Origin of the sequence: Catellatospora bangladeshensis (genome assembly GCF_016862575.1) — a bacterium.
In the GTDB taxonomy this organism is placed as follows: Bacteria; Actinomycetota; Actinomycetes; order Mycobacteriales; family Micromonosporaceae; genus Catellatospora; species Catellatospora bangladeshensis.
In genome coordinates this window covers 1-41,281 of record NZ_BONF01000021.1, presented here as the reverse complement: position 1 = coordinate 41,281, position 41,281 = coordinate 1, and the positions used below count along the sequence as shown (strand labels likewise).

Genomic DNA, 41,281 nt, shown 5'->3' with positions numbered 1-41,281 from the left:
ACTGCCCGCCGCTCCCTGCCGTCATGGCCTCACTTCATCCACAGCTTGTCCGCGACGGCGACCTGCGGTGCTTTCGGATCCCGCGACATGAGCACCTTCAGCGTGGCGGCGCGCTTCGACGTGATCGTGATCGTGACCCGAGCGGGCTGCTCGGAGCAGCGCACCGTCTTGACGCTGCTGACGCTGCCCATCTTGAGCGTCGCCTTGATCGTGCCGGTGCCGGCACAGGTCAGCTCCAGCACGTACGTGCCCGCCTCGGCGTCCGGGACGACGTCCTCCGTCTCCCCGGTGACCATGCCGACCCCTCCGCCCAGGCCGCTGCCGCCGGTGCGCTGCAGCGCGGTCTCCGCGACGGTCATCAGAGGGTCGTTGACCATCACCGCGAACCCCGAGCGGGCGCGGGCCACGTCGTCGCCGGACACCGACAGCGCGATGAGACCCGGCGTGTGCAGCCAGACCTCGACGTGCTGGGTCGGGGGGAAGCGCTCGGCGAGGTCGTTGCACGGGGCGTCGACGGTGCCCCGGCCGGTGTCGGCCTGCCAGGTCACGGCGATCCTGCCTTCACCCCGGCAGAACACGAACAGGGTGTACCTCCCGGTGGGCAGCGGCTGCTCGGCGGTGCCGAGGCTGTAGCGGAACCCGCTCGCAGCGTCGTCCACCGGCCCGTACACGGCGCCCCGCCGCAGCTTCTCCGCCTTGAGGCCGAAGCGCTCCAGCGCCCTGACGCCGAGCTGCTGCAACTGCTGCGGCCCCAGCGTCGGCCCCGCCGACACCGTGGGGGAGGGGGCCGCCGACGAGGCCGCGGGTCCGGCTGGTGCCGGTGCGCCCAGCGACGCCGCCGAGTAGCCGCCCGCCGCCAGCGCGAGCGCGGTCAGGGCCGCTACGGCCGAGACGCGGGCGGTGCGCCGCCGCCGCACGGTACGGTGCGCCGCAGGTGCCCCCGGCACCACGATCTCCTCCGGCGCCTGCATCCGGAACTGGAAGAAGGCATCGGCCAGCGGCTCGCGCCCAGTCTGCTCAGGCATTACGGACCTCCTCTGTGCCCGGGTTCGCGGCCGGCTGCAGCTGCTCACCTAGCGCGACCCGCGCCCGGTGCAGCCACGACTTCACGGTGCCGGTCGACACCTTCATCGATTCGGCGATGTCGACGACGGCCTGGTCGGCCAGGTAGTGCAGCACCACCGCCTGGCGGGGCCGCGGCGGCAGCGTGCGCAGCGCCGCGAACAGCGCCACCCGGTCGGGGCTGGGCTCCGGGGCGTGCACCTCCTGATGTCTGCGCCGGAACGCGGCGGCGGCCCTGGACCGCCGGAAGTACGACGTGGCCAGGTTCCAGGCGACGCGGCGCACCCAGGCGACCGGGTCGTCGTACGCGCTGACGTCCTTCCAGCGCTGCAGCGCCCGGCAGAACGCCTCCTGGGTGACGTCCTGCGCCTCCTGCCGGTCGCCGAGGTACGCGAACAGCTGCGTCGTCACCGACGTGAAGTGCGCCGCGTACAACTCGTCGAAGTCGTGCCGCCCTCCCTTCTCCGCGCCGCCGAGCCGCGTGGGCCCGGACGCGCGGGCAGCGCCGAGCGCAGGCGTCACCGAGTCCTCCCCGGCCGCCCTCATCGAAATGCCATCCTGTCCATCCGATCCGTCATGCCGACCCCGTCAGCCGGACGGCGACAACACGACATCCCCGCGCCCCGGGTTGCGTACCCGCCAAGATTTTGTCGCCCGACTTTCCGGAGCCGTGTCGGTCACGGCAACCTCCGCGGTGGGCGGCTCCGTCACTTGTAGGAATCGGTGGGAGGAGCCAGGTGAAGGCGGTTGACGAAGGCGAGTATCGGCAGTTCGCCGGTGCCCGGATGGAGCAGTTGCGCCGCACGGCGTTCCTGCTGTGCCGTGACTGGCATCAGGCGGACGACCTGGTGGCGATCACGCTGGGCAAGCTCTACCGCAACTGGGGCAGGGCGCGCCGCGCCGACAACGTCGAAGCCTACGTCCGGGGCATTCTCATGAACGCCTTCCTCGACGAGACACGGCGCCCGTGGCGGCGTGAGGAGCCCGCCGAGCAACTGCCGGAGGCTGCCGGGCCGCAGGACATCGACACGGTCGACACCCGCGCCGACCTGCTGGCCCTGCTTGACAAGCTGGGGCCGGGCAGGCGCGCGGTCGTCGTGCTGCGCTTCTACTGCGACCTGTCCGTGCAGGACACGGCCGCGATCCTCAACATCAGCGAAGGCGCGGTCAAGAGCCAGGCCGCGCGGGGACTGCACACACTGCGGCTGCTCGCCGACCCGGATCCGGCCACCGACAGGAGGGAGTCGCGGTGAGCTACATCGACCGTTTCGACGAGGCGATCGGCAACGCGCCCGCGGCGGGTTTCACGCTCGATCACGTCATCGCGCAGCAGCAGTTCGCCGCCCGCCGCCGGCGGCGTGTGGTGGCCGGCGGCTTGGCGGCCGTGGCAGTACTGGTGATCAGTGTGGCCGCGGTGGGGGTGGCCCGTTTCGGTACCGGCCCTTGGTCACCGGCGATACCTGGCGCGACGGCTGTCTCCGGCTGGCGGGAGCTGCCGGGCTCGCCGCTGAGCCCGCGTGTGCAGGCGCTCGGCCTGTGGACCGGAGAAGAGGCACTGATCATCGGCGGCAGCGACACCCCGTGCCCGCCCAATGCCGACTGTGCCGACGATCCGGACCCGCTGACCAGTGCCGCAGCGGTGAACCCCGATACGGGCCGCTGGCGCTCGATCGCCGACCTGCCGGTCGCGCTGCGGTGGGCGCAGGGGGCGGTCGTGGGCGGCGTCGCCTACGTCCAGGGCCACACCACCGACGGCGGGTTCGCGCTGCTGGCGTACGTGATCGACGCCGACCGCTGGGAGCAGCTGCCGCAGCCCGGCGGGGAGGCCGATCTGCAGCTGGTCGCGGCCGGTGACCTGCTGGTGGCGGTGCGGGGCAGCGACGAGAACACCCCCGGGCCGGACTACGTCTACGACAGGCCGCAGCGGCGCTGGCGGCAGCTGCCGGCAGATCCGCTGGGCGCCGGCTTCGACCGGGCCATGGCCTGGACGGGCCGGGAACTCGTCCTGTTCGACCACGAGCTGGTGCCCGATCCGGGTGCCCGCAAGCCCGCGGTCACCCGCGCCGCCGTGTTCGATCCGGCCACCGGCGAGTGGCGGCGGCTGCCGGACTCGCAGCAGCTGTCCACCGGCCCGTGGCTGGCCGCGGGAGGCAGGCTGGTCAACCCGTCGCTGGGCGGAGCCGACGGCGGGCAGGTCGGCAACTGGGGCCGGACCTACCCGAACGGCGGGATCCTCGACCCGGCCACCGGCACCTGGTCGGCGCTGCCCGACCCGCCCGGCGGGTTCGAGGCCGGTGGCAGCGCCTACGGTGCGACATCCGCGGTGTACGCGGGGCAGCCGGGGCCGGTGCTGAACACCGCCGCCGGCGTATGGCAGAACGTCGCACCGCTGCCACTGGGCGATGCGAACGAACACACCGTCGTGGCCGCCGGCAACCGCATGCTGATCTTCGGCGGCGTACGCTGGGGCGGCACGGACCCGGAACTGCTCGCCGACGTATGGCTGTGGACGCCTGACACCTGATCGACGGAGCGGGTCTGGGGCCTGTCGTAGCGGCACGTGGGGGCGGTGCGCCGGGCCGACGACCTCCGGGACTGATCGCTGGCCCAGCGGAAGCTCACCATGGTCGAGCTGGACACGCCCCGGCCGCTTACACTCCTGCGCCATGACGATCACGATGGCGGCGGTGTACGCCGAGGGCTGGCAGAAGGCGGTCGTCAGCCCGATGACGCGCGCCGACGCGGCGGCTCGTGACGCGTGCGGCGCCCCGTATGCCGTCCTGCTGGCCGCAGACGGCCGGGTCCGCGCGGTGCTGCAGGTGTCGTGGCGTGACCGGTACTGCGAGGTGATCCGTCTCGACGCGCGAGGCCGGACGGTCGCCACGCACGAGTTCCGCGGTTCCGGCGACGGTGAGTTGTTCCTGTTCGAAAGCCGCACCTGGGACGGCCCGGACGACGCGGGAGAGTACGAGTTCCCGCACGTGGCCGCACGCCATCACACCCGGTACCGGCTGGATGGGCGTCGGGTCGACATCGATGAGCCGCTCGGCGACCGTGGACGCAGGACGCAGACCCAGCGCTGGGAGGAACCTCCCCGTCTGCCGGTCCCTGCCTTCGGGAACTGGCATGAACTGCTCAACCTGGCCGGCGCGGGCGGGGTGGAGGTCGCCGATGCCGTCGACCTCGTGTTGCCGGTCGTGGCTGCCGTCGTCCCGCCGTGGCGCCCGCCGTCCCCGTTGCCGCCCGGTGACCCGGCAGCGCTGTTCGTCTCGGGCACCGAGTACCTGGCGGCGGGCCATGGGCTGCGGATCGAAGTACACGAGGCAGGGTGCCTGCGGCTGCCGTCGGGACGCGTGGTCGCTGCCGATCCGTCCTCACTCGACATCGATGCCAAGCCGTATACCGTCACCGTGCCGCCAGGCGTCTATCCGGTGACGGTCAGCCTGGCCCGCTTCGTCGCCGACCCGCAGCACACCCGAGTGGCCGCCGTGCGGCTCGCTGTCGCCGAACGGCCCGCCACGACCTGGGAACTGGGCCTGCGCGACGGTCAGGACCCGCTTGACTTGGGCTATCGCGAGTACTTCGGGTTCGGCGTCGACGCAGGAATGGCGTGCTTCATCGACGCCGAATCGTGTGCTCGGTCAGAGGACGTGTGGCGGGGACTGGGCGGTCTCGTCACGCCGCGTTTCACCGGCGTCGAGGACGAGACGATGGTGGCCTGGTCCAGCGGATGGGGCCACGGCGCCTATCCGGTCTGGATCGGCCGCGACGACGACGGTGGCGTTGTCTGCTTCGTCGCCGACATGCTGCTGTTCGGTGAGGACGAAGACGACGACTGACGGACGGCGACCGCGGAGGATCGGTTACGCCGCTCCACCAGCTACCGGCACGGGGTCGGCGGTGCCGTAGGCGACGGTGGTGCGGCAGCGTGACAGGCGCTGCCAGATCAGCCGGGTGCCCGTCCAGGCGCCGTGGCGGCGTACCGCCTCCAGTCCGAACGCGCTGCAACTGGGGCTGAACCGGCAGCGTGCGGCGGTGCGCGCGGAGATCCGGAGCTGGTACTCGCGGATCAGGTTCTCGGCGAACCGGGCAGTGACGCCCTGCCGTTGCCGGTCGGCCGGCGCGGCCGTGAACAGTCCTGCCACCGCCCGCAGCGCCACCTCGGGCAGGTGTGCCCAGGCCGCGAGGTCGTCCACGCCACCGCCGCAGCACATGCCGCCGGGGCAGCAGGCGAAGCAGGCCGGAAAGGGCGGTTCCAGAGCAGGCATGTCGATCCTCCCGATCGGTTCTCATGCGGAAAGGTAGCGGCCGGACCGCCGGCAGTGGTGCGCGTCGTGTGTAGAACCGCAGCAGATCCGGCGGATGTGAGGCTCAGCTGGCACGCTCGCCTGGACGATCGGCCGAGAACCATCGCCGCCAGCTCGCTCGGGTGACCGGCTGGGCTGGATGCCGGGCGACATGCAGACGTACTGCGCGCAGGCGCACCAGCGGATCTTCCGCGTCCACCAGTTCCTGAACCTTGCTGATCAACGGCGTATCCGGGATGTGCCGGACCAGCCGCCCGTAGAACCAGTCTTTGCACCCGAGCGCGTTCAGGCGACCGGTTCGGGTCGCCCCAGCGCCCGCTGACGTACCGCCGCCGTGGTTGCGGGTCTCGTTCTTGGGGCGGTGCGAGCCCGTCAGGTTGAAACACCTTGCCGATGCCGGGTGAAACTGACAGGGTGGTAACCGTGACGATCAGAATCGAGTCTTCTTCGATCCGGTGAGCGACGTCGGCGAGCGCGAGGCGCTCGAACCACGTACGCTGCTCGACCACGCCACGATGCTGCACCTCGCTCATCCGGACGGTCCGCTGCCCGGCGGCGGGCGGCCGTATCCCGACGAGGACCATTTCGCCGTTCTGTCCCGCTCCGGCCAACCGCGTGTCGCACGCTGGCAACAGGTGATCGACATTGTGACGTCGATCTACGAGGACGAGCCTTCCGCTGACCGCGTCTGTGAGGTCATGGCCGATGCGCTGACATCGCTGCGAGCGGAGACACGATTCGCGTGGCTGTTGGCCGAGGCGGTGGTGTCCTTCGATCCGGTATGGCGGCGCGCGGTCGGGCGGGCCCTGGCATACCGCAGCCGTGAACGCGGCAGGGTGGCCGTCGGGCTCGCTCTCCTTCACGGCGTGGCCGAGCCGTGCGACACCGCACCGGTCCGGATGCTGGGCCTGCTGTTCAGGCACTTCGGCGAGACGGCCATCGGGGTTCTCCAGCACATCCCAGGTGCTGCTGAGGACCTGGTGTGGCTGGCCCAGCGGTCGGACCCGTGGCGGCACGCTCATGCCGTCACCGCGCTGTGCTCCGTCGGTGATCCCGCGACGTTCGGCTGGCTGCTGCGCGAGGGCGTCAGGCCCGGTGGACCGTCCGTGACGAACGCGCTGGCGATCGCCGAGACGGTCGGGCTCGCCGAGGTGCTCGACGGCGACGGCATCAGCGAGGACGTCGTGGAGCACGCCGGCTGGCTGCTGGTGACGATGACACCGCGCGGAGCCGGCAAAGCCGAGCTGTCCTGGTACGCCGATGCGCCGGCCGCGCTGTCCGGGTTCGCCGCGGCCGCCGACAAGATGAGCGCCACGTTCGACAGGTACGCGATGATCGTGTCGCTGCTCGCGGACCTCCACCTGGGCCATGCCGCGACGCTCGAATGGCCGAGCCGTGAACTGGGCCGCGTACGGGCGGCGCTCGAACGTCTGCTGGACGAGCCCGCGTGGGCAGCCGTTCTGGACGCCGCCGAGCGGTCGGCCGAACCCGGCATCTGCCATCGGGTGCGGTGGGCCACGCTGGTGAGAACCACCTGCGGGCAGCTGCCGCCGATGGAGTCAGCGATGAACGGCGAGCCCAGCCGGATCGCGATCCGCGTATCCGTTCCGGACCCGGGACTGAGCGGCGTCGTCGAGACGAGCATCCTCGTGGACGGCCGTCCGATCGTCGCCGAGGCGTTCACGGCCGGGCCCGCCGAGCAGCCTGAGTACCTGCTCGGTCCCGATCACCGGCTGCGTGCCGGAGTCGAAGCGCACGAGGTGCGGCTGGCCGTGGGGGACTGCGAAGGCTGCTGCTGCGCGCTTTATGTCACGATCGAGCGCCGTGGCGACGAGGTGATCTGGCGCGATTGGCGCAACCCCGACCAGTCCGGCCTCGATCTCCCGACCGTCCGCTTCGGCGCCGCCCAGTACGACGCCGAGATCACCCGGGCCGAGAACGATCACTCATGGGAGTGGCCTGCCCGGACCGCCGCCCGGCTGCTGCGGGCACGGCTACGTGAACAGCCGGACCTGCTCGGCCGCTGGGACTGCCATGCCGATTGGTTGGAGGCACGCCCGAACGACCTGGGCCGGGTACAGGTGTCGTACTTCTATCCCCGACGGCCCGCCAGTGCGGAAGACGTCTGGGTGCGGTTCATCGCGGACATCGAAGTGCCGGCAGGCGACCCTGAGACCGTGATCGACCAGATCGTCCGGCTGCTCGCCGACGACGACCCGCGCCGCCAGCAGCGGTATGCCGGCGGCAGCACTGCCGAGGCTGCCGAGGCGTTCGGCTTCGCCTGGGCTGTACGACGCTGAACTAGAAAGCGGCTGGTCCACAACATGGTCCGAAACCCCTGCTGGAAGCCGAACTCGCGTGTGTACACAGGCACAACGCCACGCCGGACGGCTACAGCTCGGCTCAGGTTGCCGACGAGCACGTGCTCCGCGCCTACCGAGCGGCGCTCATCTCCGTAGGCGGGAGATACGGCACCACCGGGTCAGGGGCCGGTGTGGATGAAAGGCGCCCAGTTGCCGGGCCGGTCCGGATGCTTGTCGCGCAGGCGGCGCACGGTGTGGTGCAGGGCGTGCGCGGCGTGGGTGGGGTCGAGCGCGCCGTCGTGCACGAGTGCGGGGTAGACGCCGGCCGTGACGGTGGCCGCGGCGTGGTCCCAGACGGACCACAGGGTGCCGATGACGTGCCTCCAGCCGGCGTACTGCATGGCGGTGGCGATGTTGATGCTCTCGTCGAGGTTGATGCCGCCGCCGGTGGCGGTCTTGCACGCGGACAGGAATGCGAACTCGCCGCCTGCCTGGGTGCTGTCGGTGAGGTCACCGATCCCGACGAGGCCCGCGGTCTGCCAGTCGTGGGGGATCAGCCCACCGGCGGCGGGGTCGTTCATGTTCTGGGTGCCATGGCAGGAGGCGTGCAGCCAGCGGTGGTGGCGCAGCCCGGCGATGACCGTGGCGCGGGTGGCGGCGCCGTCGACCAGCTCGGTGTAGGCCTGGCCGAACAGGCCGGCCAGGGTGCGCCGTTCGGCGTCGGCTCCGGGCAGGGGGCTCTGGCCGGGGGTATGGGGCAGGGCGACGACGAGCAGGGTCGGGGCCGTGGCTGCCGTGGCGGGGCGGTTACGGGCGTGCGCCAGGGCGCGCAGGGTCGGGGTGTACGACGAGACGACCCGGTCGTAGACCGTGTGGCCGGTGCGGGCGGCATGGTGCCCGGCGGCGTGCAGGGGCAGGATGGTCAGCGCTCCGGTCGGGCACCACCACACTCGCGGCCAGTCGCCGTCGGGGGTGCCGGTGTGCCCGAGATGGTCGAGGACGGCGCTGGCGATGTGGTCCCACAGCCAGGCGAGGGTAGCGGAGACGACGGTCTCCGGCGGCGGACCGGCCGGTGTCAGAGCGACGATGTCCTTGCTGCCCGCGTGGTGCGCGGCGCCTTGAAGGGCGTGCAGGTAGCGGTTGGCGGCGTCGATCGTGTCGTCTTCGGTGAGGCCGGGCAGCGGGACGTGGGTGATCCCGGTGTGGCGAAGGATCAGTGCGTCGCAGCGCCACCGGCTGATGTTGACGACCACCACCGGACCGTCGTCCTCACCCGGCAGCAGCGTGTCCGTCTGCGGTGGCCGCAGGAACCGGTCGGGGTGCGGGAACCCGTCGATGGGAGGCAGGGAACGGACCTCGGCGACGAGTGCGTCGAAGCGGCGTGCGGCGTCGCGCCGGGCATCGTCGGCCGCCGCGTCCGGGCGTTGGCCGGTGGTGGGCTGGTCGAGGACGGCTCGGCAGTCGTGCAACTGCCGGGCGAGATCCGGGTGGGCGTGCTCGAGGTCGGTCAGGTCGGTGCGCCCGTCGAGGAGCTGGGCCCACAGCACACCGCGGCCCTGCTCCAGGAACTCGACCGCCTGCGGCAGGTCCCCGGCGGCGATCGCGCATCCCGCCGCGTCGCGGGCCAGCGATGCCGCGCCGCCGTCCAGCAGGTGCCGGCGGTCGCCGTCGGAGATGCCGCGCCATGCCAACAGCGGAAGCAGCTCGAACGCGCCGCTGTACACACCCAGCGCGGCGACGGGACCGTCCAGCTCCACAGTCGCCTGCGCGCAGGCTCGGGCCGCGTGCAGCCGCACGCTGATCGGGGCGCCGGCCGATACCGCCGCCTGTGACCACGCACCGGCTGCCTCGCGAAGGTCACCTGTCGTACCGGCGTGTTCGAACCGGGTCCTCAGCGCGGTGCCGAGGTTGAACAGATGCATGGCTCGCTGGGGAGGTTCGGGCGGGTTGGCGGCCACGGCCCGGCGCCCGACGTCGACCGCCGTGTCGAGGTCCGTGATGTCGCGGGTGTGCTCGAACCGGGTCCGCAGCGCGATGCCGAGGTTGGACAGGGTCGCGGCGAGGTGCGATCGGTCGGACGGGTCGAGGTCCGCCGCTCGCCGCCCGGCCGCGACCGCCGCGTTCAGGTCCGCGACGTCGCCGGTGTGCTCGAAACGGTTCTGCAGCGCGGTGCCGAGGTTGGACAGGCACCCGGCGAGTTCCGGGTGGTCGGGTGGGGTGGCGTCCACGGCCCGCTGCCCAGCGGAGACTGCGGCGTCGATGTCGGCCACGTCGCTGGTGCGTTTGAACCGCGTCTGCAGCGCACCGCAGAGGTTGGACAGCCGTCCGGCGCGGTCGGGGTGGCCGGGTGGGGTGGCGTCCACGGCCCGCTGCCCGGCGGTGACCGCATCGTCGAGGTCGGTCAGGGCGCCGGTGCGCCCGAACCGGGTCCGCAGCGCGAAACCGAGGTTGGACAGATAAATGGCGAGATCGGGGTGGTCCCGCGGCGTGCCCGCTACTGCCTGCCGCCCGGCGGCGACCGCGTCGTCAAGGTCCGTGACATCGCCGGTGTGGTCGAATCGGGTTCGCAGCGCGATGGCGAGGTTGGACAAGTATCCGGGGCGGTCGGGGTGGCCGGGCGGGGTGGCGTCCACTGCCTGCCGCCCGGCGGCGACGGCAGCGTCGAGGTCGGCCGTGTCACGGGTGCGGCTGAACCGAGCCAGCAACGCGGTGCCTATGTTGGACAGGTACATGCTGCGGTGGGAGTGGTCGGCCGGGGTGATGTCCACGGCGTGCTGCCCGGCCGCGACAGCAGCATCGAGGTCAGCGGTGTCACCCGTGCGTTCGAACCGGGTTCGCAGTGCGCTGCCGAGATTGGACAGGTATCCCGCGAGGTCGGCGTGGTCGGGCGGGCTCGCGTCTACGGCCTGTCGCCCGGTGGCGATGGCGGCGTCGAGGTCGGCGGCATTGCCGGTGCGCCCGTAGCGGGTCTGCTGAGCGACGCTGAGGTTTGCCAGGTACATGGCGTGGTCGGGGTGTCCGGGTGGGGTGGCGTCCAGGGCTTGCTGTCCGACGGTGACGGCGGTGTCCATGTCGGCGATGTCGCCGGTGCGGTCGAATCGGGTTCGCAGCACGACGCCGAGGTTGGAGAGGTATCCGGGGCGGTCGGGGTGGTCAGGCGGGGCGGCGTCGATGGCGGCGGTGAGCAGATCCACGGCCTGGTCCAGGGCTGCGGGGTCGTCGGCCAGCATCGCCCTTTTGAAGATCTTCAGCGCCGTGCGTGCCGCCTCGTGGTGACCGTCGCCGCCGGACCGGTCGCCGGCCAGGTGCCGACGTACCTCGTCCGGTATCGGCGCCTGCGGGTCGGACGCGTACACCGCCTCGAACCAGTAGAGCGCCAAGCGGAGATCGTCCTCGTCCTCGTCCTCGGGCAAGGCCTCATACCGCAACCAGTGCAGCCATGCCAGCGCGAAGCCGACCGGCCACGGCACACCGCCGTCGTTCTCCGCCACGGCCTGTCGAAGCAGCTCGGCGGCCTCGTCCACGGCTTGGTCGTCGAGAACGGCGCCCGGATCACCGGCCGCGGCCGCCTGCACGCGGGCTTCCAGCACGTCGAGCAGCTGCGACATGGACACAGGCGTTCCTCCGTCAGAACGTATCGCTTACCCGAGCGTGGTGCTTGAACCTCCGGTGCCGTTGAGCTGTTGTCCGCCGTCGGGCGATGAAACGCGGAGCCCGCACCTGCACAGGCGCAGGCCCCGCGTCTGATCCGGCCGGCGTGCGCGCCTCAGTCCTCCAGGCTCGTCACGGCGGCCATCTGGCGCAGCACCGAGTCCAGACTGTCGCGGGCCGCGGTCAGGTCCCGGCCGCGCTGTGCCGCTGCCGCCAGGTCGTCCTCGCTCGGTGCCCCGGCCTGCAGCGCCGTCCGCAGCTCGGCGACCTGGCCCCGCCAGCCGCTATTCTGCGCGCCGCCGGACAGGATCTGGTCCGCGAGCCGCTTCGCCGCGCCGTCGGCCTGCAGCTGCAGTTGGGCCCGCTTGTCCCGCAGGTGCTGGGAGGCGCGCTCCTGCTGCTGCATGTGCACCAGCTCCAGCAGCACCGGTGCGACGTCCGCCGCGATCCGCAGCGCGTGCGCGGTGTTCTTCAGCTTCTCCGCGTGCGCGGGACTGGTGATGCCGCCCGGCTTGCGCAGGTAGGTGATCAGGTCGCTCACCCCCTCGTGCTTCTGCAGGCCCGCCAGCTCCTGCGCGTACCGAGGGTCGGTGAGCACGCCGTCGATGCCCAGCAGCGACAGCGTCCGCGCGTACGCGTCGGGGTGGATCCGGTCCACCAGCGCCTGGTACTCGTTCAGGTGATGCGGCACGTCGGCGCCCTTCACACCCAGCCGCAGCTCCTGCAGCTTGTCGGCCAGCAGCAGGCCCTTGGCCACGAAGTCGGTGAGCTGAGCATCGGCTCCGCGCTGGCCCGGGAAGGCCGCGTGCTTGACGAACTGCTCGACGTGCGGGCTCGCCGCCAGCGCGCCGGCCGCGACCGGGGTCAGCTCGATCTGGGCGCGCCGGGCCAGCGCCACCAGCTTGCTGGTGGACTCCGCGTGCCAGGCCGCGACGGACGAGTCCAGCCGCTCGCTGATCTTCTCGGCGAGCTGCGCGGTCGTGTCCACCCCGCCCTGCATGATCACGCTGTGCATCTCGTCGCGGATCTCGTCGCGCAGCCGGCTCGCCGCAGAGGCGTCCACGGCCGCCAGCTCCTCCTCCAGCACCAGCACCCGCGACCGGTCCGCCTCCATCCGCCGCAGCTGGTCCTGCGACTGGGAGACCGCCGCGGTGGCCTGCTCCAGCGCGAGCGCGCCGGTCCTGGCCCAGTGCCGCACCTGCGCCGCCGCCCGCAGCCGCCGCCCGTCACCGGCGGCCAGTGCCGCCCGCAGTGCCTGCACGCCGTCCCACTCCCGGCCCTCGGCGAACGCCGCCGCGCTCGGATTCGGGTTGCGGGCGTGCTGCCCGCCCAGGTCCGCGACCACCGCGATGATGGGCGGCAGCTCGCCGCGCACGCGCCGCTGCAGCGCCGTCACCACCGCGGACCGCTTGCGGTCGACCATCGCCCGGAATCCGTCGAGATCGTCGATCGGGTCGACGCCGGCCATGTCGGCCTTGGCGATGACCACGATCAGCGCCCCGGGCGGGAAGAACGCGCCGCCGTACGGGGTGATCGCGGTCCCGTCCACCAGGGCCGTCAGCCGGTCCACGTCGGTGCCGAGCAGCTGCGGCGTCACCGTGACGACCAGCAGGTCCGTCGCCGCGACCGAGGACAGCGCCAGCAGGTCGTGCCGCCGCTCGTCACTGCCCAGCCCGGGGGTGTCCACATAGGTGAACCCGGCCGACCCGGCCTCGCGGATCTCGTAGGTCTCCCGGGAGGCGCTGACGGTCAGCCACTGCGGGATCGGGCTGCCGTCCTCCACCAGCAGCCGCTTGATCAGGCTCGACTTGCCGGCGCTCCACGGCCCCACCAGGGTGGTCCGCACCGTGCCCGAGTCGGCGACCTGACGCCACGCGGTGTCGGCGTCGGCCACGGTCTGCGACCCGGCAGCCGCCTCGATCGCCCCGCGCAGCCGCTGCACCCAATCCGTACTCATCGGTGTACTCCTCCAAGTAGCTCGTTCGCGAGAATCCGCGCGTCCTCGTACCGGCTCAGCCTCGCGCCGAGCACCTCGACCTGCTCGGCGTCCACTTGCAGGCGCTGCGACGTCTCCTCGATCGCCTGCTCGAGCAAACCACCCTGGGTCAACAGCCACGACAACCCGGGATGGGCCTCGACCAGTTGGGATACCCACTGCCGGGCGTCGGCGAACAGCCTGGTCTCGCCCTGCTCGCGTTCGCCCTCGCGGCGCTTGCGGAACGCATTGGACAGCAGGTCCTCCGCGGTGGTCGCGATCAGCGGCACGAACGGGGCGATCCGGATGAACCGCGCGGCGGCCGTGCTGCCCTTGCCGGCGAGCCGGCCCACCGACTTGAGCTTGGCCAGCCCGGCCACCGCGCCGCCGGCCCGGCCCAGCACCGAGGCCTCGGCGGCGCGCTGCAGGAACCGGGCCTGCAGGCGCAGGTTCGGGTCGCGCTGGTGAGGGATCGCCGGCCCCGGGTCGAAGGTCTCCATGTCCTGCGCCCAGTGCTCCACCTGCCGCTGGGTGTCGGCGGCCCATTCGTCGACGTATGCCTGGACGTCGGGCCGCTCGTGCAGGTGCAGGATCTGCCGGGCGATGGCGGCCTGCTCCTCCTTGTCGGTCGCGGCGTCCCACTGGTCGAGGTGGGTGCGGATCGCGCCGGTGACGATCCAGTCGAGCCGGTCGGCGGCGGCGGACCGCAGCGCGGTGGCGTTCTCCAGGCGCAGCCGCAGGTCGGCCTGGAGCATGCCCAGGCTGTCCATCTCCTCCTCGACCGCGGCCTTCGCCAGCTGTGCCGCCTCGGTCAGGCCGCTCAACCTACCCACGGCGCTCAGCAGCACCCCGGCGTCCACCGCGGACGGTAGCAGCCAGGCCCGTGACGAGCGCCAGCCGTCGCAGAAGTCCTCGGTGCCGTCCCAGTCGGCGGGCTGCCCGGTGCCCGTCACCGGGTCCGGTGCGAGGCTCACCACCTGCACCGCGGCGATGGGCCGGTCCTGCGGGCCCTGGATCCGGTGCAGCTCGCTGAGCAGCTCGGCCTCCTTGCGGCGGCAGCGCCGTACGAACTCCTCCGGCGACTCGACCGGGTCGGCGCCCATCACGTCGGCGTGCCCGATCACGAAGATCACCCGGTCGGCCCGGGACAGGACGCCGTTCGCCGGGTCGCCGGAGATGACGCCGGCCAGGTGCGGGGTCGCGGTGAGGTTGGGGCTGAGCACGTACCAGATGAACGCGGCGTCGTGCAGCGCCTCGGTGGTGCCCGGATCGCCGAGCGGTGGCGTGTCGACCAGCGTCACGCCTTCCCACGGATAGTGGTGCACCTGGGAGGTCGGGCCGGTCTGCACCCGCACCGGTGCGCCGGTCAGCGACACCATCCGCCGTACCAGCGCCGTCTTGCCGGTGCCCCGCTCGCCGACCACGGCCACGCGGGGCGCCTGCTCGGCAAGGAGGGACCGGAGCTGCGCGAGGGCGGCCTCGGCGCCGGGATCGGCGGCCGGGTCGTGGCCGTTGCCTTTCCACGTGTGCAGCCATCGCTGCGCGGATCCGGCCGCTACCGGGCGGGCCCGGCGTACCGTCTGCGTCACCCGGGCCGCCGCCACCCGGTGCTCGGCCGGGAACGGCCGCGCGGTCGAGCCGTCGTCGGCCGTGGCGCCGGGCGCGTCGTCGACCCAGTCGTCGCCGAGCCAGACCCGGCGGCCAGGACGTCCGGTGGCGGCGTACTCGGCTTCGATCGAGGCCACCGCCGCCGACACGGCATGGCGCCCGAGCCCGGTGGGCCCGATCTCGCCGGACGCGCTGGTGAGCAGCGCGGCCTGGCGCAGCGCCCGGTGCTCCTGCCCGCGCAGGGACAGCGCCGACCGGACCAGCTCGCTGATCGAGGCCACGACCTGGTCGAACGCGATGCGCAGCAGCCGGGCCTGCACCTCCTGCGACATGTTCAGGAAGTATTCGCGGACGGCCAGCCGGGCCTGGGCCAGCGCCGCCGCCCGCGACTCCCGCTTCTGGATCAGCCCCTTCTTGCGGAACCGGCGGCCGACGACGTCGCCGACGATGCCGACCAGGGCCATCGGCGGGAACACCACGGTGCCGGCGGCGGCGATCGCCGTGCCGTACCGCACGAAGTTGCCGCCCGCCTGCAGGCCCTTGCCCGCGCTGCCGTCGAAGGAGGTGCTGGTCGCGGGCAGGCTGACATGCAGGTCGGCCTCGACGGCGTCGAGGCGGTGCCGCAGGTGGCTGGTGAACGACGCCGCCACGGCCTGCACGGCCAGCTCGACCTCCTGCTGCTGGAAGACGGTCTTGGCGAACTCGTCGCCCTCGATGACCCGGTTACGGGCGAAGGCGTCGTCGACCAGCACCTCGGCGCGGCGCAGCGCGTCCCGCTCCAGCGGCCCGAAGTGGGAGGTCATCAGATTGGTGACGAAGTCGACGACCACCCCGGGCCGGTCCGTGAAGATGGCCTGGCCGCTGCGCCGCTGCAGCTCCTCCAGGTTGGCCAGCACCCGCGCGGTGGCCGGGGGCACCGCTTCGGCACCGGCCGCGTGGTGCAGGTGCTGCGCGTCGCCGAACAGCCACAGCACCTTCGCGATGGCCTGCTCCACCACCACCGCGCGCCCACGCAGGTCGGCGGCCAGCTCGGTCAGCTCCCGCGCCCCGCCGGACGCCTGCGACACCAGCTGCCGGGACAGCGAGCCCAGCCGCAGCCCGACCGCGTCGGTGGTGATCGCCCTGGTCATCAGGCGTTCCAGCACGTCGACATGCGACCACGCCATCAGGTTGGCGACGCCGTAGTCGCGGCGGTGCTTGCGGAAGGTCGTCGCGTCGTAGCCGTCGTAGTCCTCCGGCAGCCGGGCGTACGCGGCCCGCCTGCTGTTAATCGCCACGATGGGGACCTCGGGCAGGCCGATCTCGGCGAGCTGGCCCTGCAGCCACAGCGCCGACTGCGCCACCGCGTCGGACAGCTGGCGGCGGAACGCCGGGTCGGGCACCCGGGGTGGCTGCCGCCACAGGGCGTTCTTGACGTTGAGTACGGCGATCGCCTGCTTGCCGAACTCGGCGACCCACCGGGAGATCTCGGTGAACTCGGTGATCTGGGTGACGGTGTCGTCGAAGCAGAGCAGCACCAGGTCGGCGGTGCGCACCGCGGCGCGGGCCCGCTCGTGCAGCTCCCCGGCGTCGACGGTGCGGCCCCAGCCGCCGGTGCCAGGGGTGTCGACCAGCCGGCTGCCCTGCCACAGCAGCGCGCCGACCTCCGTGGTGAAGTCGTTGTCGCCGGGGGAGATGAGCGTGCCGTCGCCCCGGCCCAGCGCGGTGATCAGGGTGCTCTTGCCCGCCCCGGTGCGCCCGAAGAAGACCACGTTGAACGTGTCGATGTCGGCGAGCTGGTCGGTGACCATGGCGCGCAGCGCGGCGGCGGTCTTAGTGGCCAGCAGCCCGGCCTCGTCCTGGAGCGCGTCCGCCGACAGGTCCTCGTCCAAACGGGCCACCAGCTCGCGCAGCCGGGCCGCGACCGGGCGGCTCTGCGCCACCGCCGCGGCGCAGGCGCGCTGGAACTCCGCCCCGCTGTCCGACGCCGACGTCGCGCCAACGGTAATTGCTGCATCGGTCATGCGGGCACCGCCCACCACACTCCATCACACACACTCGATGAGGCACACGCGGCTGAGATCAGCGCGGCCCCAGTGTCCCCGACCGGTGCGACAGGGCGCAGCGCGGAGCCCACACGGGGCCGACCCGGCGCGGGACCCGACCCCTTCGCACACGTTCGTGTCACTGCGCATCGCGTCCTGATCGTGAGCATCTCTGTCCGCATACCCTGACGGACAGACCGCTCACCGGTCACCGGGTGATTCGCCAGCGGCGGTCGGGCAGGTGTACGCCGATGGTCTTCGCGGGAGCGAAGGCCGTCACGTCGGTCAGGCAGCCGTGGCGGACGTTGCCGAGCAGCACCTCCGCACCGTGCTCCACCAGGATCGCGTCGGCGAACGGGATGCTGTGCACCGCCCTGTCACGCACGTGGTAGATCGCGTCGTCGGCGAGCACGAGGTGCTCGTCGGCACGTCGCAGCTTTCGCCACAGCGACGGTTTGATCACCTTGCCCGGCGGGACGAAGGTGCCTGCCGGGCACCCGATTGCCGGCAGGCCGGGCAGGTCGGCCGCGGTGCCGGTCGGCACGACGACGAGTGCCGAACCGAGCCACGACGCGGCCGCGCTGCGGACGTCGTACGGCGTCAGCGTCCGCGCGGCCGCCACGTCGTCCGCGCCGAACTCGTCGGACGGGCTGAGCAGCGATGCCTTCGCCTCGATCGGCAGCTGGCCGATGACGTCCTCGCCCGCTGCGTAGTCGATGGCCTCGTCGAGTTCCTCCTGCGACGGCGGCACGGTGGCGATGGCCCCCAGCTGCTCCCACAGGATCGCCGTGGCCAGCGCGGAGTCGCGGGTACGGCCGTTGCCGCTGTAGTGCAGGCCCAGGCCGATCTCGAGGGTGGACGCGGACACGGGCGTGGACCACTCGCTGGTCCAGCAGTCGAAGCCGGCGTCGTCGAGCGCGTCATTCACCCGCATACGCAGGACGCCCAGCACCAGCATCGCGAGCGGGCCCGCGGCGGCGGTGACGGCGATACCGGGTGCGACGACCTCGTCGTGGTACCAGCCGCCGCCCGCGCGGGCAGCGACTGCGTCGTTGTCGGGGCGCTGCCCCGGTGGCAGCGCCATCTCGAGGCCGGGCCAGGGTGCGCGGCTGAGCCCGAGTGCGGCATTGCCGGCGTGGAAGAACCGGGCGACGTGTTCACGTATTTCAGTGGTAGTGAACGCGGCGTAGGGGACGGCGGGCCAGCGGGCCACCCCGGCCCCGGCAGCGCCCAGGCGGCGCGCCAGCAGTGAACCCCACGGGTCGCGGCAGCTGTCGGCCAGTTCCAGGCCGAGGGATACGGCCAGGTCGCCCGGGTCGGCCTGCGCTGCGATCTCGTCCAGCCGGTCCAGCGGGAGGTCGGCCAGCGCCGCGCAGCATTCGGCCAGGTGCGCGGCGACCTCGTCGGGTGTGCCTGAGGCGGTGAACGCGGTGTCGACGAACGAGGTGTGCTGGTCCGCCTCGGTGCTGATCTCGTCGAGCACCAGCAGTTGCACCAGGTGGTTGAGGCCGATCCGGTCGACGCCCTCGTCGCGGGTGCCGACCCCGAAGACCAGTGACGCGTGTACGTCCTCCGAGACGTCCTGCCAGGAGACGGTCACCCCGTCGAGTTCACCCCGATGCATGGCGGGCAGCCTACGTATCCCGGTCAAACGCCGGCGTAGGGAGGTGCGCGCGACAGCGCCTCACTCACGTCGGCCCGCCGACGAGCGACCCGGCAGGTTCCTGCTCAAGCCGGCCGCAGGTCGCGACAGCCACGCCGATTCTCGCCTCAACCCGGCCCTGAAACCGTCCGCGGTGCCCCATCCGGACCGGGCGGGGCACCGCGGACCGTTACCGCGCGTATCGGTAGACGCCGATGCCGTCCTGGGTCGGGCAGGTCAGCATGGTCGTGTTCCAGGAGCAGTAACCGGTCACGCCCGGTTGCCCGAGAGGAACCTCCACGCCGGTGGCGAGCTGGCGACCGGACACGCCCGCCGCGCCGATGACCAGCAGGTTCCCGGACTCCAGCCACATGGCCTGACCGTCCAGGCTCGCCAACGGAGTGCCGTCCACGGCGAAGACCAGGGACTGCTCGCCCACCGCCAGCAGCCCCGCCGCCGACGGCAGCACGTTACGCACCCCGGCCTTCAGCTCGCGCTGCCAGACCACCGCCCCGGAACGCGGGTCAAGGACCGTCAGCCTGGCACTGTCGCCGGTCTCGTCGGTGACAGCGCAGTGCAGGCCTCCGGCCACACACGGCGTCGGCCGGGCCCCGTCCAGGTTCGCCGCCAGCGTGACCTCGGTCGCGCCGACCGACCCGTCGAGCGGCAGCACGCCGGCCTTGCCCGCGGCGAACTGGTACAGCGTCCCGTCGACCACCGTCTCGTGGCGCAGCAGGTCCCCGCTCGGCGACAGCACCGGCGCGGTGAGCTCGCGCTCCACCCGGCCGCTGGTCACGTCGCGCACCTGGACCCGACCGTCGGCCAGGTGCAGCACGACGCGCCGGTCCGCGGGCGCCCGTTCGGTATAGCCGCCGACGGCGTAGAACTCGGACATGCTGCGCATCGCATTCGTGCCGGACTGGGCTACCCGCTCGCTGACGGTCCACCGCGCCCGGCCGGTGCGCAGGTCGAGGGCCTCGGTCACGCCCCGCTGGGTCCAGGTGATCACGAGCGTGTCGTCGTAGAGGACCCGGTCGGTGTTGTTGAAGGAGTACGGCAGCGTCCACATGATCCTGCCGGTGGCGGGGTCGACGGCGATGATCGTGTCGCTGCCGTCCTTGATCAGCGGATTGTCGAAGCCCTGCTCGGTGAGCAGCAGGATCGCCTCCTTGGCCACCTCCATGCCGTTGGTGTCGCCGAACTTGCCCAGCGACAGCGCCGGCCACAGCGCCTTGCCCGCCGCCACGTCGATTCCACCGACCCACTCGACGCCGTCCTCGGCCATCCACATGGCGTACGCCCGGTCACCGAGGGTGACGGTCATGCCGAAGCCGGCCGGGGACGGGTAGCGGAGGACGGGCGCGACGGAGCCGTCGAACGGGGCGAACTCCGTCGTCGCCGGCAGCACGGGCAGCACCGGCCGCACCGGTGTGGCAGCGGGGGCGAGCACCGCCTGCGCACCCAACAGCGCGGCGACGACGGCCGCTCCGGCGGCGAGCAGACCGCCGAACGAGCGGCGGCGGCGCTGCGCGGCGCGGGCTCGCACCGCCGACAGCTCAGGGGGCGGCACCGCGTCCACCAGGTCGGCCAGCCTTGCGTAGACGCGCTCCGGTTCAGTTGACATGGCTGCGCTCCCCCAGGGCGGCGGCGAGCCCGGCCCGCCCGCGGGCGAGCCAGGACTTGACGGTGTTGACCGGCACCGACAGCTCCACGGCGATCTCCGCCACGGACTGGTCGAGCAGGTAGTGCATCGCCAGCGCCCGGCGCTGGTCGATGGGCAGCTTCTTCAGCGCCGCGACGACGGTCATCAGCTCCTCATCGGGAGGCGGCACGTGCGGGGGCTCGGGCAGGGCGGCGGACCTGCGCACGGTCAGGCGCCGCCACCAGTCGGTGGCCAGCCGGGTCACCACCAGCCGCAGCCACGCCTCGGGGTTGTCGTAGCGCTGCAGGGACGGCCAGCGCTGCCAGGCACGGGCGTACGCCTCCTGGGTGAAGTCCTGCGCCTCGGCCAGGCCACCCGTGAGGCCGTACGCGAAGCGCATCAGCCGCGGCGCGGTGCCGCGGTAGAACGCCTCGAAATCTGACACTGTCACCCCTGGTACACGGGCCGGGCCGACGTGAGGTTGCAGCGGCGCCATATGGCCCTCGCCCAGTCATCTATCTGATCGACACCGACACGTCGACTGCCGAAGCCACGGTCATCACGCTGCCCGTTCACCGTTGAATGCGGGTTCATGCAAGAACGTGCCGACGCCGCTCGACCGGGCAGCTTGTCGCCCCAGCGGTCGTGGGCCTCAGTGACCGGGCATTCCTTCACGCCATGAATCAATCGATCAGCATGTATATTTTGGGGTATCCCGAAGTCTTCCGAGGAGGCACGGTGCAAGGGTTTCGATCGCGCGGCCGAACCGCATACCGTGCTGCCGCTGTCGCGTTGGCCGTATGCCTTGGCCTGGTGGGCGCCGCCGTCCCCGCCCAGGCGAAAGGCACCATAACCTTCGTCGCGTACTTCAGCGACGCGACGCACAGCAATCTGGTCGGCGCCTCGACGTTCAGTGAGTGTCCCGGCGATCCCAGCTACCACTGGGGCGCCTACACCGCGTACTACACGATCGAGTCGGAGCCCTGCCCCTGATCACGGATTGCCTTCAGGCGTTCGCTGTTCGACCTGCCTGTCCCCGATCACCACCGCGGTCTGAGATCGCGACGGTGATCGGGGACAGGCGATCGCGCCACACGATGTCGAGCGCCTGTTGCGTGCCACGGCTGTCGGCATGCTGTCCGGCGAGCTTCTCACGGGCGGCGGCCCGCCCCAGCCGGTTGCCCGACCGAGATCGCGGGCGGCCCGGCCGGTCTGCAGACCTCACTGCGGTGACTACGGCAGCGTGAAGTGCGCTATCGCCGTTGAGTGCAGGCTGCCCAGCCACACCGTGCCGGAACTCTCACGTACTCCGGTGACCATCGAGAACCCCGGGGTGGACGTCTGCAGGTCGTGAACCGTGCGACCGGAGGCGTCGACGGCCTGGACCCATACCGTGTCGGCGGGTTGGGGCAGCAGCCGGTCGGGCAGTGCCCACAGCAGCTGCCGCAGGATCGGAGGCCGCGCCGCGAGCAGGTCGAGCGCGCGGTTACGTGGTGAGCCCATCGCGATCCAGATCAGGCCGTCCGTGCCGCGCGCGATGTTGTCGGGGAAGCCGGGCAGGTTGTCGACGAGGACGTCGCTCTGACCGGTCTGCGGGCCGGTCAGCCACAGGCGGGTCAGCCGGTATGCGCCGGACTCCGCGACGGCGACGAACGACTCGTCGGCCGCCAGGGCGACTCCGTTGGCGAAGTGCAGCCCGGTGAGGACGGTGGTGAGCGTGCCGTCGGGGTCACGCCGCAGCAGGCGTCCGGTGCCGGAGTGCTCGATGAGGTCGGCTTTCCAGTGCGCGAGGTCGAACCGGGCCGACGAGTCGCTGAACCAGATGGTGCCGTCGGCGGCGATCGCCGCGTTGTTGCAGAGCCGCAGCGCCACGCCGCCGATCGGCGTGCCGGCCGGGACGAGGTCCTCGATCGCCCCGCTGTCGGGGTGCACGCGGAGCAGTCCGCGGGTGGAGTCGCAGACCACGAGGGTGCCGTCGGCGTCGACCTCGATGCCGAGCGGGCGCCCGCCGGTGTCGGCGACGACCTGGACGTCCTCGTCGCGTACCCGCAGGATCCGGCCGTCGGCGAGGCCGGTGTAGACCGCGCCGTCGGGGGCAAGCGCGACATCCTCGGGCCCGACGCCGGGCGTCGGGTGCAGGACGGGCCGGGGCATCGGGACTGCGCTGCGCGGCAGCCGCGCTCTGGCGGGAGTGGCCGGTGGCTGCCATACGATCGGCCTGATGCGGGGCTTCATGGAACGCTCACCTTAGTCCCGGCCGGGGCGGGATTCAACGGTGCTCGATCGCGTTGATCGGAGGACTCGACGCCGCCAGGCAGCGGCCGTCCTGCCTGAAGTGGCCGGCGGGCGCCCTTGAGGCTCGGGCGGACCTCGGCGAGCGCGTCCACGAGTATGCGATCGCGCGTGGGCGGCGCGAGCTGTAGCGTTCCGGCGTTCGGACCGGGGTGGAGGAGATCGACGGCGTGAGAGTTCGCACGCGGATCAGCATGGTGAGGCTCGGCTCGCGCGAGTACCGCGTCATCCGGCCGGCCCGTCCGCTGGTGCGAGCGGCGCTGTACGCCGAGCCGCACGGCGTGGCGACCGAGCCCGACAGCCTCGCCATGTTCGTCGGCCGGGTCGAGGCGGTCCTGCTGACCGCGCTGTGGGGCCTGGCGACGTGCTCGCCGCGTACGCTCGTCCACCTGCCGATGCGGCACGCGGCTCCGCCGACGGACCTGCCGCAGGCGGCGTCCGGCCAGTCGTCGCTGGACCTCGTCCTGCTGCACCACCGGATGCAGTTCCCGCTCTCACGCTGGAAGCAGGTCCGCGCCCACCTCGGCGCCGGGCGGCCGCACACCGCCTCGGTGCCACCGAGCGCCTTCACGATGGCGGACCGCGGCCGGGCCCGGCGCTGGGCCGAAGACCGTGACCACCTGCGGATCGGATTCGCGGCCGAGACGGTCTTCGTCACGGGCAGCGTCCCGGCGTTCGGGCAGGAGGGCGGGTCTCTGCGCTCGATGCTCGACGAGGCCGGGCCGTATCTGAAGCGGATCGACGGCCGCCACCACTACTGTGTCGAACTGGGCGGCCATGACGCCTACCCGTGGTTCCGCCGCAGGCGGCGGCACTCCACGCTGGTGCACATCCAGTACAGCCCACGCTGGCAGGCCGGCTGATGGCCACGATCGTCATCTACCCGCAAGCCGACCTCGCCGCGGTCGAGGCGGTGCTGGACGGGCTGGCCCGGCGGGTCGACGGGCAGTGGCTGGTCGAGGCTGGACCGCTGTTCGTCATGGTGTTCGCGGGCAGCAGGCTGACGCCCGGCGATGGCTTCGACCCGGCCGAACTCACCCGGCTCGCCACCGGCCTCGGCAGACCGGTGACCTGCGCGGTGTGCGTCGAGATCCCGGCGGGCGCCGGTGACGCCGCACGCGAGTTCACCGTCGGTGTGCTGTCGGCGTGCGGCGGCCGAGCCGAGGACGAGGCGTCCGGGCACCTCTGGAGCCTGTCCGAGATCACCGAACGCTTGCAGGTGGGCCACCTGCGGTTCTACGACCGCGGTCGCTACGGCGAGTATCGGGTGCCTTTCGCCGTCCCCGCCGAGCACGTCCGGTACGCCGCCGTCGCCGATGCCGACGACATCGTGCGCGGTCACCGTGACGGCTGGCTGTCGGCCGCCGACGCGACCAGGCTGGCGTTCCTGCGCCGCTGCGACATGACCGACCGCAGACCCGAGTTCGGCCTGCTGGAGCGCGTTACCCCGGGAACCGGGGAGTACGAGCAGGTCGCCGCCACGATCGTGGACCGCTGGGGGAGCAGCTCCCCGTTCTGGGAGTACGCCGCCGCCAGCTGGTGCTACACCCTCCCTGCCGGCGAGCGAGACCGTAAGCTGCGCGAGCTCGCCGACGCGACCGGCAGCCCCGATCTGGTCGACGTCGCAGCCGACCCGGACGGGTACGGCCCGGCCTGGCTTGCCTGCTGGCGCGAGCAGTTCCTGCTCGGCCCCGTCGCCGACGGCGACGGCATGAACTGGGCCGACCTGTCGGCGCTGATGGGCACCGACCGCCCGGAAGAGGTCGATGCGGCGTTCGAGCGTGCGGAGCCGAACGTCGGCGTCGCGGTCATCGGCCTCGCGCTGACCCACCCCGACCCGCAGCCGATCCTCGCCCGGACCGCACGTGCGCTCGCCTCCGACAACCCCGCGCTGCGCGCCCAGGCGATCGTCGCGCTCGCGCACGCCGCCAGGCTCCATGGCGTCGTCGACCGGGCCAACCTCCGCCTGCTGCGGCGGTCGCCACGCGGCAACGCCGCCGACGACGATCTGTGGACGTTCGTGCCGCATCGCCGCCTGCCGTGGTGGCTGTGGCGGCACCAGCTGGTCCGGCGGTGCCGCTGGCACCTGTGGGAACGCTGGCTGCCGTGATATCGACCTGCTCGGCCGGTCTTCATGCGTCGCCGGCAACATGGTCGGTGCGAAGTCGGGCTGGGACGGTTCATCGGGCCCGGATACCATCGCGCCGATGATCGCAGACGGCGACGGTTGCAACTTCCGCGTGCTCGGCCCGGTGGAGGTCGTCGCAGCGGGTGGTCCGGTGCGGTTCGCCCGCCGGCAGCAGCTCGACCTGGTCGCCTTCCTCATGCTGCGGGCCGACCGGGTCGTGGCCACGGGCGAGATCGTCGAGGCGATGTGGGGCGGGGCCGCCCCGCGCACCGCCGGTGTGCAGGTGCAGAACATGGTGTCGGCGCTGCGCGCGGCCCTGCACGACGCGGACGGGCCGCTGGCCACAGTGGACCGCCAGGCAGCCGGCTACGCCCTGCGCATCACCGCCGGGCGGCTCGATCTGGCGGTCTTCGAGCAGCTCGTCGGCCGGGCCCGCGCGGCGGCGGCACCGGCTGACGCGGCGGTTCTGCTGCGTGAGGCGCTCGGGCTGTGGCGCGGCACGGTGCCGCTGGCCGGGGTACGGGCCGCGTTCGCCACCGCCGCGCGGGCCTACCTGGGCGAGCAGCGGGACACGGTGCTGGAGCAGCTGTTCGACGCGGAGCTCGGCTGCGGCAACCATGCGGGGATCGTGCCTGCGCTCACCGACGCGGTCGCCGCGAACCCGGTGCGGCAGCGTTTCGTCGCGCAGCTGATGATCGCCCTGCACCGCTGCGGGCGGGTCACCGACGCGCTGGGCGCGTTCCGCAACGCCCGCCGGGTCCTGTCCGGCGAGTACGGCCTGGACGTCGGCCGCGAGCTGCGCGACCTGGAGCGGCGCATCCTGCTGGGCGACAACACGCTCGACGCGCCGGCCGAGCGGCAGCGGGTGGTGGTGCCGACGCCGTCCGATCAGGATGCACGCCGCGCCGCCGTGCTGGTGCCTGCGCAGCTGCCGCTCGACGTACGCGGATTCGCCGGCCGTGCCGCCGAGCTGGCGCGCCTCGACGAACTCGCGGCGGGCGCCGGGTCGGCCGCCACGGCGGTGGCCGTCGTGGTCGGCACGGCCGGGGTGGGCAAGACCGCCCTGGCGGTGCACTGGGCGCAGCGGGCGGCGGCGGCGTTCCCCGACGGGCAGCTGTACGTCAACCTGCGTGGGTTCCATCCGGGAGCCAGGCCGATGGAGCCCGGCGAGGCGCTGCGCGGCTTCCTCGACGCGCTCGGCGCCGCCCCGGAACGGGTGCCCGCGGGCCTGGACGCGCAGGCGGCGCTCTACCGCAGCATGGTAGCCGGCCGCCGGATGCTGGTGCTGCTCGACAACGCCGCCGACGCGGAGCAGGTCCGGCCGCTGCTGCCGGGCGGCCGCGGCGGAATGGTCCTGGTCACCAGCCGCGACCAGCTGATCGGCCTGGTCGCGCGGGAGGGAGCGGTCCCGGTGACGCTCGGCGTGCTGCCCGCCGCCGAAGCCCGGGAGCTGCTCAGCGCCCGGCTGGGGGCGCAGAGGGTGGACGCCGACCCGCGGGCCGCCGACGAGATCGCGGCCCACTGTGCGCGCCTGCCGCTCGCGCTGGCCATGGTCGCCGCGCGCGCGGCGGTCCACCCGGGCTTCCCGCTCGGCTCGCTGTCGGCGGAGCTGTCCGCCGTACGCGGGCGCCTGCCGGGCCTGGACGCCGACTACTTCACCAGCGACGTGCAGGCCGCGTTCTCCTGGTCGTACCGGCGGCTGAGTTCCCCGGCGGCGCGGTTGTTCCGGCTGCTGGGCCTGCATCCGGGCCAGGACGTGGGTATGGACGCCGCGGCGAGCCTGGCGGGGGAGCCGCCGGTGGAGGTCCGGCCGCTGCTGGCCGAGCTGGTCCGTGCTCATCTGGTCACCGAGCACCTGCCGGGACGGTTCGCCATGCACGACCTGCTGCGGGCGTACGCCGCGGAACTGGCCCGCGACACCGAGTGTGGACCGGACCTGCACGCGGCGCGGGGGCGGCTGCTCGCCCACTACCTGCACAGCGCCTACGCCGCGGCGCTGCTGATCTATCCGCATCGGATCCGGCTGGAGCTGGTGCCTGCCGAGCCCGGCACGGCGGTGACGGCGTTCGCCGACGCCGAGCAGGCGTCGGCCTGGTTCGCCGTGGAGCGCCCGGTGCTGGTGGCGGCGCTGAACACGGCCGCCGACGAGAGCCTCGGCGCCCGCGCGTGGCAGCTCGCCTCGGCGTTGTCGACGTTCCTCGACCGGTCGGGGCACTGGCACGACTGGGTGGCGACGCAGCGTATGGCGCTTGCCGTCGCCGAGCGCTGCGCCGACCGGGTCGGGCGGGCGCACGCGCACGGCAGCCTGGGGCTGGCCTACAACAGGCTGAAGCGCTACGACGAGGCGCACGCGCACCTGCGCCGCGCCGACGGGCTGTTCGGCGAGCTGGACGACCTGGTCGGCCAGGCGTACACGCACCTGCGGATGAGCCTGGTCCACGAGGGACAGGGCGACCGGCTCGCCGCGCTGGCCGACGCCCAGCAGGCCCTGGACCGGTTCAAGCGCGCCGAGCACCGTATCGGGCAGGGCCAGGCGCTCAACAGCATCGGCTGGCTGCACGCGCAGCTCGGCCAGTACGCCGAGGCCGTCGAACACTGCGAGCAGGCGGTCGCCGTGCACCGGGCGCTGGCCGACCGGGAGGGTCTGGCCAACGCGCTGGACAGTCTCGGGTTCGCGCACCACCGCCGGGGTGATCACCGGCGTGCGGTCGTGCACTACCGGCAGGCGCTGGTGGTGCTGCGGCGGCTGGCCGACCCGTACTACGAGACGATCACGCTGACGCACCTGGGCGACACGCACCATGCGGCGGGTGACCTGCGCGCCGCCGCCGAGGCGTGGCGGCTGTCGCTGTCCAAGCTCGACGAACTGGGCCATCCCGACGCCCGCGAGGTCCGCGAACGGCTCGCCCGGCTCGACGGCGCCTGAGGTGTATGACGATCGGATGTGCTGCCGTGTGGCCGGATGGCCCACGATGAGGACACATTCATCCATCCGGATGTGAGCGACCGCGCGGGACGCCGGTCCTTCGCACCTTCCCTGCGCATACCCACCGTGCCGGGGCGCCCGTCGCCCGCGGCGGCTGCCGTTGCCGTCAGGCGGCCGCGGCGGCGGACGCGACCACCGAACAAGGAGCGAGCATGAGACAGAAACCCCCGATCGACAGCTGCGGCGGCGAGCCGGTGGACACCCTGAGCCGGCGCGCGCTGCTGCGGGCCGGGGTGCTGGGCGCGGGCGCGATGTCGGTGGGCGGCGTGCTGACGCTGCCCGGCACCGCCCACGCCGCGCCGGCGATCTACCACCCGTTCGGCGGCTATTCGATCACCTGTTCCTGGGAGTGCCACCTGGCCCGGGGCTCGGCCGGTGGTGTCGACTTCGGCATGGGTGTGGGCACGGCCCTGCCCGCCTGCGGCGCGGGCACCGTGCAGAACATCGCCTACAACGGCAATGCCGGGCACACCGTCACCATCCACCACGGTGAGGGCTGGCGCAGCCAGTACCTGCACCTGTCGCAGTTCTCGCTGGCCAACAACACCTACGTCGGCGCGGGCACGATCGTGGGGCTCTCCGGCGGCGCGGCCGGAGCACCGGGTTCGGGCAGCTCGACCGGCCCGCACCTGCACTGGCACATGCTCGACCCCAACGGCAATTACGTGAACCCGCTGGTCTACATCGGATCCAATCCGGGTGGGCGGCAGGTGTACGAGGCGGCCAGCAACGCCGGGTGGCGGGCGCTGCCGGTCTCGGGCAGCGGCGGCGCGGTCATGGCCAGCGGGCTCGCCGTGATCAACGTGAGCGGCACGAAGATCATCTACTCGTCGAACGGCGGCCAGATCTTCGAGGCGGCCAGCAGCACGGGCTGGCGCAACATGTCCACGGGGATCCAGGGCGCGCAGGGCACGGCGCTGGCCGCGCTCAACCTCAACGGCGAGAAGCTGATCTACAGCGTCGTCGGCGGCTACGTGCACGAGGCGAGCAGCAACAACGGCTGGCGCAACCTCAACAGCGGGATCGGCGGCGTGGGCACCTCCTCGATCGCGGCGATCGCGCTCGGCGGGGTCAAATACGTCTACAGCATCGTCGGCGGATACGTGCACGAGGCGCACAGCGCCAACGGCTGGCGCAACCTGAACACCGGCGTGCCCGGCCAGGCCGTGGCCGCGATCACGCTGGGCACCACGAAGATCCTCTACGTGCTCAACGGCGGCTCGGTGTACGAGGCGGCCAGCAACGCGGGCTGGGCGAACGTGTGGACCGGCATCTCCGGGGTGGGCGGCGGCTCGATCGCCGCGCTGAACCTGGCCGGCGAGAAGCTGATCTACACCACGAGCGGCAACTACGTGTTCGAGGCGAGCAGCTACAACGGTTGGCGCAACCTCAACTCCGGCGTCCGCGGCTCCACGGCGGCGGTGCTGAGCAACGGCGGCGTCAAGCTCATCTACGCCGCGTGATGTCGGTGGCGGGGAGCCTCCCGGAGAAGCTCCCCGCCACGGGCCGCGCTATGAGCAGGGGCGCGAGCGTCCTCGATCCGCCGGCGTCACGCGGGCGGCGTGCCGCCGGTGGCCGGTGCGGACGCGGCCAGCCGGGCGAGCCGTTCCGGGGTGGGCCAGCGGACGCTGTGCACCCAGCCCAGCTTCTCGAACACCCAGATGAGGCGCGCGGAGACGTCGATCTCGCCGCGGCGGACACCGTGCCGGGCGCTGGTCGGGTCGGCGTGGTGCAGGTTGTGCCAGGACTCGCCCATACTCAGGATGGCCAGCGGCCAGAAGTTGGCCGACCGGTCCCGGGACGCGAACGGCCGGTCCCCCCAGATGTGGCAGACCGAGTTCACCGACCAGGTCACGTGATGCAGCAGCGCGACCCGGACCAGACCCGCCCAGAAGAACGCGGTGACCGCACCCCACCACGACCAGGTCACCAGACCGCCGACCAGCGCCGGGACGGCCAGCGTCACCATCGTCAGCGGCCCGAACAGGCGGTGCACGAGCCGCATGTCCCGGTCGGCGAGCAGGTCGGGTGCGAACCGCTCCTGGTTGGTCAGCTTCGGGTCCAGCACCCAGCCGAGGTGGGCGTGCCAGAAGCCGCGGGCCAGCGCGGCCGGTGACGTGCCGTACGCCCACGGCGAGTGCGGGTCTCCCTCGCGGTCGCTGAACGCGTGGTGACGCCGGTGGTCGGCGACCCAGTGCAGGATCGGCCCCTGTACCGCCAGCGTGCCCGCCACGGCGAGCGTGATCCGCATGATCCGGCCGGCCTTGAACGCGCCGTGGGTGAAGTAGCGGTGGAACCCGACGGTGACGCCCAGGCACGTCATCGTGTACATCGCGGCGGTCAGGGCGACGTCGGTCCAGGTCAGCCCCCAGCCCCAGGCGAGCGGCACGGCCGCGGCCAGGGCCAGCAGCGGCACGAGCACGAACGCGTAGACGGCGGCGTGAGCGGCGGGCCGGCGGGCACCGGCCATGATCGGTTTGGGTGCTCGGTCGCCGGTCCCGGTCTGCGGGTCTGCCAGGGTCATGTCCACGGGCGGTCACTCGTTTCTGCGCGGTCGTCGCGGCTGAGCCGCCGGGCCTGGTCAACATAGCGGCTGGAGACGGGACACGGTACGTGTAACGCGCGAAGCGCAGGACACCGGCGGGTGACAGGGCGGCGCTCGCCCGGTGCCCGCCGCCGAGCGGGCGGCTTTCGGCTACCGTGTGCCGGCGAGTGGAGGCATCCCGAGTTACGGACATCGAGCGCGACCTGGATGCATTGACGCACTGCGACGGGTGGCGCACGCTATGGTGCGATGTGGAGGGTCCCGATACTGTGCAGTGACGCTGTCGGGGAGGTCGGTGCGGTCACATGTTCCTGGGACGGATCGGCCGCGCCGTGCGGGTCTTCCTTGCGCAGACGCTGCGGCCCAAGACGCTGGCCGTGCTGGCCGGGCTCTCCCTGCTATCCCTGGCGCTGCTGCACGCGGCACGCGGGATACCGCAGTACGCCGAGAACCTCGCGCTGAACATGGGCGCCGAGCTCGTCGGCGCGATCGTGATCTTCTTCGCGGTCACGCCGATCGTGCGCCGGGCGCAGCAGGGACGGGTGCACGAGCACCGGCGCCTGGACTACGACTGGTACACCGACCGGGTCACCGGCGCGCGGACGCTGGTCCGTGTGCTCGACACCTTCTCCGGCCTGTTCTCCCGCCCCGTGGACCAGCGCTTCTTCCGCGCCGCCACGGCGCTGCTGCGCCGCCGCGTGCCCATCCAGGTGCTGCTCATGGACCCCGACTCCCTCGCCGCCGAGCAGCGCACGGAGGAACTGCAGGGGCACAGCGACGTGCGCCTGGAGATCCTGCGCAACATCCGCCGGCTCGAGGCGTACCGCCAGGGTCTGGACCCGGAGCTGCGCCAGCACTTCGAGGTCCGGCTCTACGCCGCGTCGGCGTCGGTGACGATCTACCGGTGGGACAGCCGCATGCTGGTCTCGTTCCTGCCGCTGGGCCGCCTTTCGGGTGACACCGCGCAGCTCGAGGTGTCGAGCGAGTCGCCGCTGGGCACCTTCGTGGGGGAGCGCTTCGACGACCTGTGGCGCCACGGCACGCCCATCGAGGACCACGTCGCGCTGCACATCACCCTGATGGACGGGACCGGATCACGGGACTACGTCGCCAGGTTCGTCGTGCTCGATGACGAGCATTACATCGCCGACCCGCGCATCATCGCGCACCTGGCCCGGCACCGAGACGGCACGATCACGGCTCGCCTGGGGAAAGTACCGTCTCAGGTGTACGCATTGCATATCGTGGCGGAGGAGTCCGATGTGATGTCGGACCTCAACGCGAACTTCCTTGCGAAATATGAACGACCAGGTGCGGCGTTCATCCGGCTCGTGCCGGATCACCCGCCTACGAGGAGTGACCCGACATAACCGGCATGTTCCGTGCGCTCACGAGCAGGCAGCTGGACCCGCTGCTGAAGGAGCGCACCGGCCTCGACGAGGAGGACCGACGGCAGCGCCTCGGCGTCGCCGCCGTGCTGCCGTTCCGGGTCAACGATCACGTGATCAACGAGCTGATCGACTGGGATCGCGTGCCCGAGGACCCGATCTTCCAGCTGACCTTCCCGCAACCCGGCATGCTGGCCGCCCCCGACCTCGCCCGGATGACCGGCCTGCTGCGCGACGGAGCGCCCGAGCAGCACCTGCGCGCCGCCGCCAACGAGATCCGCTCGCGTCTCAACCCGCACCCGGCCAACCAGACCGACCTCAACGAGCCCGTCTTCCAGGGCCGCCGCCTGCGCGGGCTGCAGCACAAGTACCGCGAGACGGTGCTGCTGTTCCCGCGCCAGGGACAGACCTGCCACGCCTACTGCACCTACTGCTTCCGCTGGCCGCAGTTCGTCGGCGAGCCGGACCTGCGCATCGCCACCGACGACATGGACTCGGTCGTCGCCTACCTGCGCGCCCACCCGGAGGTCACCAACGTGCTCATCACCGGCGGTGATCCGCTCGTGATGAGCGCCGAGGTGCTGCGGCGCCATCTGGAGCCGCTGCTGCGCATCCCCTCGATCGAGGCGATCCGCATCGGCACCAAGGCACTGGCCTACTGGCCGCAGCGCTTCAGCGGCGACCCGGACGCCGACGACCTGCTGCGGCTGTTCGAGCAGGTGACGGCAGCCGGCCGCCACCTGGCGGTCATGGCGCACTTCTCGCATCCGCGTGAACTCGCTCCCCGGGTCACCCGCCAGGCGATCAGCCGGATCCTCGCCACGGGCGCGGTCATCCGCTGCCAGGCGCCGGTCATCCGCGGCGTCAACGACGACGCCGCCGTATGGGCGCAGCTGTGGCGGGAGACGACCCGGCTGGGCATGATCCCGTACTACCTGTTCATCGAACGTGACACCGGGCCGCAGCACTACTTCGGGGTGCCGCTGGCGCGCGCGTACGAGATCTACCGGGACGCGTTCGCGCAGGTCCCCGGACTGGCCCGGACCGCGCGGGGGCCGGTCGCCTCGGCGTCGCCCGGCAAGATCTGCATCGACGGCATCGTGGAGCTCGCGGGGGAGCGGGTCTTCGCGCTGCGTTACCTGCAGGCCCGCGACCCGGCGCTGGTCGGGCGGCCGTTCTTCGCGCAGTTCGACGCGGACGCGCTCTGGGTCGCCGACCTCAAACCGGCGTTCGGCGCGGTCGAGCTGGCCCCGGCCTGACGCTGAGCACACCGGACCCGCACCCTGGGCAGCCGTCCGTCAGTAACCGGGTGACCGTCGCCGGCACCAGTGCGGAGGCCCCTTCCATGCAGCATGGCGCAGACTTCGACTTCTCCGTCTTCCTCGGTGACGTGAACCTGCACGTCCCGTACGCGTACTCGCACCGCGAGGACCTGCGCGCACGGGTGCTGCACCATGCGGTGCTCGCCGAGCCGCTGATCGTGGCCGACTCGCACTCGCTCAACAGCCCGATGCTGCGGTCGCTGTTCGCGCGCGAGGACGGCGCCCGCTTCGCCGGTCACGACCTGGGGGAGCTGCTGCGGCGTGGTGACCTGCGGGTGTCCCGCCGCGACGCGCTGGGCGCCGAGAAGGTCCCCGTCACCTCGTTCCGGCAGATCCAGGACGATCACCTGGCCCGTGGCGTCACGGACGTCCCGCCGCCGGCCTACGGAGACTGGCTGGACGAGGTCACCGAGGGGCGGGTCATCGAGTTCGTGGCCGAGGTCGTGGCCGGCAACTTCAAACGGGGCTTCCTCGCCCGGCTCGACCGGCGCCTGGCCGATGCCACGTCCAGCACGCCCCGCGACTACCTCCACGTCCTGCACGAGTTCCGCGGCTGGGCCGACGACCAGCAGCTGCTGCTGTACCGGGCGATCCGTGACAAGAAGGAGGCGCTGGAGAAGACGGCCGGCCGCGAGAGCATGGAGGCGCTCGAGTTCGTGGAGCGCTCGGCCAGCGGTTCGTACCACCTGGCGGTGCCCACCTCGATCGCCACGGCGGTCAGCGGGCCGCGCAGCGACGAGCTCGTCGAGCTGCCGCCGTCGATCAGGCCGACCGGCAGCACGACTCTGCCGACCAGCATCATCAACCCGACCGTATGGCAGCACGTCCCCGTCGACGCGGTCATCGAGATCCTCGAACTGCCCTCACGGCAGAAGATGCTCCTCGACCTGGCCCGGGTCCGCCACGCCGGTGACGCCAAGGTCGACCCGCTGATGGGCAGCATGGGCCTGTTCGCCGACGAGGTCGAGCAGATCCTGGACCGGGCCTTCTCGACCGGTGACCCGGCACACGAGATGGTCCTGGCCTCGATGCGCCGGGCCAGGCGCAAAGCCCGGGTGACGGCGATCTGCGACGACAGCAACGGCACCACCGGCGTACGGATGCACGTTCCGGGTGAGGCCGCCGCCGCCCCGCAGGGCTTCTTCGACGTCCTGCACATCCCGGTCCTGGTGACCGACTCGCAGCCGTGGGTCGAGCAGGACGACCGGACCGACACGCCCAACAACCGGGTCGTCGCCGGGACCGACGTCAGCCCTGGTCCGTCGTCGCCCACCACAGCGTGAGGGCCGCGAGGGTCACCCCGCAGCGGATCTCACCCGAGGCGATAGCGGCCCGCGCCGCGGCCCGGTCCAGCCATCGCGGCTGCCCGATCGACTCCATCGTCTCGGGTGAGGCGGGCCGCCCGGCGGACGCCGGATCGACGTCCACCAGCACGACCGCGCACCCGGACTCGATCAGCCCGGCATCGGGGTAGATCGTCCCGAGCAGGCGGCCGGTCACGCCGATCACGCCGACCTCCTCGACCACCTCGCGGATCGCCGCCGTCTCCGGCGGCTCGTCCCCGCTGGAACCGCCGCGCGGCAGTTCGAGCAGGACCTCGCCGACCGGATACCGGTACGCCGGGACCAGCGCGGCCGCCCCATCCAGCACCGGTATGGCCACGACGCCGCGGCTCGCCCAACGCCACCGCAGGTAGCGCCCAGGATGGCCGGCCGGTGACAGGACATCGTCGTCGAACAGCTGGCCGTACTCGTTGCTGAACACGACGTTCTCCTGCTGCCGGCTGATCACCGGCGGCGCCGCCGCCTCCGGCCCCTGCCCGCCGACCCGCTCGATGTCCTCGTCCAGCACGACCGCCACCGCCCTCATCCGCTCGACCAGCTCCGGCTCCGCGGCCGGCAGGCTGCGGCTCACCTGGCGCGCCTGCTCCAGGTCCGTCTCGGCCCGCAGCAGCCAGCCCCGCACCGCCGGCGACCGCTTGACCCGAGCATTCTCTCCCACATCCTGCATGATCATCGCCCGTTGCAGCAGCGCCCGCATCAGGTCCGCGGCGTGCGCCGACGGCGCCTGCTCGAACAGCTCACCGAACATGGCCACACTCGTGGTCGCCTGCGCCAGCGCCTCAGGTAGCCGGCCCAGATCGGCGAGGTCCTCGGCGACGTGCAGGTGCGCCGCCGCCCGCGGCCTGCGGGGCCCGGTCGTGCCGTAGACGGCGAGCGCTTCCCTGCCCGCGGCGAGGGCCTGGTGCAGCCGGCCCGCTCTGGCGTACAGGACGTTCTGGTTGTGCAGCACCCCGGCCAGGGCCAGCTCGTAGTCCGCGCCCAGGTCTCGGTAGGCGCGGACGGCCTCCTCGCCGTAGGTGAGCGCCTCGCCGATCTCGCCGTCGGGCTGCCGCCCGCTCAGCATCCTCTCCAGCAGGAACAGCGCCCGGTCGCCGTGCAGCCGGGCGAACAGCTCCGCCGACGCCCGCGCGTAGCCGCCGCCGCGATGGCGCAGGACCCGGCATTCGTTGATCGCGTCCAGGTTGGTGCGCAGCGCGCCGTCGTGCCGGTCGAGGTGGTAAAGGTGCAGGCTCATCCGCCGCCACAGGCTCACCCGGTCGGCGACTGCCTGGTCGTCGCTGCCCTGCGCGGCGTCGACCCGCCGCTGCAGCACGGTCAGCGCCACCGGCGACAGCCCGCGCCCGTCGTCAGGCAGGCACGGCTCGACCAGGGGCAGCACCGCCTGGTCGCAGTTCTGCGCCGCCACGCCGAGCAACCGCACCAGCGGCTCCGCGCGCGGGATCTCACCGGCGACCTTGACCAGGGCAGGCAACAGCTCACGCGGATGCGCTGCCAGCAGCGCCGACAGTGCCTGGTCGATCTTCGCGTACACCGGGTCGTCGCGCTCGGCGGCACCGCCTGTGCGGGCCCGGCCGATCAGGCGCAGCGCCGGGTGGGCGTAGCGGCCGTCGTCGGGCAGCCCGGCCGGGCGGGTCCCCGCGGCCAGCCACAGCACGGCGGCGAGGAAGTCGCGCAGCCGCACCTCGCCCAGCGAGCGGCACACCTCGCGGAACATCAGCTCGGCCAGACGGTCCGGCGTCAGCACCGCCGGCAGCGGCTTCGGCCGCCGCCCGTCCGGCGACGGCGGGCCGGCATCCTGCTTCGGATACAGCCGGTAGAGGGTCTTGAGCTCGTCCCGGCCCGGATGGCCGAGGATCTTCGCGACCGTGCGCATCACCTGTCGCAGGTGGCTGCGGTCAGCAGCGGCGGCCAGGGTCGGCACGAGCAGCCATGCCTCGGCCACGTCGAGCGGGATCTCGACCGACTTCGACCCCGCTTCCGGCCGGGCCCGCGCGGCCGCCTGGGTCCGGCGCCGCAGCCTGTAGTCGGCCCGTTTCAGTTTCTGTGCCCAGTACCGCAGGTGGTGGCGGCGAATCGCGCCCAGCGGGTCGTCGGACAGGCGCCCGTCCCGCGCGTCGTCGAAGTACACGTTGAGCACCGCGTCAGCCGCAAGCGCGTACACCTCGAGGGTGGTGATGCCCGGCAGGTCGTGCCGCCACCGCGGCTGCGCCCGGGCCGGGACACCGAGCCTGCTCGCGTACGCGTGCCAGGCCCGGCGGAACACCGCTTCCTGATCGGGCAGCACCGGCGGCAGCCGCACCGGCGTGCCGAGCACCGACTGGATCCAGCGGCCGAACCCGTCGCCGATGACGTCGATGGCCAGGAGATCGGTCTCGAACCGGCTCGGGTCGTTGCGGGACAGCAGGACGACCCGGACCGTGGGACGGAGGCCGTGCTCGCGCATCACCGCGATCACGGCGCGCGCCTCGTGCAGGATCGCGGCGATCTCCTCGCCGCGGTGCTCGGCGTCGTCGACGACGACGCAGACCTGAAGCTCATGCCGTACGGCGCGCGCGAACGTCTCCCGCCACCTGTCGTCCAGGCGCGGGCCGAGGAAACCGGCCACCCAGCCCTCGTCCCTCAGGCGCCGGCACAGCTCGACGGCGATACGGCTCTTCCCGGCACCTGACGCGCCGGACACCAGCCTGACCAGCGGGTTTTCCGCCGACCGGCACCAGCGCAGCAGCTCCTCGAACTCGGCGACCGGCTCGAAGGGCGCGAACCCGCACTCCGGGTCGAGCAGGTTCGCGGGGGTGATCTCGCCGGGTGCGTCGTCGGGTTCGAACAGGGCCCGCTGTATGTCGTCGGCGCCCGCGGCGATCCGGCGCCACCGGTTGCCGACGGGATTCGCGGCGGCGTTCCGCTCGAACCAGGACGCGGGAACGTGGACCGGGCTGAACGGGATCAGCCAGCCGCCGGCGGGCACGGGATAGCCGCCGTCCACCGCTGCCCACGCATGCGCTTTGATCATCCCGCAGACGCGGCCCGTCTCCGGGTCCAGCGCAGGGCTTCCGCTCATGCCCCGCACGACGCCGCCGTCCACGCCCCAGCGTCCGCCGGTGGTATGCACGCTGAGCCGTTTGTGCAGCACAGCAGGCTCGTCAGGGGAGTCTTGAACAGACGGGATGTGGAACGTCGGCACCAGGACCTCGTCCGGCGGGTGCGTCTGCTCGGTGAGTGCCCCCAGCAGCACGGGCGGCGCCTGCAGCCCGGGAACGACCAGCTCGGCCAGATCGGGAAACGGCCACTCAGGGTGCTGCGCGCCCTGGTCCGGGTAGCGCCGCACCGACGAGCACGCATACTGGCGGCCGCCCGCCCACACCTGGATGTCGTCGGTGGCGACGTGGGCGTTGGTGACCACCAGTTCGGGCGCGATGACGAAGCCGACGCCCGCGAACTCGGCACGGCTCCTGCGGAGCTGGACGAGAGAATCCTGGGCCAGGTGCCCGAGCCGCGATGACATCCGGCCGGTCAGTTCCCGGAATCCGGCGTGCCCGCCTCGTTGGGCAGGTCGTCTTCCTCCCCCTGCGGGGACCGGCGCTGCAGGGCGCCACCCTCCCACTCCAAGCGCACCAGCAGCGTGGCCTCCGCACCGACCTGGCCCAGCACCGGAACGATCAGGTCGGGCGTCCGGGCCACGAACTTGACCCCCAGCTCGACGCCGACGCGGTCCGGCGCCAGCGAGCCGAGCTGCGTGATCTCGTCGTGTACCCACTGCGCTGCGGCCTCGACCGCCGGCGCCGTGCGGTCGAGCGCGGCCTGGCGGGTGCCCTTCCACCAGTCCCGCAGGCCGGCGTCGCCGCTTCCTTCGCCGGCCCGGCTCGGCGAGGGTTCGACGAACACCTCCGCCCGCAGCACCCTGCCGTTGCCCAGGTCGAGGTCGACGATGTCACGTTTCTGCTGCGTCGCGGGGCGCATGCCGTCCACGATGTCCTCCTTGCAGACGCTCGGGGGCCGTCAGAAGCCCACCGGCTTCTGACGGACAGCGTTGCTCGCCCCGCCCGGTACCGCCGCCTGCCTCACCGCGACCGCATGGCTTGCTGGTCGGTGCGCCATCCGCAGGGCGGGAGTCTCAGCATCAAAGCTACGGCTCGTTCGCCACCTTCACCGACCCCGACGGTAACGGCTGGGTGCTGCAGGAGGTCCGCAAACGCCTGCCCGGCCGCTGAGCCGGGCCGGTCGAGCGCCCCACCCTCGCCCGCAGTTTCGGGGAAACTGCAGGCTCGGGCGTCGGCGTGGCTGCACTTCCCCCGAAACTGCGAATCCGGAGCGCTCCGAAGTATCCCTCGCTGACCTCGATGCCGCGCTCCACCAGCTCGGCGCGGGCACCCTCGATGTCCGGCACGCCAGCAGCCCGCTGTGGCATCCCCTGCCGGTGGACGCGACCGCCTGCCACGGCGGCTTTCCTTTCCCCAGGGAATGCCGCCGGGCCGGTGTGGGCGCGCCGGCCCGGCGGCAATCGATTCAGCTGCGAGTGGTCCACTGCTGGTTGGCGCCAGCGTGGCAGGTCCAGAGCTGGATCTTGGTGCCGTTGGCGGTGGCGTTGCCTGCCGCGTCGACGCAGAGCCCCGACTGGACGCCGCTGATGGTGCCGTTGGTGTTGAGGTTCCACTGCTGGTTGGTCTGGCCGTTGCAGTCCCAGACGATGACGGCGGTGCCGTTGGCCGTGCCGTGGCCGGAGGCGTCCAGGCACTTGCCCGCGATGGTCCACTGCTTTCCGGAGGTGTACGTCCAGCGCTGCGGGCTGCCTCCCCAGCAGTCCCACAGCTGCATCTGGGTGCCGTTGGCGGTGCCGCCGTTGGGGGCGTCGACGCAGCGGCCGGAGCCGGTCCCGACGATCATCACATTGGAGCGGCTCGGCGGCGGGCTGCTGGGCGAAGGGCTGCTCGGCGGCGGGCTGCTGGGCGGTGCACTGCCGTCCAGGCCGAGGAAGGAGATGGAGTAGGCGAGCATCCCGGCTTGCGGAAGGGTGTGCCCGGTGCCGGAGATGCTCACCGTCTCGACAGTGGCCTGGGTGCCGGCGCTGCCGTAGCGGGACCGGGTCCAGCTCGGCTGGGGACTGTCGGTGTACGTGGGCGTCTGGCTCAGTCCGTTCAGGGCGGTCCACTGTTCGGTCGCCTCGTTGAAGTTGGGATAGGCCAGCGTGGTGTCCGTGGTGCCGTGCCACAGCTGCATGCGCGGGTAACGGCCGGTGTAGCCCGGGTACATCGCGCGGGCGGTGTCTGCCCACTGCTGCGGCGTCTTGTTCACGTTGCCGCTGGAACACTGGCTGTTCCACAGTGATCCGTCGGTGGTGGCGAAGCACCCGGCGGGTACTCCGGAGTACGCCGAGCCGGCCGCGAACACGTCCGGGTACTGCGCGGCCAGGACGTTGGTCATCATCGCCCCGGAGGAGAATCCGCTGACCACGATCCGGGCCGGATCGACGTTGTATCGCGTGCGGGCCCAGCCGACCATCGACATGATGCCGGTGGAGTCGCTGCCACCGTCACGGCGCAGCGCCTGCGGCGTGGAGACGTCGAAGCAGCGTCCGGAGCGGGTGGCCTCCGGCAGGACGATGACGTAGCCGTACCGGTCGGCCGCGGTCGCGTAGTCGCGGCCGTTGCCGCCGAAGACCGCCGATGCCGATCCGCCGCAGTAGTGGACCAGGACCAGCAGCGCCGGGCGCGATGCCGTCGTGTCCGGTGCGTACACGTACATGTTGAGGTTGGTGGGATTGTTGCCGAAGTTCGTCACCTGCGTCAGCGTCGCGGCCGATGCGGGCTGGGCCGCCACGGCGACGACGCCCAGCGTGGCCAGCACGCCGGCCAGCGCCGCGGCGAGTATGCGGTTCATGGGCAGCTCCTTGCGGGGCGCGGGTCGACGACGGCCCGTGGGTTGTCAGCGCGGTCAGAAAGGTGGCGGCGGCATGGGCCGTCCGCCGCCACCGGTCAGGCGATCAGTCGAGCAGGTCCACTGCGGCTGGTCTGCCGAAGCCGAGCGGAGCGGCCGGTCGATGTGCTGGCACGGTTCGTCTCGGCGTTGGTGATGAGGCCGGTAGCACGACCGCAGGTGGCCCGGTGTTTCTTCACCACGCGGCTACGTAGACGGCGTTCGGCCCGCTGCCCCGGGGCCGTATGTCCCATGGGGACAGCGCCACGGTAGCGACATAAGACATCACATGTCAACGACCGTTGTCGATTGCCTGGCACCGGAACCTCTCGGGCCGGCACACGTCATATGACTGCCGGGATGCTGGCGGCCAGGACCCTGCGATGCCCTGAGCTGGGGCGGAGTCCTATGACTCCTCGGGCCAATGCCAAGAGCGGGCACGGCCCCACTTGAATGTTCCGAAGCGGTCTGGCAACCTCTCGGCCTAGACGGGAGCGCTCCCGGGCGGGCGCTCACCGATCAATCGGCCTGCTCGGTGGACATGCAGCTGTAGTCGGCCCGAGGATGTGACCGCTAACACGGTTGGCTTGGCGCAAGAGAACGCTGCCGCTCGTCCCGGAAATTCCGGGAGCGGGACGGGCTGGAACAACCGAAGAAGCGCTACCGGTTGGTCAGGATCGAATCATCCTGATCCTAATTGACGTGCTCTTTTGCAAAGCCGCCACACAAGATCATGTTTCCGGAAGTTTTCCGAAAGTTGTTGCCCAAGGCGAGCATCGAGTGGCAGCATCGGCGCGGATGAATCTCAACGAGACGTCCGATGTCGTCGCAACGATGGCTCGGGCGTCGGCAGCAAAGGAGGCCAAAGTGGCTACTAGCCCGTCCGCCCAACGTGGCGTGATCCGGCGGGAGAGATCGCTCCTGGTCAGAACGCTCGTCGCTGGCGTGGTCGGTGTCGTGGCGGTGAGCGCGGCCGCAGTGATGATGCCGTCGGCCAACGCGGCGGAGAGCACGCTGGGTGCCGCAGCCGCTCAGTCCGGCCGGTACTTCGGCACGGCGATCGCGGCCGGCCGGCTGAGCAACTCGACGTACAGCACGATCGCCGCCCGTGAGTTCAACATGATCACGGCTGAGAACGAGATGAAGCCCGACG

At 72.0% G+C, this 41,281-nt stretch carries 28 protein-coding genes; 13 read left to right on the top strand and 15 right to left on the bottom strand.

Translation table 11 applies throughout. The annotated features are described in order from the left end of the window. Positions 1–29: 29 nt before the first annotated feature. A complete protein-coding gene (locus tag Cba03nite_RS19745) occupies positions 30–1,025 on the bottom strand; it encodes a DUF6023 family protein (protein ID WP_203748161.1) in 996 nt (331 codons plus the stop codon). Next, the gene (locus Cba03nite_RS19740; protein WP_346113513.1) at positions 1,018–1,584 is read right to left on the bottom strand and encodes an RNA polymerase sigma factor; all 567 of its coding nucleotides are present in this window, start codon (positions 1,582–1,584) and stop codon (positions 1,018–1,020) included. The genes Cba03nite_RS19745 and Cba03nite_RS19740 overlap by 8 nt, the downstream gene beginning before the upstream one ends. A gap of 215 nt (positions 1,585–1,799) precedes the next feature. On the opposite strand from Cba03nite_RS19740, the gene Cba03nite_RS19735 reads away from it, so the two are divergent. From Cba03nite_RS19735 to Cba03nite_RS19725, 3 genes are all read left to right on the top strand, one after another. Then, on the top strand, positions 1,800–2,315 hold the full coding sequence (locus Cba03nite_RS19735; RefSeq protein ID WP_203748155.1) for a SigE family RNA polymerase sigma factor: 516 nt from the start codon (positions 1,800–1,802) through the stop codon (positions 2,313–2,315). Beyond that, on the top strand, positions 2,312–3,586 hold the full coding sequence (locus Cba03nite_RS19730; protein ID WP_203748152.1) for a Kelch repeat-containing protein: 1,275 nt from the start codon (positions 2,312–2,314) through the stop codon (positions 3,584–3,586). Before Cba03nite_RS19735 ends, Cba03nite_RS19730 begins: the two co-directional genes overlap by 4 nt. 142 nt (positions 3,587–3,728) lie before the next feature. Beyond that, a complete protein-coding gene (locus tag Cba03nite_RS19725; protein ID WP_203748149.1) occupies positions 3,729–4,901 on the top strand; it encodes a DUF4241 domain-containing protein in 1,173 nt (390 codons plus the stop codon). Positions 4,902–4,925: 24 nt separating this feature from the next. Here Cba03nite_RS19725 and yidD read toward each other — a convergent pair whose 3' ends face one another. Together yidD and Cba03nite_RS19715 are read right to left on the bottom strand one after the other, a co-directional pair. Next, positions 4,926–5,330, bottom strand: coding sequence for a membrane protein insertion efficiency factor YidD (gene yidD, locus Cba03nite_RS19720; RefSeq protein ID WP_239125884.1), 405 nt, complete (start codon positions 5,328–5,330; stop codon positions 4,926–4,928). A gap of 103 nt (positions 5,331–5,433) precedes the next feature. Continuing rightward, entirely contained in the window at positions 5,434–5,592 is a 159-nt protein-coding gene (locus Cba03nite_RS19715; RefSeq protein ID WP_203748147.1) for a hypothetical protein, read from the bottom strand. A gap of 232 nt (positions 5,593–5,824) precedes the next feature. On the opposite strand from Cba03nite_RS19715, the gene Cba03nite_RS19710 reads away from it, so the two are divergent. Continuing rightward, the gene (locus Cba03nite_RS19710) at positions 5,825–7,669 is read left to right on the top strand and encodes a hypothetical protein (protein ID WP_203748145.1); all 1,845 of its coding nucleotides are present in this window, start codon (positions 5,825–5,827) and stop codon (positions 7,667–7,669) included. 182 nt (positions 7,670–7,851) lie between these two features. On the opposite strand, the gene Cba03nite_RS19705 is transcribed toward Cba03nite_RS19710, so the two are convergent. The 6 genes from Cba03nite_RS19705 to Cba03nite_RS19680 form a co-directional block, all read right to left on the bottom strand. Further along, positions 7,852–11,280: a CHAT domain-containing protein gene (locus Cba03nite_RS19705; protein WP_239125887.1), complete on the bottom strand. Its 3,429-nt coding sequence runs from the start codon at positions 11,278–11,280 to the stop codon at positions 7,852–7,854. Positions 11,281–11,438: 158 nt separating this feature from the next. Next, a complete protein-coding gene (locus Cba03nite_RS19700; RefSeq protein ID WP_203748141.1) occupies positions 11,439–13,280 on the bottom strand; it encodes a GTPase in 1,842 nt (613 codons plus the stop codon). Beyond that, entirely contained in the window at positions 13,277–16,909 is a 3,633-nt protein-coding gene (locus Cba03nite_RS19695) for a GTPase (RefSeq protein ID WP_203748128.1), read from the bottom strand. Before Cba03nite_RS19695 ends, Cba03nite_RS19700 begins: the two co-directional genes overlap by 4 nt. A 229-nt stretch (positions 16,910–17,138) precedes the next feature. Then, positions 17,139–18,554 carry a peptidase M16 family protein gene (locus Cba03nite_RS19690; RefSeq protein WP_203748121.1) on the bottom strand — a complete coding sequence of 472 codons (1,416 nt, stop codon included), beginning with the start codon at positions 18,552–18,554 and terminating at the stop codon, positions 17,139–17,141. 208 nt (positions 18,555–18,762) lie between these two features. After that, entirely contained in the window at positions 18,763–20,196 is a 1,434-nt protein-coding gene (locus Cba03nite_RS19685; protein ID WP_203748118.1) for an outer membrane protein assembly factor BamB family protein, read from the bottom strand. Further along, positions 20,186–20,659, bottom strand: coding sequence for a sigma-70 family RNA polymerase sigma factor (locus Cba03nite_RS19680; protein WP_346113519.1), 474 nt, complete (start codon positions 20,657–20,659; stop codon positions 20,186–20,188). Before Cba03nite_RS19680 ends, Cba03nite_RS19685 begins: the two co-directional genes overlap by 11 nt. A gap of 233 nt (positions 20,660–20,892) precedes the next feature. On the opposite strand from Cba03nite_RS19680, the gene Cba03nite_RS19675 reads away from it, so the two are divergent. Beyond that, on the top strand, positions 20,893–21,207 hold the full coding sequence (locus Cba03nite_RS19675; protein WP_203748112.1) for a DUF6289 family protein: 315 nt from the start codon (positions 20,893–20,895) through the stop codon (positions 21,205–21,207). Between the two features lie 240 nt (positions 21,208–21,447). Here Cba03nite_RS19675 and Cba03nite_RS19670 read toward each other — a convergent pair whose 3' ends face one another. Continuing rightward, positions 21,448–22,368, bottom strand: coding sequence for an SMP-30/gluconolactonase/LRE family protein (locus Cba03nite_RS19670; RefSeq protein ID WP_203748109.1), 921 nt, complete (start codon positions 22,366–22,368; stop codon positions 21,448–21,450). 308 nt (positions 22,369–22,676) lie between these two features. Between Cba03nite_RS19670 and Cba03nite_RS19665 the strand changes: the two genes are divergently transcribed. From Cba03nite_RS19665 to Cba03nite_RS19650, 4 genes are all read left to right on the top strand, one after another. Further along, positions 22,677–23,369 carry a hypothetical protein gene (locus Cba03nite_RS19665; RefSeq protein WP_203748106.1) on the top strand — a complete coding sequence of 231 codons (693 nt, stop codon included), beginning with the start codon at positions 22,677–22,679 and terminating at the stop codon, positions 23,367–23,369. After that, the gene (locus tag Cba03nite_RS19660) at positions 23,369–24,616 is read left to right on the top strand and encodes a hypothetical protein (protein WP_203748103.1); all 1,248 of its coding nucleotides are present in this window, start codon (positions 23,369–23,371) and stop codon (positions 24,614–24,616) included. The genes Cba03nite_RS19665 and Cba03nite_RS19660 overlap by 1 nt, the downstream gene beginning before the upstream one ends. A gap of 97 nt (positions 24,617–24,713) precedes the next feature. Continuing rightward, entirely contained in the window at positions 24,714–27,560 is a 2,847-nt protein-coding gene (locus tag Cba03nite_RS19655; RefSeq protein WP_203748100.1) for an AfsR/SARP family transcriptional regulator, read from the top strand. A gap of 212 nt (positions 27,561–27,772) precedes the next feature. Next, entirely contained in the window at positions 27,773–29,083 is a 1,311-nt protein-coding gene (locus Cba03nite_RS19650; RefSeq protein ID WP_203748097.1) for a M23 family metallopeptidase, read from the top strand. 86 nt (positions 29,084–29,169) lie between these two features. On the opposite strand, the gene Cba03nite_RS19645 is transcribed toward Cba03nite_RS19650, so the two are convergent. After that, positions 29,170–30,144, bottom strand: a complete 975-nt coding sequence (locus tag Cba03nite_RS19645; protein ID WP_203748172.1) for a fatty acid desaturase — start codon at positions 30,142–30,144, stop codon at positions 29,170–29,172. 326 nt (positions 30,145–30,470) lie between these two features. Here Cba03nite_RS19645 and Cba03nite_RS19640 point away from each other — a divergent pair, with 326 nt between their 5' ends. The 3 genes from Cba03nite_RS19640 to Cba03nite_RS19630 all read left to right on the top strand — a co-directional run bounded on the left by Cba03nite_RS19640 (position 30,471) and on the right by Cba03nite_RS19630 (position 34,158). Beyond that, on the top strand, positions 30,471–31,535 hold the full coding sequence (locus Cba03nite_RS19640; RefSeq protein WP_203748094.1) for a hypothetical protein: 1,065 nt from the start codon (positions 30,471–30,473) through the stop codon (positions 31,533–31,535). Positions 31,536–31,540: 5 nt separating this feature from the next. After that, a complete protein-coding gene (locus Cba03nite_RS19635; RefSeq protein WP_239125883.1) occupies positions 31,541–32,812 on the top strand; it encodes a KamA family radical SAM protein in 1,272 nt (423 codons plus the stop codon). 86 nt (positions 32,813–32,898) lie between these two features. Next, positions 32,899–34,158, top strand: coding sequence for a hypothetical protein (locus tag Cba03nite_RS19630; protein ID WP_203748092.1), 1,260 nt, complete (start codon positions 32,899–32,901; stop codon positions 34,156–34,158). Here the strand turns inward: Cba03nite_RS19630 and Cba03nite_RS19625 are convergent. From Cba03nite_RS19625 to Cba03nite_RS19615, 3 genes are all read right to left on the bottom strand, one after another. Beyond that, positions 34,124–37,720, bottom strand: coding sequence for a trypsin-like peptidase domain-containing protein (locus Cba03nite_RS19625; protein ID WP_203748089.1), 3,597 nt, complete (start codon positions 37,718–37,720; stop codon positions 34,124–34,126). The two genes, Cba03nite_RS19630 and Cba03nite_RS19625, sit on opposite strands and share 35 nt — an antisense overlap. Positions 37,721–37,728: 8 nt before the next feature. Further along, the gene (locus Cba03nite_RS19620; RefSeq protein WP_239125885.1) at positions 37,729–38,175 is read right to left on the bottom strand and encodes a CU044_2847 family protein; all 447 of its coding nucleotides are present in this window, start codon (positions 38,173–38,175) and stop codon (positions 37,729–37,731) included. A 546-nt stretch (positions 38,176–38,721) separates the two neighbouring features. Continuing rightward, positions 38,722–40,092, bottom strand: coding sequence for an extracellular catalytic domain type 1 short-chain-length polyhydroxyalkanoate depolymerase (locus Cba03nite_RS19615; protein WP_203748084.1), 1,371 nt, complete (start codon positions 40,090–40,092; stop codon positions 38,722–38,724). An 834-nt stretch (positions 40,093–40,926) separates the two neighbouring features. Here Cba03nite_RS19615 and Cba03nite_RS19610 point away from each other — a divergent pair. Next, positions 40,927–41,281 (top strand): endo-1,4-beta-xylanase (locus Cba03nite_RS19610; RefSeq protein ID WP_239125882.1); only part of this gene is annotated, 355 nt, incomplete at its 3' end.

Coding starts and splice junctions, on each gene's coding strand:
- Cba03nite_RS19745 (WP_203748161.1), bottom strand. CDS start 1,025: ATGCCTGAGCAGACTGGGCGCGAGCCGCTGGCCGATGCCTTCTTCCAG.
- Cba03nite_RS19725 (WP_203748149.1), top strand. CDS start 3,729: ATGACGATCACGATGGCGGCGGTGTACGCCGAGGGCTGGCAGAAGGCG.
- yidD (WP_239125884.1), bottom strand. CDS start 5,330: ATGCCTGCTCTGGAACCGCCCTTTCCGGCCTGCTTCGCCTGCTGCCCC.
- Cba03nite_RS19705 (WP_239125887.1), bottom strand. CDS start 11,280: ATGTCGCAGCTGCTCGACGTGCTGGAAGCCCGCGTGCAGGCGGCCGCG.
- Cba03nite_RS19700 (WP_203748141.1), bottom strand. CDS start 13,280: ATGAGTACGGATTGGGTGCAGCGGCTGCGCGGGGCGATCGAGGCGGCT.
- Cba03nite_RS19695 (WP_203748128.1), bottom strand. CDS start 16,909: ATGACCGATGCAGCAATTACCGTTGGCGCGACGTCGGCGTCGGACAGC.
- Cba03nite_RS19690 (WP_203748121.1), bottom strand. CDS start 18,554: ATGCATCGGGGTGAACTCGACGGGGTGACCGTCTCCTGGCAGGACGTC.
- Cba03nite_RS19685 (WP_203748118.1), bottom strand. CDS start 20,196: ATGTCAACTGAACCGGAGCGCGTCTACGCAAGGCTGGCCGACCTGGTG.
- Cba03nite_RS19675 (WP_203748112.1), top strand. CDS start 20,893: ATGAATCAATCGATCAGCATGTATATTTTGGGGTATCCCGAAGTCTTC.
- Cba03nite_RS19670 (WP_203748109.1), bottom strand. CDS start 22,368: ATGCCCCGGCCCGTCCTGCACCCGACGCCCGGCGTCGGGCCCGAGGAT.
- Cba03nite_RS19660 (WP_203748103.1), top strand. CDS start 23,369: ATGGCCACGATCGTCATCTACCCGCAAGCCGACCTCGCCGCGGTCGAG.
- Cba03nite_RS19655 (WP_203748100.1), top strand. CDS start 24,714: ATGATCGCAGACGGCGACGGTTGCAACTTCCGCGTGCTCGGCCCGGTG.
- Cba03nite_RS19650 (WP_203748097.1), top strand. CDS start 27,773: ATGAGACAGAAACCCCCGATCGACAGCTGCGGCGGCGAGCCGGTGGAC.
- Cba03nite_RS19645 (WP_203748172.1), bottom strand. CDS start 30,144: ATGACCCTGGCAGACCCGCAGACCGGGACCGGCGACCGAGCACCCAAA.
- Cba03nite_RS19640 (WP_203748094.1), top strand. CDS start 30,471: ATGTTCCTGGGACGGATCGGCCGCGCCGTGCGGGTCTTCCTTGCGCAG.
- Cba03nite_RS19635 (WP_239125883.1), top strand. CDS start 31,541: ATGTTCCGTGCGCTCACGAGCAGGCAGCTGGACCCGCTGCTGAAGGAG.
- Cba03nite_RS19630 (WP_203748092.1), top strand. CDS start 32,899: ATGCAGCATGGCGCAGACTTCGACTTCTCCGTCTTCCTCGGTGACGTG.
- Cba03nite_RS19625 (WP_203748089.1), bottom strand. CDS start 37,720: ATGTCATCGCGGCTCGGGCACCTGGCCCAGGATTCTCTCGTCCAGCTC.
- Cba03nite_RS19620 (WP_239125885.1), bottom strand. CDS start 38,175: ATGCGCCCCGCGACGCAGCAGAAACGTGACATCGTCGACCTCGACCTG.
- Cba03nite_RS19615 (WP_203748084.1), bottom strand. CDS start 40,092: ATGAACCGCATACTCGCCGCGGCGCTGGCCGGCGTGCTGGCCACGCTG.